This is a genomic window from Desulfovibrionales bacterium, from assembly GCA_028715605.1.
In the GTDB taxonomy this organism is placed as follows: Bacteria; Desulfobacterota; QYQD01; order QYQD01; family QYQD01; genus QYQD01.
On record JAQURM010000002.1, the window covers coordinates 288,357 to 346,027 of the forward strand.

Annotated in this window: 52 protein-coding genes, 2 tRNA genes and 1 riboswitch (1 of these 55 only partly in view); of the genes, 33 read left to right on the forward strand and 21 right to left on the reverse strand. The window is 51.1% G+C overall.

All coding sequences use genetic code 11. The features are described 5' to 3' along the window. From PHT49_04025 to PHT49_04060, 8 genes are all read right to left on the reverse strand, one after another. On the reverse strand, positions 1 to 458 hold the 5' portion of the coding sequence (locus tag PHT49_04025; protein MDD5451042.1) for a 50S ribosomal protein L25/general stress protein Ctc. The gene continues 205 nt to the left of window position 1, outside the view; the window shows 458 of its 663 coding nt (coding positions 1-458); its start codon is at positions 456 to 458; its stop codon lies beyond the left edge, outside the window. A gap of 9 nt (positions 459 to 467) precedes the next feature. Continuing rightward, entirely contained in the window at positions 468 to 1,409 is a 942-nt protein-coding gene (locus tag PHT49_04030; GenBank protein MDD5451043.1) for a ribose-phosphate pyrophosphokinase, read from the reverse strand. 99 nt (positions 1,410 to 1,508) lie between these two features. Beyond that, positions 1,509 to 1,583, reverse strand: a tRNA-Gln gene (locus tag PHT49_04035). Positions 1,584 to 1,587: 4 nt separating this feature from the next. Continuing rightward, positions 1,588 to 2,448, reverse strand: a complete 861-nt coding sequence (ispE, locus tag PHT49_04040; GenBank protein MDD5451044.1) for a 4-(cytidine 5'-diphospho)-2-C-methyl-D-erythritol kinase — start codon at positions 2,446 to 2,448, stop codon at positions 1,588 to 1,590. Between the two features lie 88 nt (positions 2,449 to 2,536). Continuing rightward, positions 2,537 to 3,991: a DegQ family serine endoprotease gene (locus PHT49_04045; GenBank protein MDD5451045.1), complete on the reverse strand. Its 1,455-nt coding sequence runs from the start codon at positions 3,989 to 3,991 to the stop codon at positions 2,537 to 2,539. Positions 3,992 to 4,021: 30 nt separating this feature from the next. Then, positions 4,022 to 4,408, reverse strand: coding sequence for a DUF1844 domain-containing protein (locus PHT49_04050; protein MDD5451046.1), 387 nt, complete (start codon positions 4,406 to 4,408; stop codon positions 4,022 to 4,024). A 40-nt stretch (positions 4,409 to 4,448) separates the two neighbouring features. Further along, positions 4,449 to 6,029: a phosphoglycerate dehydrogenase gene (gene serA, locus PHT49_04055; GenBank protein MDD5451047.1), complete on the reverse strand. Its 1,581-nt coding sequence runs from the start codon at positions 6,027 to 6,029 to the stop codon at positions 4,449 to 4,451. Between the two features lie 25 nt (positions 6,030 to 6,054). Further along, on the reverse strand, positions 6,055 to 7,206 hold the full coding sequence (locus tag PHT49_04060) for an alanine--glyoxylate aminotransferase family protein (protein ID MDD5451048.1): 1,152 nt from the start codon (positions 7,204 to 7,206) through the stop codon (positions 6,055 to 6,057). A gap of 383 nt (positions 7,207 to 7,589) precedes the next feature. Between PHT49_04060 and recG the strand changes: the two genes are divergently transcribed. The 5 genes from recG to PHT49_04085 all read left to right on the forward strand — a co-directional run bounded on the left by recG (position 7,590) and on the right by PHT49_04085 (position 14,118). Beyond that, positions 7,590 to 10,016, forward strand: coding sequence for an ATP-dependent DNA helicase RecG (gene recG, locus PHT49_04065; GenBank protein MDD5451049.1), 2,427 nt, complete (start codon positions 7,590 to 7,592; stop codon positions 10,014 to 10,016). An 80-nt stretch (positions 10,017 to 10,096) separates the two neighbouring features. Further along, positions 10,097 to 11,404, forward strand: coding sequence for a homoserine dehydrogenase (locus PHT49_04070; protein ID MDD5451050.1), 1,308 nt, complete (start codon positions 10,097 to 10,099; stop codon positions 11,402 to 11,404). A 17-nt stretch (positions 11,405 to 11,421) separates the two neighbouring features. Beyond that, positions 11,422 to 12,624 carry a cofactor-independent phosphoglycerate mutase gene (locus PHT49_04075; GenBank protein ID MDD5451051.1) on the forward strand — a complete coding sequence of 401 codons (1,203 nt, stop codon included), beginning with the start codon at positions 11,422 to 11,424 and terminating at the stop codon, positions 12,622 to 12,624. 60 nt (positions 12,625 to 12,684) lie between these two features. Beyond that, positions 12,685 to 12,761, forward strand: a tRNA-Met gene (locus PHT49_04080). A 226-nt stretch (positions 12,762 to 12,987) separates the two neighbouring features. Continuing rightward, on the forward strand, positions 12,988 to 14,118 hold the full coding sequence (locus PHT49_04085; GenBank protein MDD5451052.1) for an FRG domain-containing protein: 1,131 nt from the start codon (positions 12,988 to 12,990) through the stop codon (positions 14,116 to 14,118). A 102-nt stretch (positions 14,119 to 14,220) separates the two neighbouring features. Here the strand turns inward: PHT49_04085 and PHT49_04090 are convergent, their stop codons facing one another. From PHT49_04090 to PHT49_04130, 9 genes are all read right to left on the reverse strand, one after another. Then, positions 14,221 to 14,568, reverse strand: coding sequence for a hypothetical protein (locus tag PHT49_04090; protein MDD5451053.1), 348 nt, complete (start codon positions 14,566 to 14,568; stop codon positions 14,221 to 14,223). Between the two features lie 116 nt (positions 14,569 to 14,684). Further along, a riboswitch (cyclic di-GMP riboswitch) is annotated at positions 14,685 to 14,773 on the reverse strand. A gap of 126 nt (positions 14,774 to 14,899) precedes the next feature. Beyond that, positions 14,900 to 15,661, reverse strand: a complete 762-nt coding sequence (nuoB, locus tag PHT49_04095) for an NADH-quinone oxidoreductase subunit NuoB (protein MDD5451054.1) — start codon at positions 15,659 to 15,661, stop codon at positions 14,900 to 14,902. Positions 15,662 to 15,674: 13 nt separating this feature from the next. Beyond that, positions 15,675 to 17,198 carry an NADH-quinone oxidoreductase subunit C gene (locus PHT49_04100; protein ID MDD5451055.1) on the reverse strand — a complete coding sequence of 508 codons (1,524 nt, stop codon included), beginning with the start codon at positions 17,196 to 17,198 and terminating at the stop codon, positions 15,675 to 15,677. 2 nt (positions 17,199 to 17,200) lie between these two features. Next, on the reverse strand, positions 17,201 to 18,673 hold the full coding sequence (locus tag PHT49_04105) for a proton-conducting transporter membrane subunit (protein MDD5451056.1): 1,473 nt from the start codon (positions 18,671 to 18,673) through the stop codon (positions 17,201 to 17,203). Next, positions 18,670 to 19,347, reverse strand: coding sequence for a hypothetical protein (locus PHT49_04110; GenBank protein ID MDD5451057.1), 678 nt, complete (start codon positions 19,345 to 19,347; stop codon positions 18,670 to 18,672). The genes PHT49_04105 and PHT49_04110 overlap by 4 nt, the downstream gene beginning before the upstream one ends. A gap of 2 nt (positions 19,348 to 19,349) precedes the next feature. Further along, on the reverse strand, positions 19,350 to 20,261 hold the full coding sequence (locus PHT49_04115) for an NADH-quinone oxidoreductase subunit H (protein MDD5451058.1): 912 nt from the start codon (positions 20,259 to 20,261) through the stop codon (positions 19,350 to 19,352). Beyond that, positions 20,258 to 22,243 (reverse strand): proton-conducting transporter membrane subunit, encoded by a 1,986-nt coding sequence (locus PHT49_04120; GenBank protein MDD5451059.1) that lies wholly within the window; start codon positions 22,241 to 22,243, stop codon positions 20,258 to 20,260. The genes PHT49_04115 and PHT49_04120 overlap by 4 nt, the downstream gene beginning before the upstream one ends. Then, positions 22,240 to 22,950 (reverse strand): PTS sugar transporter subunit IIA, encoded by a 711-nt coding sequence (locus PHT49_04125; GenBank protein ID MDD5451060.1) that lies wholly within the window; start codon positions 22,948 to 22,950, stop codon positions 22,240 to 22,242. Before PHT49_04125 ends, PHT49_04120 begins: the two co-directional genes overlap by 4 nt. 619 nt (positions 22,951 to 23,569) lie before the next feature. After that, positions 23,570 to 23,779, reverse strand: coding sequence for a hypothetical protein (locus PHT49_04130; GenBank protein ID MDD5451061.1), 210 nt, complete (start codon positions 23,777 to 23,779; stop codon positions 23,570 to 23,572). 474 nt (positions 23,780 to 24,253) lie between these two features. On the opposite strand from PHT49_04130, the gene PHT49_04135 reads away from it, so the two are divergent. The 22 genes from PHT49_04135 (at position 24,254) to PHT49_04240 (ending at position 44,874) form a co-directional block, all read left to right on the forward strand. Further along, positions 24,254 to 24,820, forward strand: a complete 567-nt coding sequence (locus tag PHT49_04135) for a flagellar basal body-associated FliL family protein (protein MDD5451062.1) — start codon at positions 24,254 to 24,256, stop codon at positions 24,818 to 24,820. Positions 24,821 to 24,850: 30 nt separating this feature from the next. Next, complete coding sequence (gene fliM, locus PHT49_04140; GenBank protein MDD5451063.1) at positions 24,851 to 25,828, forward strand: flagellar motor switch protein FliM; 978 nt, start codon at positions 24,851 to 24,853, stop codon at positions 25,826 to 25,828. Positions 25,829 to 25,844: 16 nt separating this feature from the next. Continuing rightward, positions 25,845 to 26,378, forward strand: a complete 534-nt coding sequence (gene fliN / locus PHT49_04145; protein ID MDD5451064.1) for a flagellar motor switch protein FliN — start codon at positions 25,845 to 25,847, stop codon at positions 26,376 to 26,378. Positions 26,379 to 26,388: 10 nt separating this feature from the next. Beyond that, entirely contained in the window at positions 26,389 to 26,841 is a 453-nt protein-coding gene (locus PHT49_04150; protein MDD5451065.1) for a flagellar biosynthetic protein FliO, read from the forward strand. Between the two features lie 44 nt (positions 26,842 to 26,885). Then, complete coding sequence (gene fliP / locus PHT49_04155; protein ID MDD5451066.1) at positions 26,886 to 27,677, forward strand: flagellar type III secretion system pore protein FliP; 792 nt, start codon at positions 26,886 to 26,888, stop codon at positions 27,675 to 27,677. A gap of 8 nt (positions 27,678 to 27,685) precedes the next feature. Beyond that, entirely contained in the window at positions 27,686 to 27,955 is a 270-nt protein-coding gene (fliQ, locus tag PHT49_04160; GenBank protein MDD5451067.1) for a flagellar biosynthesis protein FliQ, read from the forward strand. 7 nt (positions 27,956 to 27,962) lie between these two features. Continuing rightward, positions 27,963 to 28,754, forward strand: coding sequence for a flagellar biosynthetic protein FliR (gene fliR, locus PHT49_04165; protein MDD5451068.1), 792 nt, complete (start codon positions 27,963 to 27,965; stop codon positions 28,752 to 28,754). Further along, positions 28,755 to 29,831, forward strand: coding sequence for a flagellar biosynthesis protein FlhB (gene flhB, locus PHT49_04170; protein ID MDD5451069.1), 1,077 nt, complete (start codon positions 28,755 to 28,757; stop codon positions 29,829 to 29,831). A 9-nt stretch (positions 29,832 to 29,840) separates the two neighbouring features. Further along, a complete protein-coding gene (gene flhA / locus PHT49_04175; protein ID MDD5451070.1) occupies positions 29,841 to 31,937 on the forward strand; it encodes a flagellar biosynthesis protein FlhA in 2,097 nt (698 codons plus the stop codon). Then, positions 31,927 to 33,135: a flagellar biosynthesis protein FlhF gene (gene flhF / locus PHT49_04180; protein MDD5451071.1), complete on the forward strand. Its 1,209-nt coding sequence runs from the start codon at positions 31,927 to 31,929 to the stop codon at positions 33,133 to 33,135. Before flhA ends, flhF begins: the two co-directional genes overlap by 11 nt. An 11-nt stretch (positions 33,136 to 33,146) precedes the next feature. Further along, positions 33,147 to 34,052 carry a MinD/ParA family protein gene (locus tag PHT49_04185; protein ID MDD5451072.1) on the forward strand — a complete coding sequence of 302 codons (906 nt, stop codon included), beginning with the start codon at positions 33,147 to 33,149 and terminating at the stop codon, positions 34,050 to 34,052. Then, on the forward strand, positions 34,049 to 34,846 hold the full coding sequence (locus tag PHT49_04190; GenBank protein MDD5451073.1) for a FliA/WhiG family RNA polymerase sigma factor: 798 nt from the start codon (positions 34,049 to 34,051) through the stop codon (positions 34,844 to 34,846). Before PHT49_04185 ends, PHT49_04190 begins: the two co-directional genes overlap by 4 nt. A 105-nt stretch (positions 34,847 to 34,951) precedes the next feature. Continuing rightward, positions 34,952 to 35,845, forward strand: coding sequence for a flagellar basal body-associated FliL family protein (locus tag PHT49_04195; protein MDD5451074.1), 894 nt, complete (start codon positions 34,952 to 34,954; stop codon positions 35,843 to 35,845). A gap of 27 nt (positions 35,846 to 35,872) precedes the next feature. Continuing rightward, complete coding sequence (locus tag PHT49_04200) at positions 35,873 to 36,094, forward strand: hypothetical protein (GenBank protein ID MDD5451075.1); 222 nt, start codon at positions 35,873 to 35,875, stop codon at positions 36,092 to 36,094. A 58-nt stretch (positions 36,095 to 36,152) separates the two neighbouring features. Next, entirely contained in the window at positions 36,153 to 36,617 is a 465-nt protein-coding gene (locus PHT49_04205) for a DUF2802 domain-containing protein (GenBank protein MDD5451076.1), read from the forward strand. Positions 36,618 to 36,743: 126 nt separating this feature from the next. Beyond that, positions 36,744 to 37,853: a hypothetical protein gene (locus tag PHT49_04210; protein MDD5451077.1), complete on the forward strand. Its 1,110-nt coding sequence runs from the start codon at positions 36,744 to 36,746 to the stop codon at positions 37,851 to 37,853. A 258-nt stretch (positions 37,854 to 38,111) separates the two neighbouring features. Continuing rightward, entirely contained in the window at positions 38,112 to 39,677 is a 1,566-nt protein-coding gene (locus PHT49_04215; protein MDD5451078.1) for a FapA family protein, read from the forward strand. A gap of 375 nt (positions 39,678 to 40,052) precedes the next feature. Then, positions 40,053 to 41,762, forward strand: coding sequence for a methyl-accepting chemotaxis protein (locus tag PHT49_04220; GenBank protein MDD5451079.1), 1,710 nt, complete (start codon positions 40,053 to 40,055; stop codon positions 41,760 to 41,762). A gap of 191 nt (positions 41,763 to 41,953) precedes the next feature. After that, positions 41,954 to 42,547, forward strand: a complete 594-nt coding sequence (locus PHT49_04225; protein ID MDD5451080.1) for an epoxyqueuosine reductase QueH — start codon at positions 41,954 to 41,956, stop codon at positions 42,545 to 42,547. A gap of 10 nt (positions 42,548 to 42,557) precedes the next feature. Then, a complete protein-coding gene (locus PHT49_04230; GenBank protein MDD5451081.1) occupies positions 42,558 to 42,782 on the forward strand; it encodes a DUF2905 domain-containing protein in 225 nt (74 codons plus the stop codon). 345 nt (positions 42,783 to 43,127) lie between these two features. After that, complete coding sequence (htpX, locus tag PHT49_04235) at positions 43,128 to 43,994, forward strand: zinc metalloprotease HtpX (GenBank protein MDD5451082.1); 867 nt, start codon at positions 43,128 to 43,130, stop codon at positions 43,992 to 43,994. Between the two features lie 13 nt (positions 43,995 to 44,007). Beyond that, entirely contained in the window at positions 44,008 to 44,874 is an 867-nt protein-coding gene (locus tag PHT49_04240; protein ID MDD5451083.1) for a DMT family transporter, read from the forward strand. Between the two features lie 6 nt (positions 44,875 to 44,880). Here the strand turns inward: PHT49_04240 and PHT49_04245 are convergent, their stop codons facing one another. Together PHT49_04245 and PHT49_04250 are read right to left on the reverse strand one after the other, a co-directional pair. Continuing rightward, a complete protein-coding gene (locus PHT49_04245; protein ID MDD5451084.1) occupies positions 44,881 to 45,174 on the reverse strand; it encodes a LapA family protein in 294 nt (97 codons plus the stop codon). 337 nt (positions 45,175 to 45,511) lie between these two features. After that, positions 45,512 to 46,024 (reverse strand): ferritin family protein, encoded by a 513-nt coding sequence (locus PHT49_04250; protein MDD5451085.1) that lies wholly within the window; start codon positions 46,022 to 46,024, stop codon positions 45,512 to 45,514. Between the two features lie 194 nt (positions 46,025 to 46,218). Here PHT49_04250 and PHT49_04255 point away from each other — a divergent pair, with 194 nt between their 5' ends. The 5 genes from PHT49_04255 (at position 46,219) to PHT49_04275 (ending at position 55,121) form a co-directional block, all read left to right on the forward strand. Further along, positions 46,219 to 48,618 carry a response regulator gene (locus PHT49_04255; GenBank protein MDD5451086.1) on the forward strand — a complete coding sequence of 800 codons (2,400 nt, stop codon included), beginning with the start codon at positions 46,219 to 46,221 and terminating at the stop codon, positions 48,616 to 48,618. Between the two features lie 394 nt (positions 48,619 to 49,012). Beyond that, positions 49,013 to 49,969: a hypothetical protein gene (locus PHT49_04260; protein MDD5451087.1), complete on the forward strand. Its 957-nt coding sequence runs from the start codon at positions 49,013 to 49,015 to the stop codon at positions 49,967 to 49,969. Positions 49,970 to 50,184: 215 nt separating this feature from the next. Continuing rightward, complete coding sequence (ispG, locus tag PHT49_04265; GenBank protein MDD5451088.1) at positions 50,185 to 51,276, forward strand: flavodoxin-dependent (E)-4-hydroxy-3-methylbut-2-enyl-diphosphate synthase; 1,092 nt, start codon at positions 50,185 to 50,187, stop codon at positions 51,274 to 51,276. Then, positions 51,266 to 52,987 (forward strand): proline--tRNA ligase, encoded by a 1,722-nt coding sequence (locus PHT49_04270; protein MDD5451089.1) that lies wholly within the window; start codon positions 51,266 to 51,268, stop codon positions 52,985 to 52,987. Before ispG ends, PHT49_04270 begins: the two co-directional genes overlap by 11 nt. Further along, positions 52,980 to 55,121, forward strand: a complete 2,142-nt coding sequence (locus PHT49_04275) for a bifunctional (p)ppGpp synthetase/guanosine-3',5'-bis(diphosphate) 3'-pyrophosphohydrolase (protein ID MDD5451090.1) — start codon at positions 52,980 to 52,982, stop codon at positions 55,119 to 55,121. Before PHT49_04270 ends, PHT49_04275 begins: the two co-directional genes overlap by 8 nt. Positions 55,122 to 55,123: 2 nt before the next feature. Here PHT49_04275 and rpmB read toward each other — a convergent pair whose 3' ends face one another. Further along, positions 55,124 to 55,315 (reverse strand): 50S ribosomal protein L28, encoded by a 192-nt coding sequence (gene rpmB / locus PHT49_04280; protein ID MDD5451091.1) that lies wholly within the window; start codon positions 55,313 to 55,315, stop codon positions 55,124 to 55,126. Positions 55,316 to 55,897: 582 nt separating this feature from the next. Between rpmB and PHT49_04285 the strand changes: the two genes are divergently transcribed. Next, on the forward strand, positions 55,898 to 56,383 hold the full coding sequence (locus PHT49_04285; GenBank protein MDD5451092.1) for a PilZ domain-containing protein: 486 nt from the start codon (positions 55,898 to 55,900) through the stop codon (positions 56,381 to 56,383). A 182-nt stretch (positions 56,384 to 56,565) separates the two neighbouring features. On the opposite strand, the gene PHT49_04290 is transcribed toward PHT49_04285, so the two are convergent. Continuing rightward, complete coding sequence (locus PHT49_04290) at positions 56,566 to 57,666, reverse strand: aminopeptidase P family protein (protein MDD5451093.1); 1,101 nt, start codon at positions 57,664 to 57,666, stop codon at positions 56,566 to 56,568. Between the last annotated feature and the right edge of the window lie 5 nt (positions 57,667 to 57,671).

Consider the following 57,671-nt stretch of genomic DNA (forward strand, 5'->3'; position numbering starts at 1 on the left):
GGAGTGACATCAACCTCGATGAATTCTGGAATGTCTGCCGGCAAACATTCCAGCTCGATTTCACGGGTTACTGTCTGGAGGATACCACTTAGCTCCACTCCCTTGGCCCGCCCCTTGACGTGCAAAGGAACCCGGACCACTATTTTCTTATCCATAGCGACTTCATATAAATCGGTATGGATAATTTCCCGGCTTAGGGGATTCGTTTGCACTTCTTTCAACATAGCCATTTTATTTACTGTATGGCCATCGTCTTTAATGGTCAGGGCAAAAATGGCATTTTCGCTTCCAGCCTTATTCAGCTTACGTTTAAGCTCCAGACTATCCAGAGTCAGGGGTTGAGGTGGAATTCCTTTGCCGTAGAAGATGGCCGGGGTAAGACCCTGGCGGCGCAGACTGCGGGCCGCACCTTTCCCCATTTTTTCTCTACTTTCTGCAGTTAATTCAATCTGTTTCATTTATTCCTCCTAAACAAACAAAGAACTTACGGAATCTTCATTATGAATACGTTGGATGGCTTCCCCCAGGAGTTTTGCTACAGATAATACCTCGATTTTCCGGCATTTTTGGGCTTCCGTCCCGAGGGGAATAGTGTCTGTGACTATCAGTTTACTTATAGGTGAAGCTTCGATACGTTTGATAGCCGGGCCGGATAAAACCGGGTGTGTGGTACAGGCGTGTATCACCTTCGCCCCGTGCTCCTGCAGGGCCTGAGCGGCCTGACAGAGTGTCCCGGCCGTATCTACCATGTCATCCAGTATAACCACATTTTTACCTTTTACATTGCCGATGATATTCATTACCTGTGATTCATTCGGTCGTTCCCGGCGTTTATCAATAATAGCCAGTTGTGCCTCCAGTCGTTTGGCAAAGGCCCTGGTTCTCTCTACGCCCCCGGCATCAGGAGATACCATGACCAGATTTTCAAGAAAATGCACGCGTATATATTCCAGGAGCACGGGGGCAGCGAAAAGATTATCCACGGGTATATTAAAAAAACCCTGGATTTGTCCGGCATGGAGGTCCATGGCCAGGACGCGGCGTGCGCCTGGCGTAGTTATTAGATCTGCCACCAGTTTTGCGGTTATCGGCGTGCGCGGAGCCACTTTTCTGTCCTGGCGGCCGTAGCCATAGTAGGGGATGACGGCAGTAATACGCCTGGCCGAGGCCCGGCGCAGGGCGTCGATCATAATAAGCAATTCCATTAGATTTTGGTTTACAGGAGGGCAGGTGGGTTGAATCACGAATACATCGCTGCCGCGTACATTTTCTCCTATTTCGACCATGGTTTCGCCATCACTGAAAGTGCGGACAACGGCCTTACCCAATTCCATACCCAGATAGCGACATATAGCATGTGCCAGGGGTAGATTAGAGTTGCCGGAGAATATCTTGAGTCTGTTGATCATCTTCTGCACCTAATATACGTTGTCCGTTCACCGTTGACCGTTTACCGGAGAAAATTTACTCTTGCGGTTAACGGTGAACGGTTAACGGTTAACTTTAATTGGCTGGGGTGGGAGGATTCGAACCTCCGAATGCGGGTTCCAAAGACCCGTGTCTTACCGCTTGACGACACCCCAACTGTTATAATGATCTTACGAGGTAAACTGTCCAGTCTGAATTGGACCTTAGCCTTTCATAGGCTAGCCGGGCTTTTTCTTCCTCCTTAAAAAGCCCGAATACTGTGGGGCCGCTTCCTGTCATCAATGTCCCCTCAGCCCCATAGGAAAGCAGAGATTTCTTCATAGTATGAATAACCGGATACTCTGAGGCAGTAACCTCTTCTAAGTCGTTATGTAGAAATTGTTCTATATTGATAATGTCTTCGGGCGAGAAGATAAAAAGATTTTCTCCGATTGTCAACTTTAAATTTTTATAAGCCCATTTAGTACTAACAGGAAAACAAGGACTTATAAGCACAAACCATAGCGGAGGAGATGAGTAAATAGGCTCCAGTTGATCTCCGATTCCACGCCCGATAGCTATGGTACAGGGTTCAAGAAAAAACGGTACGTCTGCCCCCAACTTGCTGCCTATGGAGCTGAGATTAGCCCGGGCGCAGGGATTTCCGTACACCTCCTGCAATCCATTCAGTACAGAGGCCGCGTCGCTGCTTCCACCGCCCAGGCCGGCTGCTACAGGGATATTTTTCCGGATTTCGATGTCAACACCCGGTAATAAGCCGGTAACTTTATAAAAAAGAGAAGCGGCCTGATAAGCAATATTCGTCTCATCTTCAGGCACCGTGCCCTGAGGACAGGACAGATTTATTCCCCTTTCCACTTTTCTGATAATTATGTAGTCAAATAAAGTTACCTTTTGAAAAAGGGTAAAGAGCGAGTGGTACCCGTCAGGCCTTTTCCCGGTCACTCTTAAGAAAAGGTTTATCTTGGCAGGCGCATAAAGGGTAATATAGTCGTTCACCGTTGTCCGTTCACCGTTCACCGTTCACCGAAAAAGACGGTTTTCGCGTTTTTCACGGAGACCAGCGGACTAATAACGGGAAATCGATAACGGTGAACGGATACCGTTATTATTCACCCGGAGTAATACTCAGATACAAGGTTTGCCCTTCGCGCTGTACAAGGAATAAGACGGCATCCTCTTTAGCCGCTTTCTCCATGGCCATCCGGTAATCTCTCAGATTTTTTATACTCTTGCGATTGATTTCTTTGATAATGTCTCCCTGATTGAAATCAGCATCTTCCGCCGGGCTGCCCGGCGCGATGCCTGTGACGATAACGCCGGTTTCGTCTTCAAGTCCTAATTCCTCGGCTATCTCGGGTGTGATTTCCTGGACGCTTAGACCGATTTTTCTCTCCACCTCAGTCTTGGCAACAGGCGGTTTCTCCTCTTTCATTTCGGAAATCTTCGCGGTTAAAGTCTGTTCCTGCCCGTCGCGAATAATTTTTATAAGGACTGTCTTCCCGACCGGAGTGTTTGCCACGAGGCGCGGCAAGTCTGACATTTCGTCTATTTTCTTCCCGTCAAATTCAATTATCACGTCACCGCGTTTAATATTTGCCTTATCGGCCGGGCTTCCGGCAAAGACGTCGCCCACCAGGGCGCCCCTGCCTTCTCTGATGCCGAAAGAACGGGCCAATTCAGGGGTCATTTTCTGGATAGCCACACCCAGCCATCCCCGGACTACCCTTCGTTTTTCCTTTAGCTGGACAATAATTTCTTTGGCTATATTGATCGGGATGGCGAAGCCAATACCCTGGCCGGTGGCTACTATAGCGGTATTGATACCGACTACTTCCCCTTTGACATCCAAGAGCGGACCCCCGCTATTTCCGGGGTTAATAGAGGCATCTGTCTGGATGAAGTCATCATATGGCCCGGCCCCGATAACCCTTCCCTTGGCGCTGACAATGCCGGCGGTCACAGTATGGTTTAAGCCAAAGGGATTGCCGATGGTTATTACCCAATCCCCGATGGAAAGGGCATCTGAATCACCCAGGGTTACCGATGGGAGGTCGCGGAAGGAATCGATTTTAATCAGAGCCAGGTCTGTCTTGGGATCCCGGCCGATGATCTCTGCCGAAAATTCTCTCTCATCCGCCAGCCGCACCTTTATCTGGTCCGCATGCTCAATCACATGGTTGTTGGTTATGATATACCCATCCTTATCGATAATGATGCCCGATCCCAAACTCCGCTGTTTCAGGTCACGTTCAGGGGATTGATCGCCGAAGAATTTCTCGAAGAAATCCCGGAAGGGGTCATTTTTATCAGATGGCCCCATAAAATGGCGGAATACCCGTCCTCCGCCCTTGATGGTGCGGACGGCGCTTATATTAACGACCGCCGGGCTTACCGCCTTCACTAAACTCGCAAAGGATGCCGGCAGCGCCTGGGGATTCACTGTATTGGAGGCCGCCGGCCTTCCCATGAGATCAAAACGGGAGGCCAGAACCAGACCAAAGACCATGGACGCTAATGCCACGGCAATTAAGGTTAACTGGCGTTTTTTCCTGTTATCCATAGGGATGCCTCTTGGATTCTTTATCAAACCTCAGGCCTCGCGGACATAACGCATGCGGAGGTCATACAGGATGTGCTGGATCAGGGCTTCTTCGTCTTTGGTCAGGCTGCCTTTGGTCTTTTCTTGCAGCATGGCAATGGTATCTATAGTATGCTTGGCAAAAACTAGGTCTCTCTCCCTTTTCCCGGTGCCCGGATCGGCTATTTCACCCAGGTGAACCAGGGCAGAGGTATTAAGAGAGAAGATAAAGGTGGAAAAATCAACCGGCGGCAAGACAGTGGGCCGTTTGGATTCCTTCGGTATCTCCTCTTCTGCCGGCCGTTCTTTTGAAGCGGCGGTAGTTTCCTGGCCGGACTTTTCCTGGGAGAAACTACGCCTGTCTCTTACCACATATCCTTTTTCTTTGTCCTCGTTCATGGCCGGTTATCCCTGAGTAGTTATATTGCCACGAAACTGTTTAGAATTCAAGCGGTTGTGCCGACACCACCTGTGGTATCTTAAGCATTTCCTTGAGCACCTTAGCCGACACCGGGGCGTTTGTATTTAACAGGATGACATTTCTGCCCGGTCCTGTCTCCTGGCCAACATGCATACGGGCGATATTTAAACCGGCCTCGCCCATGGTCGTACCGATAGCCCCAATGACCCCCGGCTCGTCTGTGTTATAAATAAAGAGCATGTGTCCTTCCAATACCGCTTCCAGGCGGAAGGTGTTTATCCTGACCAGGCGCAGCTCTTTTTTGCCGAAGATCGTTCCGGAGAGGGCGTTTTCTTCCTGCGGTGTTTTGACGCGCAGGGTGATAAGATTGGTAAAGTCTTCGGTTGTGGTGCTCTTTAACTCTGTGACCTTTACGCCCCGTTCCTTGGCAATAATAGGCGCATTAACGAAATTGACGTCGTGCTTCAAGATAGGAGCGAACAGGCCCTTCAACATTGCTATAGTTATCGGCCGGGTATCCATATTGGCGACGTCGCCGACATATTCGATAGTCACTTCCTGGATGCCGCCCTTGGCTATCTGCATCTGGAAACTGCCCATCTTCTCGACCAGGGTCAGGTAAGGCTGAATGCTGGCCAGTACATCGGAACTTACAGAAGGAAAATTGACCGCATTGGAGATATTACCGTTTTTGAGAAAATCAACCAGTTGGTTGGCTATGGCTACGGCCACATTTTCCTGGGCCTCTTCGGTAGCGGCGCCAAGGTGCGGCGTGCATATAAATTTATCCATAGTAAATAAAGGGTAGGACTCCGGAGGTGGTTCCTGGGCAAAGACATCCAGGGCCGCACCGGCTACCTTGCCGCTCTGTATGGCTTCATAAAGGGACCCTTCGTCCACGATACCCCCGCGCGAACAGTTAATCAACATGACCCCATCTTTCATTTTGGCGAATGATTCTCTATTGATCAATTCTTTCGTATCCTTAGTCAGGGGGACATGGATGGAGATATAGTCGGAACGGGTATAAAGGTCGTCCAGAGACACCAGCCCTACCCCCAACTTCTCGGCAGTTTCCGGCCTGATGTATGGATCATAGGCTATGACGTGCATTTTCAGGCCGCGGGCGCGGTCGGCGACGATACTGCCGATCCGTCCGATACCGATGATGCCCAAGGTCTTATTGAACACTTCCCGTCCGGTAAATTTTTTCTTTTCCCATTTGCCGGCCTTCATGGAAGCAGTAGCCTGGGGAATGTTCCGGGAGAGGGTCAGAAGCATGGCTATGGTGTGCTCGGCAGTGGTAACCACGTTACCGCCCGGCGTATTCATTACAATAATGCCCTTTTTGCTGGCCGCCGGTATATCCACATTGTCCAGTCCGATGCCCGCCCGGCCAATGACCTTGAGTTTCCCGGCGGCCCCGATAATGTCCGGGGTCACTTTAGTGGCGCTCCGGATGACCAGACCATCACAGTCTTTTATCTCTTTCTTGAGTTCTTCCGGCTTGAGTCCGGTCTTGAAGACCACCTTAAGGCCGGACTGTTTCAGTATCTCGATGCCTTTAGGAGATAGATTATCGCTGACCAGTACTTTCATTATCGGCTCCTTGCGGTTTAATTGGTTAAGCTATATCCCGGTGCTGGAAGAGATATTCTTCTGCGGCCCTGACCCCGCTGCCCAATTCCATAGGGTAACCAAGTTCTTTTAAGACTATCTCCACAGCCGATAGTACGAGTATGAGTTCGAACCTGTCGGTATATCCCATGTGAGAGATGCGGAAAATCTTGCCTTTGGCCTCACTCTGGCCTCCGGCAATGGTTATACCGTACTTCTCACGCAGCAATTTGACGACCTGTTGCCCGTCCACGCCTTGCGGCGCCCGAACTACCGTGACGGCCTCCGAGGGAACTGCCGTATAAAGTTCCAGCCCCATGGCGATTATGGCCTTACGCGCCGCTTCGGCCAGCAGGCGATGATGGGCGAATAATTTTTCCAGACCCTCTTCTTTTATGCTAATCAGTACTTCTCTTAGACCTGCGATCAGGGAAACCGCCGGGGTATAAGCAGTCTGGTCTTTTTTGAGGGATTTCCTTTCCTTAAGGAAATTGAAATAATATTTAGGCAGATTCGATTTTTCGACCCGTTGCCAGGCCTTGGGGCTGACGCTGGCGAAGGCCAGACCCGGAGGTAAGCAAAATGCCTTCTGGGAACCGGCCACAACGATGTCCAAACCCCAGTCATCGACCGCGATGTCAAAGACGCCCAGGGCGGAGATGGCATCTACGACCAGTATGGTGTCAGGATAGGCCCTGACGACCTCGCCTACTTCCTTTATGGGGTGCTTTACACCGGTGGATGTCTCATGGGCCTGAATGAATACGGCCTTGATGCTTCTATCCGCTTCCAGGGCGGAACGGATAAGGGCAGGATCTACCGCCTCACCCCACGTTACGTCTATATTTATAGCCGTAACGCCGTAGGCCTCACAGATTTCCGTCCAGCGCTCTCCGAATTTACCGCCCCGGACGACCAGGGCCTTGTCGCCTTTGGATAACGTGTTGGTTACGGTCCCTTCCATGGCCCCGGTGCCGGAAGAGGCAAAGATAAGGACGTCGTTTTTTGTCTGGAAGAGATACTTGAGCCCTTCTTCGACCTCACGCAGTATAGCGGCAAACTGCGGCGCCCGGTGATGAATAATGGGTTGGGCCATGGCGAGCAAGGTGCTCGGGGCTATGGACACCGGCCCGGGGGCGAATAGATATTTTTTTTGCATCAGTCTATAGTTCCTTTATTGATTGATTGTTTGGTTTTTATTTAAACTTTCAATTATGTTTTGCCTTAATGCCTTAAGGTCAATATAACTTCACGCGCGTTGACTTTGAGGAGTCCTATATCCAGACTGTAATATCTTTTACAAAACGTGAATATATGCTACTATTCCCGGACGTTGTCAAGAGTAAACCGGCCTTATAAAGACCGCATGAGGAGATTTTTTATCCGTCAAGGCATGATGATTTCGTAAGAAGTCAAGTTTACCGCAGAGGCCGCCAAGAACGCTGAGATAACATATTAAATAGTTTAAGGTTTTCTCTCTGGGCTCTGCGTACTCAGCGGTGAAAAAGCTTTTTACTATGCCGTCAAAGCATGGGAGATAATATGCCCCATCTCGCCTTTTATTTTGATTGCCTTCTTAATCCGCTCTTTTTCGTTGCGAAGGAAGATTTTGCCAACTTGGGGGCGGTAAAGGAATTAGGCGCCACGATAACCGGGGCGGTCGATCAGCTTTTATCTCAGGACATACCTGAAGAAGCGAAGGTCAGGTTGCTGGATATAAAGGGGCTATTCCAGGACTATGAAGGAAAGGCCTTGCCGGATAGGCGGGAAAGGGTAGCAAAGGCCCTGAGGGACTTATCCGGCTTGGCCGCAGAGGTCCTCTTAAGCAGATACCGGCAAGACAGAAAGATATTGGCACAGGATGTCCAGTTCCTGAAGGGAGTGGGTAAAAGCCGGTCCGGCAGGTTGGCCCGGAAGGGCATCAAGACCCTGGAAGATATCCTTTTGTTTATACCGCGTGCCTATGATGACAGAAGAGTGGTTACACAGATCGCCGACCTTAAGACGGGACAAAGGGCGGTAGTAGTAGGTGAGATTGTCTTATCCGGTACTGTTCGCTACCGGGTCAGCCGCAAGGCGGTATTTGAGATGATCGTTCGGGACCGGACCGGCCAGATTTCCGCCAAGTGGTTTAACTTCTCCCGTGTATATATGGAGCGGGTATATAAAAGAGGACTGAAGGTGATCCTTTCCGGCGAGGCGCACTCCTTCCGTCAGCAAAGGGAATTTATCCATCCGGACATAGAAATCCTGGATAGCGAGGAAGGTAAAGATACCAGTTTCGGCCGGATTATACCCGTTTATTCAGAGACAGAGGGGATATCGCAGAAGCAGATGCGCCGCATCCTAGATGGCGCTGTTACTGCGTATGCTTATGCCACGGAAAGTTTTATACCCGCGGATATATTGCGGCGAAGAAAGCTCGTCTCGCTCCCCCGGGCCCTTTCTGTCCTCCATTTCCCGGGTGATGATACCGGCCTGAAGGCCCTCATAGAAGGTAAGAATACTTATCACCACAGCCTGATCTTTGACGAGTTTTTTTTCCTGGAACTGGGCCTGGCCCTCCGCCGCAGGCGCACGGCCAGGCAAAAGGGAATTGCCTTCAAGGGTCAGCCCAGGCTTTTTCAGGATTTCATGTCCAGACTGCCTTTCCCTTTGACCCGGGCCCAGAAGCGCGTCATGGCCGGGATCGAAAAAGATATGGGCAGGCCCTACCCCATGCACAGACTGGTGCAGGGAGATGTGGGCAGCGGCAAGACCGTGCTGGCCTTTGCTGCGGCCATGACGGCCATTGGCAACGGTTTTCAAACGGCCATTATGGCCCCCACGGAAATCCTGGCCGAACAGCATTACGATAATTTCAGAAAGATGGCGGAAGGTCTGTCTGTGCCTGTTTGTCTTCTTACCGGTAGTACGCCCGGGCCCGCCAAGAAGGAGATATATCATGAGGTGGCCCGGGGTAATCCCGGTCTGGTCATAGGGACGCACGCCCTGATCCAGGAGGGTCTTGAGTTTGGCCGGCTGGGGCTGGTAATTGTCGATGAGCAGCATCGCTTTGGTGTCTTGCAGCGGGCGGCCTTGAAGGAAAAAGGGCCAAGCCCGGCCTGCGGTCGGCCTTTACGGCCGGATATCCTGGTCATGACCGCCACTCCCATACCGCGCACGCTTTCCATGACCCTTTACGGCGACCTGGATGTCTCTATAATAGACGAACTTCCCATGGGGCGGAAGCCCGTACAGACAAAGGTGTATGCAGAGGGGGCCCGTCCGCGGGTTTATGAAATGGTGCGGCGTGAACTGGCCAGGGGCGGACAGGCATATATTATCTATCCCCTGGTTGAAGAGTCAGAGACCCTGGACCTGCTCAATGCCAAGGAGATGGCTGAACATCTGCAAAAAGAGGTCTTTTCGGATTATGTAGTGGGCCTTCTCCATGGTCGTCTCAAAGGGGCGGACAAAGAGGCGGTTATGAGCCGGTTTAAGCGGGGAGAAGTGCAGGTGCTGGTCTCCACCACTGTGGTGGAGGTCGGCGTGGATGTGCCCAATGCCACGGTTATGGTGATTGAGCATGCCGAACGCTTTGGCCTCTCACAGCTTCATCAACTGCGAGGCCGGGTAGGGCGGGGAGAAAGGGAATCAATATGTTTTCTTATCGCCCGCCCGGGCCGCGACTCCGATGCCGGTCAGCGTCTCAAGGTGATGGAAGAGACCACGGACGGTTTTCGCATCGCTGAAGAGGACCTGAAGATCAGAGGCCCCGGAGAGTTCCTGGGGACGCGTCAGTCCGGGCTGCCTGAGCTGAGGACGGCCAATATTGTGAGGGATATCGCTATCCTGACGGCGGCCCGTGAAGAGGCTTTTCGCCTGATAGAAGAGGACCCGGAACTTAGCCTGCCCACGCATAGGGCGCTTAGGGAGATTGTGGAGGATCGCTGGGCCAAGGGTCTGGCGCTGGCCGAGGTAGGGTAAGTGCATTATTTCTTTTGACAACGATTGGCGCAATAAGGTAAGAGTTTAAGTCTTCATTAAGGCACGGCAGGAAGGTTATCATGGCAAAACCCATTTACGTAGGACTTATTGGTTTAGGAACAGTAGGCAGCGGTGTGGCCAGAATTCTCCTTGAGAAAGGAGACTTATTGGCCAAACGGGTGGGGGCGCCTGTTGTCCTCAAGCGGATTGTGGATAAGTATCCGGACAGGATTAAGCTTAAGGTAGCGAAAAAGCTGCTCTCTACCAATATTGAGGACGTCTTTGGCGATGACGAAATCTCCATAGTGGTGGAGCTTATCGGCGGGTACGAGCCGGCGCGTAGTTTTATCCTCAAGGCTATCGAACGGGGTAAACATGTGGTTACCGCCAACAAGGCCCTGCTTGCTGCTCATGGGAAGGAGATATTTACGGCGGCCGGGCGTAAGGGCGTGGATATTGGTTTTGAGGCCAGCGTAGGAGGAGGTATTCCGGTCATCCGGGCTGTGCGGGAAGGTATGGTGGCAGACCATATCCAGTCCATATTGGGCATTATGAACGGTACGTCGAATTATATCCTGACCAAGATGACGGATGAAGGGAGTTCTTTCGGGGATGTATTGAAAGAGGCCCAGGCCAAAGGCTATGCCGAGGCGGATCCCGCCTACGATGTGGAGGGGATCGACGCGGCCCACAAACTGGCCGTTATAAGTACATTAGCCTACGGCAGTTTCGTGCGGCTGGAAGATATTTATACAGAGGGTATAGCAAGCATTGAACCCGTGGATATTGCCTTTGCCAGGGAACTCGGTTATCGTGTTAAACTTCTCGCCATATCCCGCTGCGACGGTCAGTCGGTTGAAGTCCGGGTCCACCCCACCATGATTCCAGGCGAGCATCTCCTGGCCAATGTAAACGGCGTCTATAATGCCTTTTATATACAAGGAGATGCGGTAGGACAGGTGCTTCTGTACGGGTTGGGGGCAGGCATGATGCCTACCGGCAGCGCGGTGGTCGGCGACATTATTGATCTGGGCCGTAATGTGCTGAAGGGCACGACCCAGCGTGTCCCGGCCCTTTCATGTGCGATTAATCAGATGCGGTCGCTTCCGATCAAGCCTATGGATGATCTGGTTTGCCGGTGCTATATGCGCTTTTCTGTTGTGGACAGCCCGGGTGTTTTATCCAAAATTGCCGGGGTCCTGGGACGCAACGGTATCAGTATAGAATCAGTCATCCAAAAAGGCCGCGATGTCCGCGGCTCTGTTCCCATAGTCATGATGACGCATGAGGCCCGGGAGAGCAACGTACGCAAGGCATTGGCCAAAATCGACCGCCTGGATGTGGTAACCGCCAGGACCATGTTTATTAGAATTGAGAATACCTTGTAACTTAGGAATTTCTTTATATGAAGTATGTAGTCTTGATCGGGGACGGCATGGGGGATTATCCTCTGGAGGAATTAGGCGGGAAGACCCCGCTTCAGGCCGCTTCTACTCCGGCCATGGATTTCCTGGCCCGGGAGGGTGAACTGGGGTTGGTAAAGACCGTGCCTCCGGGTTTTGAGCCGGGTAGCGACGTGGCCAATCTCTCCATACTGGGATATGATCCTGCCTCCTGCTATACCGGTCGCGGCCCGCTTGAGGCCGGAAGTATGGGGATAACATTGTCCCCTGATGGCGTGGCCTTCCGGTGCAATTTAGTCACCCTGGACTTTATGGCCGATGGCCGGGTAGTTATGGTTGACTATAGCGCCGGTCATATCTCTACCGAAGAGGCCAGAGTTATGGTTGCCGATATCGGGCGAGAGGTAAAGGTCAACGGGCTTACGCTCTATCCCGGAGTAAGTTACAGGCATCTCCTGGTCTGGGCGGAAGGCAAGGAAAAGCTGGCCACAGTCCCGCCCCATGATCATACCGGTAAAGATGTTACCGCTCATTGGGGAGTCTATCAACACGATCCGGTTCTGATTAACTGGATCGCCCAGGTATTGATTATTTTAAGGGACCATCCGGTGAACGAGAGGCGTGTGCAAGAGGGGAAAAAACCGGCAAATGCGGTGTGGTTGTGGGGACAGGGGCGGATGCCCTCTATGCCGAAATTTTCCGAACGTTTTGGCATCAAGGGCGCTATAATCTCGGCCGTTGATCTCTTGAAGGGCATCGGCGTCTATGCCGGACTTGAGCCTATTGCCGTTCCGGGCGCTACCGGTTATCTCGACACCAATTATCAGGGGAAGGCAGAGTACGCCCTGGCCGCTCTTAAAGAAAAGGATCTGGTGGTGGTTCACGTGGAGGCCCCGGATGAGGCCTCCCATGGCGGGAATCTTGAAGAAAAGATAAAGGCCATAGAGAATTTTGACCAAAAGGTAGTGCGGGTTGTGGTAGATGGTCTGGCTGAATTTGGCGAGCACCGCGTCTTACTGGTGACCGACCATTACACCCCTATTTCGATAAAGACACACGTGGGCGAGCCTGTGCCCTTTGCCATCTTTTCTTCGAACAGGCGGGGCCGGTCGAGAGAAGCCGGGTTTAACGAGGTTTCCGCTAAGGAAACGGGCTTATTTATCAGGGACGGCTTTAAGCTTATGGAAAAATTCATTAGAATATGAATTGAGGGCTTGCCTGTCTTGACAGATACGGTTTTATGGTGTACTTTACAAAACGTCTGACGCGGGGTGGAGCAGTCCGGTAGCTCGTCGGGCTCATAACCCGAAGGTCACAGGTTCAAATCCTGTCCCCGCTACCAAAAAAATCAAAGGGCTATTCGCCGGAAGCGGATAGCCCTTTTTTTGTGTCCAGATAGTGCCTAAAATTTTTCAACCATTCCGCAGATTACCCTTTCAGCCTCTTCGCCTTTTCTTGTCTTGTTTGCTAAATTATAGTATCATCGCGGACATATGAAAAATCGACGAAAAAGTAGAGCCGATATAAGTTATAAATGTGATGTCGTTCAAATTTTTTAAATAGATGCTATGAATGATACAAAAGTCCATAACATAGATGAATATATTACAAAATCGAACAATCTTCTAAGCAGTGGTTTTTTCACCTATAGAGGCCAGTACTGTTCATCATGGTCTCTTGAACCTGGAATTATAAGGAAAATTAAAAATACATATAATGGAATTGGAGAAAGCGGTTTATTATTCAGACTTTCGGTTGATCATCTAATTGAGATATTAAAAAAAGCGAGATCTAATAAGTATTTTTCAGATGATATATGTGATTTAAATATCCTCGCTATTCTTCAGCATTATGGAGCCGCAACACCACTGCTTGATTTCTCAAATGATCCATTAGTGGCGTTATACTTTGCTTGCCAACCATGTAAAGATAAAGATGCCGAATCTGATGGTAACGTTTTTTGCATCAATTATTCTAGCCAAATCAGATCAAATTCTTCACCATTGCGACCTGTCAATGACCCATCTCTTATAAACATAGAATCTGCTTTAAATGATACCAGTCGTTACATATGGTACTGGTCGCCCCCTAATGATCTTTGTAAAAGAAGCAAAAAACAGCAGTCGGTTTTTGTCTTTGGCTGGGGATTATATTGGAAATATGACACAAAGAAGCTTATTGATGAATTAAAGATATTAATCATTTCTGCCGAAAGCAAGAAAGGTATTTTGAAAGATTTGAAAGAAAAATATGATATTTCAGAACAGACACTTTTCCCTGATATATATGGTTTTGCGCAATCGAACCGCTACGATAAAATAATTCAACATTACAGTGCAGAAGAATTCTATGATAAAGGCGAAGAACAATGGGGGGATGGCAGCCCCGAATGGGCAGCAGAATATTATAAAATGGCATACACTACTAAAAAGCTTGAATGGATAGATGCAAGATGCAAATGTGCCCTTGCTTTAAGTTGGAATGGCGAACAAAATAAGGCTTTAAATGTTATTGATGAATCGATAAAGAAATTTGGTGAATTTTGGAAATATTACGCATGTAGAGCGATTATAATCTGGAAAATAGAACAAGATTGGAAAGATGATCTGAGAAGAGCCGAGGAATTAGCTAATAATGCAAATGAAAGCTCTGAATTTAAAACTTTTGTAAATGACTACAGTGTATTGCCTTACGATTAAGAAGGAAATAAGGGGCAATATAGGATGCCCCCTAAATCCTAATAAACAAGGGCTTGGGAAAGATTCCCAAGCCCTTGTTTAGGTATGGACCTTTAAAGTGTATCATGCCATCTTGTCAAAGAAACTTTGTTTTTGGGCAGTAACCTGGGTTTTTCCATTTTGGTCATATTGTTCGTAAACTTTTTCCTCTTTACCAGTCGTGCTAATTTTCTGAGTATTAAATTTCAACCCGGCATCAGAATCAAATATCTTAGGGAAATCAGAACCGATCCCCTGCTCCATAATAGTAAGTTTCTCGTTGTTTATATAAATAGAGGATTCCGTCTGGTCTGGAGTGCTCGCCAGTTTTTGGCCAGTTACGTGAGCATATGGCTCCTTGCCATCTTCGGGCCTCCTGAATTGCCCGGGTTGCTGTTGCCGAATGTGAACGGTGGTCTCATTGATTTTCATGTCATTTCACCATTCATGAATAATGCGCTGCCAGGTTGTAACTAAGTGTCCGGGCATTGAAAACGAAAAGCCCGCTTCCAAAGGTGGGAAGCGGGCTTTTCAGTTATAAACATTCACTTGGCAACCCCGCTGCCCTGTCCGCTCAAGCGGATTTAGGCCGGAAGCTTTGCGTCCCAACCTTTCGGAAGATTTGCCCTTCGATAATATATATCGGCATACTGACAAAAAAACTTGAAAAATTATCAGGATAACGGCAACTACAAGGTCAAGAGCTTTTCGTGCTGTGTGGGAAATAACGGGACGCCTTGAATATTCTTACGGCTTTGAGCTTCTACTTTCCGATACGCCCCAGAAGGCGTAACAGGCCATCCAGGATCACAATGGGATGCGGCGGGCAACCGGGAATGTACAGATCGACAGGAAGGATACCTTCCACACCGTCATGCACTTCTTTGTGTCCGGCATAGGGTCCGCCCGCAATGGCGCAGGCGCCCACGGCAATGACAATTTTCGGTGCAGGAACCGCTTCATAGGTTTTTATTAAAGCCGGCTTCATATTCTCCGTCACCGGGCCGGTCACGAGGATTCCATCTGCATGGCGTGGTGAGGCGACAAACTGAATACCGAAACGACCAAGGTCGAAGACAACGGTAGTGAGCACATTCGTGTCCGCCTCGCAGGCATTGCATCCGCCGGCGCTTACCTGCCTCAGCCGCAGCGCCCGGCCAAGCAGACGTTTCATTCGGGCATCAAGGGACCGGGCAGTCCCCGTACCTGTACCCGGTAGAACCATGTCTTGCCGCCGTCTGGCAGCCATGCGGTATTCCCGGGAAAAACGGATCGCATTCACGGGACATGCAGTTTCACATTCCCCGCAAAAGAGACATCGCCCGAGATCGAGATGCAGACCATCTGCTGATACCTTTACCGCGCTCGTGGGGCAGACTTCCGCGCAGACCCGGCACTGTCCGGGGCACCGCGCTGTATCCACTACCGGGCATCCCCGGTAACGGTCCGGCAATATCGGTTCTTTCGCGGGGAAGGGAATCGTGCCGTATCCCAGCTTACATCGCGCAACTAGCTCCTTGAGCATTCCATCTCCCGATTCACAGGTCGTGTCCGCAATACGACAAATTGAAGCTCTTGTTGCAGAGCGGAAAATCCGAGATCTGCTGGTCGCGCAAGGCCATGGCCAGTCCCATCCAGTTGTGAAAGGACGGGTCCACCACCTTGTAATGGGCGAAGCGCCCCTCGACGTCCGTCACCGCCACGTGGCAGATTTCCCCGCGCCAGCCCTCTGTCAGGGAAACCACGAGCCGCTCAGGCGGCAGTTCCCCGGTCGCAGCCCGTATGGGTCCGCCCGGGAGCATCTCCATCTGTTTCTGAATGAAGGCCACGGAACGCTGGATTTCCAGCCACCTTACGTATGCGCGCGCAAAGACATCGCCAGTTTCCCCTAGCGCAATCGGAATATGGCTTAGGGCATAGATTCCTGACGGGAACTCGTAGCGGACATCCCGTTCCAGGCCGCAGGCGCGTGCAGCCGGCCCCACCAGTCCCAGGTCTTCACAGGTCTGGCGCAGCACCCTTCCCGTCTTCTCAAATCGTCCCACGACGGACGGCGTCTTCCAGAGGAGATCTACGGCCGTGGTCACATTATTGTAAATCCGCCCTATTTTCTCCAGCAAGAGTTTGGCCTGATCGGCGTCCAAATCAAAAACCACACCGCCCGGCCGCACCAGCCCTCGTCCGAAACGATTCCCGCAAAGGAGCGCAGTCAGGTTTAGAAAGTCGCCGCGCAGACGGCCGCAATGAGCTGCCGTAGGCAAATATCCCACGTCGCCGGCCAGCGCGCCAAGATCTCCGGTATGATTGGCGAGTCTCTCAATCTCGAGCGCCACGGCGCGCAAGGCGTAAGCCCGAGCCGGCACTATACAGCCCTGCAAAGCCTCTATGGCCTGGCAATATGCGGTCATATGGCCTACGGACGTATCACCGGCCAAGGTTTCCATATAGTGAGCGCTGCGCGAGGTCGGTCCGCCGAGCATGGCCCGTTCGACTCCGCGGTGCTGATATCCAAGTGATATTTCCAGATGATAAACGTTTTCTCCGTGGCATTGAAAACGGAAATGACCGGGTTCAATTATCCCGGCGTGTACCGGACCTACCGCAACGTCATGGACCTCTTCGCCGGCAACCTGGAAAAAGTCGGTCACCGAGGGCTGAATGGCCTCAGTGGCGGAACGCGCCCAGGCGTCGTAACCCGGGCGGTAGGAATAGTGGAACCGTATGGGCTTCAGCCAGGGGTGTCCCAAAGGCCGCACTCCCCATTGTTCGGCCATCTCCCGTTCGAACCAGTGGGCCTGCGGACAGTCAACGGTAAGCGACGGATAGCAATCGGAGACTTCGGTCTCGACAATAAAGAGCGCTCCTTCGCGGCTCCGGGCCAGTACGGCCAGAAGGCGAAGCGTGTTCGGCCCATGCGGCCTCCCAAAAAGGGCAGCAAGGCGTGCGCCGTCGGCCACACTGCGAACCACGGTTTCTCTAAATTCAGCGGTGGAAACGAGCGGTATATCGCGGAGACCCACCGGGCAGCTATTATAGGCGCGAAGAAAGCGCTTTGATTCCATCTTTAAGATCCTCCAAGCATTATGGCCGCCTCATGCAGGGTGCGGCCCAAAAAAGGCGGCAAATACAGACCCAGCATCAGGACAAACGCCCCGAGCGCTGCCGCAGGCACAAGCGCCAGCAGCGGTTCCGCGCGGGATGGTCCCTGATCTTCAGGGGCCTTACCCTGGGCCATACGGATCACAATAGCAGCCATTCCGGCAAAGATGGTAGAAAGGAGCAATAGATAGGTTACGGCCACAGCGGTGTATCCCTTGTCGAATGCTGCTTTGAGGATAATGAATTCACTTACAAAAGTACCGAAGGGAGGCGCGCCCGTAATGGACAGAAATCCGGCGACCCACAGTACGCCTGATGCCGGTACGAGTTGCAGGATGCCCCGGACCCGTGCGGTAGATTTTGTTGCGTACACTGTCAGCAGATTTCCGGCTACGAGAAAGAGCATCCCTTTAGTCAGGGAGTGATTGACGGCGTGAAAGACGGCGCCGAAGATTCCGTCCCCGCCCAAGCCCACTCCCAGGGAGAGGATGCCCATATGTTCTACACTGGAGTAGGCCAGCATTCGTTTAAAATCCGTCTGGGCAATGATGAACACGGCGGCAACGGCCATGGACACGAGGCCGAAGGCAATAAACGCCTCCCGGCCAAAGGCCTCGATACCGGCTGCGCTGCACACCTGCTGGATGCGCAGGATGCCCAGGAATGCGCAGTTGAGGAGTGCTCCGGAGAGAAGCGCCGAAACAAGCGATGGGGATTCACTGTGTGCGTCGGGCAGCCAGGTATGCATGGGGGCAAGTCCCATCTTGGTCCCATACCCGATCAGAAGCAGTACGAACGCGGCTTTCAACCAGGGCACGTTCAGCTTGCCGGCCTGCGCCATGAGATCGGCCACAACGAGCGGTATGGGACCGCTACCGGGAGCCGATGCGGCTACGGTAAGGAAAAAATTGCCAAGCAGGGCCAGAGCGATCCCGACCGAGCAGAGCAATAGGTACTTCCAGGTGGCCTCGAGAGAGCGGTCGTGCCGGTGGAAATATATCAGGGGGGCGCTGGCCAGGGTCGTAGCCTCGACCGCCACCCAGAGGAGCCCGAAATGCTGGCTTATGGTCACGAGCGTCATGGTGGCCAGAAAGAAGAGGAGGCACCCGGTGAATACCGCCTCCGGGGCATTGGTAAAGAGCACGCCCTCTTCAAAGTCTTTCCGCTCGCCGTGGGGTTCACGCTTCAGGTACCCCAGCGCGTAGAGAGCGGAGGCCAGAAAAAGCACACTGGTAATGCTCAAGAAGACGAGGCCGCCCGCATCTACGGCCAGCCACCCGCCCAGGGCTGGAGCCGGTCTTTTCATCCATGAGGCCGCGGTCATCGCCAGATGCGCCAGAGCCGTGGCAACAAGCAAGGCGCGCCGCAAGGCATCGTAGCGGATGACAAAGCAGGCAAGGGCTGCGGCGGCGGGAATAAGGACGAGAGCAAGCGTCATGGGTTGGATTCCTCAGTTTCGCCCTGGTTCCAGTCGCTGAGACGAGCGAGCCTGTGGGTATCGATGTGGTCGAACTCGCGGCTTATGTGGAAGATCATGATTCCCATAATGAAGACGGCTACGAAGACGTCGAGCAGGACACCCATTTCCACCAGCCACGGCTGTTCGGACGAGATCGTGGTTCCGAAGGCATAGACACCGTTCTCCAGCACGAGATAACCCAGGACCTGGGTGAGCGCTTTCTTGCGGGTCACGATAAGGAAGAATCCCACAAGGATGGTGAAAAAGGCGATGGCCACCATGAGCCGCAAGTCCGCTGAAACAGGCAGCGCCAGACGCGATCTCATGCAGAGGACGACGGCGAGGGCCACGACCCCGAAAATGATGGACAATACATACCCCACAAAGGGCTCGGTCTCGCGCCGGACGTCCGCAGCCCTCAATGCCTTAAAGAGCAGCCACGGGAAGACCACACCTTTAAGGGCCAGAGCGCTTGTGGCGAGCACTATGGCATGAACGCTCCACTCCGCAGAGCCAAACAGAATGGGCAGAAGGCCCAGGGCTATTCCCTGGACCGCCACAACCTTGATACAAAAACCGAGCTGGCTCGATCCAAGCAGCGCCAGGTTGCTCAGGATCAGAAGCAGAGTAATGGTGTCAAACCAGGTATTCATCCTTACCTCAGAGCCAGCATCAGAGCCAGGGTGGAGAATGCGCCCGCCCCCACCAGGAGCTGCGGCACGCGGACCAGGCGCAGGCGCGCCATACACGATTCCACAATCCCTACCAGCACGGCGACGGCCATAATCCCGACAAGGACGGCCGCCCCGTCAAGCCAGGGATTGCCCGTCCGGACCGGCACCACCACCCCCACCAGGAGAGCGCTCAGCACCCAGAGCTTGAGGGCCGCTCCGTAGAGAATAAAAGCGAAATCCGGACCGCTGTGGTCTAAGACCATGACCTCGTGGATCATGGTCAGTTCCAGGTGCGTGTTCGGGTCATCCACCGGGATACGGGCGTTTTCCGCCAGGAGGACAATAAACAGGGCCACAGCCAGAAGCAGCAGGATGATGCCGGACCGCGTCCAGACCTCGCCCGTCAGGGCGAAAATCATGCCCGAGAGGGAAAGGCTCTTCGTTTCCCGCGCCAGCACTGCCAATCCCAGCAAGAGGGCCGGTTCCGCCAGAGCGGAAAAGAACACCTCGCGGCTGGCACCCATGCCCTCGAAGCTGGAACCGGTGTCCAGGGCCGCAACGACCGTGAGAAAACGCATCAAGCCTAGGAGATACGCGAACAAGATCAGGTCCCCCGCAAAGGACACGGGCGCGCCTATGCCGCCCAGAGGCACCAAACCCGCTGCCGCCGATACCGCCGCCAGTCCGGCCACGGGGCCGCAGACAAAGACCCAGGTGGTGGTGCGACTGTAGACTGCACCTTTCTGCAGGAGCTTCCAGCAATCAAAATAGGCCTGCACGAGGGGCGCCCCCCGGCGTCCGGCAAAGAACGCCTTGGTCCGGTTTATGATGCCGAGGAGCAAGGGGGACAGCAAAAGGGCCAGGAACCAGGAGACATATCCGGCAGTGTTCATGGCATTCCCCCCAGTTTCCATACGATCAACGCCATGAGGGCCACGGCGATATAGAGCATGTACAATTGCACGCGGCCGTGCTGCAACCAGCGCAGTCTCGAAAGGCCCCATACGACGCCGCGAAACACGGGAGCGTACAGCTTCTCGCGGTAAGTATCCGGAGTAGACGTATGTAGGGCCGCACTCCGCGGGAAAAGACCGGAAGGCCGCGAGATGCGGCGTTCTGTCCAGAGAAAAATGCGGAAGAAATCCGTCAGGGGTTGAGCAAACGAGGACGCGGTGTACTGCATGCGCGGCGAGGGCTGGGCATACCCGCAATCCCAGGTAACTCCTTCCCCTATGGTACGCCTTGCCAGGAGCCGGAGCCGCAGCAGTGCAAACGCACCAATCATGGCCAGCAGGCCGCAAGCCCCCCGCGCCACCACGGCGAGCGGCTGGGCAGCTGTCATGAGTTCCGCCCGCACCACGTTTCGTGCCAGCGGCGCAAGCTGTGCCACCACGGGCGACATGAGCCTGAGGGCCAAGGGCGCCAGAAGCCCGATCAGAACGCAACCGGCGGCCAGCACGCCCATCGGAAGGCGCATGGCCCACCCCACCTCGTGGGTCCGGGACAGGTCGCTCCGCGGCTCGCCGAGGAAGATAATGCCGAAGGCTTTGGCAAAGCAGGCCGCAGCCAGTCCTCCGATCAGGGCCAGGCCGGCAATGACGGCAGACAGAGTGCCGACCACGGCTGCATCATTCACCGCTCCACCCCGGAAGGCGCCCAGGTAGATCAGAAATTCACTTACAAATCCGTTCAGGGGCGGCAGCCCGCAGATCGCCGCCGCGCCGATGAGAAAGGTCACACCGGTCCAGGGCATCCTTTTCATAAGTCCACCCAGAAGATCAATCTCCCTGGTCCCCGCAGCGTGAAAAACCGAGCCGGCTCCGAGGAAAAGAAGACTCTTGAATATGGCGTGGTTCAGCACGTGGAGCAGACCGCCGCAAAACCCCAGGACGATCAGGGCGGGCGATCCTATCCCCACCCCGATGACCCCCACGCCTAATCCAAGGGCGATGATTCCGATGTTCTCCACGCTGTGATAGGCCAGAAGGCGCTTTAAGTCGTGCTGCGCCAGGGCAAAGAGTACCCCCATAATTCCTGAAGTCAGCCCTATGGCCACCAGCAAATATCCCCACCAGGGTGAGGGAGGTCCCAGAAAGGTCAGGGCCCGAAGGATCCCGTAGATCCCGGTCTTGATCATAACTCCGGACATAAGGGCCGAGACGTGACTCGGCGCTGCCGGATGGGCTTCCGGCAGCCATACGTGCAAAGGCAGAAAACCGGCTTTGGCCCCGAACCCGACCACGGAAAGGAGAAAGAGCACTCCGGCCGATGTTGGTACCCCAAAGGCACAGATGCGGTCGAAGTCGAATGATCCCACCTCGTTCCCAAGCAGGACAAAGAACGCCAGCAAAAATGCAGCCCCCACGTGCGTGGCTACGAGGTATGTCCACCCTGCGTCTCGAACGCTCTCTTTGTGATGCTCAAAAGTCACGAGGAAAAAGGAGGCGACGGACATGAGCTCCCAGGCCACGAGAAAGAGCACCGCGTTGCGCGCCACGAGCACCATGCTCATGCTGGCCACGAGCAGGCTGTAGAAAAACCAGTGCCCGCGGACCGAGTACTTGCCGTAATAAGGGGTCAGGTACTCGGTGCCGTACAGGGCAGCCAGCGCCGAAATTCCCAGAACCGGAAGGAGAAAAAATGCCGAAAGCGGATCCATGCCCACAGCAAAGGACCCGTAAGGGACACTCCATGCATAACTGACGGCTTCAGCAGATCCGGACGCAAGCACACGGATCGCAGGCACCAGCCCGATCAAACTTCCAAGTATTACGCCGCCGGAACCCAGTCTGGTTGCCATACGGGGCCGGCGTGCACCGAGCGCCGCCAGTCCACCGAGAAACATGGTGGCTATTGCCATCAAAAGCACATTCATGATGTTTGGTTTGGAGCCTTTTCAGCAGTTGTGTTTTTTGCGAAGCCGCCCTCGATTTGTGCGATAAAGGCAAATATTTCCTCGCGCGAACCTTGGGCAGCCAGCAACTCCCGGAATTGATCGTTTCGAAGGATAAAGGAAAGACGAGAGAGTACGTGCAGGTGTACCCGGACCGTTGGGCTGGCGACAGTGAAAACGGTATGGACGGGTTTGCCATCCAGAGCGCCAAAGTCAACCGGTGTTTCCAGGAAACAAAGCATGACTATGGGATGAGTTACATGAATTATCACGGGATTACGCAAGTGGGGGATGGCAATGCCGTCCCCGATGCCGGTCGATCCCAACTCCTCCCGGGCCAACAAGACCCGGAATAGAAAATCCCGGTCTACGCCTTCCGGCAGGCGCATATGCTCAACCAGAGCCAGGAGTACATCTTCCCGGTTTTTTCCGCTAATACGGTAATGAATGCCCCCGGCCTGAAGGGCTGCTCCAAGGCTCGGCATAGGTAATTCGCTCGCGGGCTCGGAGAAGATTTCAGGCGAGACATTTATGTGGCGGGCCGTAGCCCACTCAAGCAGCTCGACTCTGTTAAAACGATATTGCTCGTTAACACAGTATGCAGGCAGTTTCCCCTGAGTTATCCAGCGATAAATCGTCTTTTCCGAGACTTTCAACAACCGGGCTGCATCACGAACCATCAGGTTCATAGTACATTGAACTCCCGCTATTTTTCTCTCAGTCTGGACATGTTTATACAGCTAAGGACAAAGGTTCCCTATTAAAGACATATGGGCAAAAATGTCAACCAAATTCTACTACTGAAGTTTCCTGAGTTTTTAAAGGGGCTTTTTATAATAATACGTTAATCTTAATGATAATTGGTTTTGCATTTATTAAGTGAACCCCTAGTCTCTTCGCTTCACGGCTTGCACAGCGACCCTTTCGAGGCTCGCAGGTGGGGAACGCTTACCCCTTCCAGCCACTAAAGGGCTGGTTTTCCCCTTCCTGCTCGCCCTCGATGGGTACCCCGCTGCTCCAGCAAGTTTCGCTCAGAAACATAGAGGTCCCCTAAAACTCAGGAAACTCCAGAATTCTACTATTGGGATGTGACCGTGGAGATTATCACCGCGCATTGGCAGCGGTCTGGCCGGTTCAGGAGAAAACTCAACCGGGGCGATTATGTGGGGTATTTATCCGCAGCAAGAGCGCCGGGTCAGCAGGGGATTGTCGAGAGGAGGGTTTTGCGGAAAATTGTCCGCTTTCGCAAATTGGATAAAATTATGCGCGTATGTCCGGGGTTACTGCCGGAATTAATCTTCTGCCGGATTAGTGGCACATAGTTTCTTTTGCCTTTTCACCTTTATTACAGTCATCGCATATAGCAATGAACTGGCCGTCTTCGATCTCCACTAAGTGAAAAGGCTTGTCCGACGCCTGCGTATGCCCGCAGTCAAAGGTGCCACAGCCGTATTGAAGCAGGGTACAAACTACGACCTTTGCTACAAAATACGGGCAGCTCCTTTCTTTCTTGTCCATGAACACCATAATCACCTCCTTGTGATTGTAGATGCCATTCCTTCAGATATGCCTGTTGTTTTTACTGTCCCTTATTTATCGTTTCGGCTGAAAGAAAGACCACGATAAATATTTTTTTACATTTCTTTGGATAAAGCCAATGCTAATGAGGTTTTTGCAAAAGTCGTCACACCGGTGAACCCCGGGTCGGGGGGCGGGGCAGGCACCGGTGTCCAGAGGTATCTCAATCTGCTTGAAATTACTGGATTCCGGCTTTCGCCGGAATGACGGCAATCCGATCATAAGAATTTTGCAAGAGGCTCTAATAGATTGATTTAATGGCGATTTTATGTGTGGTCTGTCAAAGACTTGACGGTTAACAGAACTTTGACGTCCCAATATCTTAGAAGCCCATCCTTGCTTAGTGAGCTTAATTACTTTTAAAAACAGCAAGTTAGGCTGTAATAGTATGCCTGGCATATTCTTTGCTCACTTATGGGTAAATTTTTTATCCGGGGAGACATGAGTATGGCGGAGAAGGAGAAAAAAGAGGCCGAGGAAGTAGAGGAGGCCGGGGAAGAGAAACCAAAGAAAGGAAAACTGTTTTCCCTGATTATTATCGTCGTAATTGTCTTAGCCCTTTCTGCCGGCGGATACCTTGCCTATACCATGTATATCGGGCCTAAATTTATACACCAGGAGAAAAAGGCCGCTGTTGCTAAAGAAAAGAAGACAGAAGGGGCGGAGAAGGTGGGAATATTTCTGCCCTTGGATCCCTTTATCGTCAATCTTCTTATAGACGGCGAGGGGACGAGATATCTAAAGATGAAGATAGACCTGGAGCTTGAAGGCGAAGATGAAAAGGTTAAGGCTGAAGCCGAGAAACATATCCCGCAATTGCGGGATACTATCATTATGCTTCTTACAAGCAAAACGTATGAAGAGGTAATGACCCTGGAAGGAAAGATCAGGTTACGCGATGAGATCATAATACGCGCCAACCATTATCTGGGAAAGAATAAGGTTAAAGGGGTCTATTTCAGCGAATTTGTTATTCAGTAAACATTTCTCGAAGAAAAGGTTGCTAAACAAATGAGTAAAGTTTTGAGCCAGGAAGAGGTTGATGCCCTTTTAAAGGGGATGTCGGGCGGGGAAATTGAGACGGAATCCGAAGAAGTATCTGCCCCGTCCGGGCATGAGTTATACGATTTTGTAAGTCAAAACCGGGTCATCAAGACCAAAATGCCGACGTTTGACGCGCTGAATGATCAATTTGCCCGCAATTTTCGTGTTACCCTGACCACTATGCTCAGACGTATAGTCGATATGTCTGTCCAGCCCCTGGAGGTGCTTAAGTTCAGCGATTTCGCCAAAAATCTACCTGTGCCCACCAGTCTTCATATTTTCAAGATGGAGCCCTTGCGCGGCAATGCCCTGTTCGTTATTGATTCCCGGCTGGTATTTCATTTGGTGGAGTGTTTCCTCGGTGGTTCGGGAAAGGGCCGCACCAAGGTTGAAGGCCGGGAGTTTACGCCTATTGAGCAGAAATTAATAAGCCGCGTAGTTCATCTGGCCTATGCTGATCTGGAAAAGGTCTGGCATCCGGTCCACCCGGTGAAGATTCAATATGTGCGCAGTGAAATAAATCCCCAGTTTGCGCGCATAGTCCATCCTAACGATCCTTTGCTTATTTCCCGCCATACGGTTGAGATGGATGAGCTCTCCGGGCAGATCTCTATATGCATACCTTTTGCTAACATAGAACCCATTAAGACCAAGCTTATGGCTTCTTTTCAAAAAGAGCAGCAGGAGATTGATCCCTATTGGTTTCAACAGGTGCGCGATTCGATACGAAAAATCCAGGTGGGATTACGGGTTGAACTGGGGAAAACCACTATGAGTGCCAACGATGTGGCGAGGCTTACCGTGGGGGATATAATCCGCCTGAATAAAGACCTGGGCGAACCCCTATTAGTTGACGTGGAAGGGGTTCCAAAATTCAATGCCTATGCCGGGATATGTAAGGGCAACAAGGCCTTTCAACTATTAGAAGACGTTTCTGCCGATTGAAAATACGGAGGTAAAAATGGGCGAAGAAGATATTAAACAGGCAACTTCTCAAGATCCGGATGCCGCACTTGATGAAGCTCATAAGGCCGAAGCGGAGAGCGGGAGCGCCCCGGCAGACATGGACTGGGATGCGGCATTTGCAGAGGCAAAGGCGGCAGAAGCCGGGAAAAAACAGGCCGTAGAAACAGGAGCGGAAGAGACTGCGCCCGTATCTAAAGAAGAACCGGCGACTAATATTGAGTCACCCCACTTTGATGATTTTAGCGGTAAGAGATCCAGGCAGAGAGGTGATCGCAGCCTGGATTTTCTCCTGGATATTCCGCTCGAAGTAAGCGTGGAGTTGGGCCGGACACGCATGATCATTAATGACCTTCTCCAGATGGGCCAGGGCGCCATTATCGAATTAAATAAGCTGGCCGGTGAACCGGTAGAGGTGTATGTCAGTGGAAGGCTGCTCGGCAAAGGAGAAGTAGTGGTGGTTGACGATAAATTCGGGGTCAGATTAACGGAAATTATCAGCCCGACAGAGCGGGTTAGGAACCTGGGGTAAGGGGATGTTTATGTTTCGGATAGACAGGCAAATCTTAATGATTTTGATTTTGGTTTTGGCCTTGCCCTCCATGGCGGCAGGCTCCCCTGCCTCAGCCGCCGGAAGTGGCGCTGATGTGCCCGGTCTGGTCGGCGTCCTATTCAAGATGATCTTTGCCCTGGCCATGGTTTTGGGGCTGTTTTTCCTGGCCCTGCACGGCGCGCGAAAGTTAAGGGTCCTGCAGGAAAAGGCCTGCGGCGGCAATCTTATCAAGATACTGGCGACCAAGGGTATCGCGCCGAAGAAGTACGTTTCGGTTATTGAAGTGGGCGGTGAAATAATAGTGCTGGGTATGTCGGAAGGGAGCGTAAACCTACTGACCAGGATGGACAGGGCACAGATCCTTCCCTCCTTGGGAGGGCCGGGAGAGGATAAAGATGAGAGCGATAAACCCCCCCTTTTTCGTTTTCTCAGGTCTCGCTAACCAGCGTTTATCCGGAAACTGCCGTTTCCGGATGAGCACTAACTATGCAAAAGTCTAAGGAAGGTCGGGTCATCATGATGAGGCGTTCGGGACAGCTCATAGCATTAGTAATAGTCATCCTTCTGGCCCTTCTTCTTATTGAGAATACCGCCCATGCCGTCTCCGTTCCTACGCTCAAATTTGGATTGGAGGAGGCCGACAGCCCGCAGAAGGTATCGGTATTGCTCCAGATACTGCTCTTGTTTACGGTTTTTTCGCTGGCGCCGGCTATCCTGCTTATGATGACGTCCTTTACACGGCTGGCCGTAGTTTTTTCATTCCTCCGGCAAGCGGTCGGCACCCAGCAAACGCCGCCGAACCAGATAATAATCGGATTATCTATTTTTCTAACCTTTTTTATCATGGCGCCGGTCTGGCAGACTGTGCATGAGCAGGCGCTAAAGCCCTATCTGGCTGAAGAGATAACCCAGGCCGAGGCCCTGGATCAGGCGCTGGTGCCTATTCGTAACTTTATGTTCAGGAACACCCGCGAAAAGGACCTCTCCCTATTTGTCAATATTGCCAAGATGGAACGGCCGCAGAATAAGGAAGATGTCCCCACTACGGTTTTGATACCGGCTTTTATGATCAGCGAACTAAAAACGGCCTTTCAGATCGGTTTTATCCTTTATATCCCGTTTCTGGTCATTGATATGGTAGTAGCCAGCGTGCTCCTTTCCATGGGCATGATGATGTTGCCGCCGGTTATGGTCTCGCTGCCGTTTAAACTCCTTTTATTTGTCCTGGTGGATGGCTGGTATCTGATCGTGGGTTCGTTAGTCAAAAGTTTTGCATGAGGCGGGTTATGACTCCGGAATTTGCCATAGGTATAGCCAAGGATGCCATTGAGGTCACCTTACTTATTTCCCTGCCCATCCTGGGTATCGGGATGATCGTGGGCCTGGCGGTCAGCATCTTCCAGGCCGTTACTCAAATCCAGGAAATGACGCTCTCCTTCGTCCCCAAGATACTGGCGGTCATGGTGGCGCTGCTGGCCTTTTTCCCGTGGATTATGAATAAACTGGCCGTTTTTACGGAAAATTTAATTATCAATATTCCACAATATATCAGGTAAAAACACTATGGTAGATGGCTTCCTGCTCGATTGGACGTTGCAACAATTTCAGGTGTTTATTTTGATTCTGGTACGTGTGGCGGCTATTATATTCATGATGCCTGTTATCGGGGCCAAGGGCGTGCCCGGGCTGGCGAAGGCCGGACTCTGTCTGATCGTCAGTCTTGTTCTACTCCCTGTGGTCCAGGTTGACCCCAAAGTTTTTCCTGACGATGCCTTTTCCATGGCGTTGCTTTTGGTCAAGGAGATATTTGTGGGATTTACCCTCGGCTTGGTCCTTAAGCTGGTCTTTGCCGGGATCCAGGTGGCCGGGCAGATGGTCGGCTTCCAGATGGGTTTTGGCGTGGCCCATGTTATGGACCCGCAGATGGGACAAGAATCTCCTGTTTTGGCCGAGTTGGGATACTTGGTGAGTTTATTGATATTTTTGGCCGTGGATGGGCATCATATTTTCTTTCGAACCCTGATGTACAGCTTCAGTATCCTCCAGCCCGGTGAAATGAATCTTACGGAGGGGGTTTATAACCGGATATTGCTAAGCAGCGGGGGGATGTTCGTTATAGCGGTCAAGGTGATGGCGCCGGTCATGGCTATCCTCCTCTTTACGCAGGCAGCCCTGGGTATCCTGGCCAAGGCCGTCCCGCAGATGAACTTACTGATCGTCAGCTTTCCTCTTACTATCGGGATAGGCCTTTTTTTCTTTGGCCTGTCCATGCAGGTTATGGGGCCGTTTTTTATCCGGACTATACATGAAGCAGGAAATCTTTTGCCGGTATTAATACGGGGGTTTAAAGGCTAAATGGCCGAGGAATCCTTCCAGGAAAAAACTGAAAAGGCAACCCCGCGGCGCAGGGAAGAGGCCCGCAAGAAAGGACAGGTGGTCCGCAGCCGTGAGGTCTCCGCGGTTTTGGTTATGTTGACGGGCTTTATTACCCTGTATGCGTGTCACACTTATGTTTACCAGTCTATCCGGGGGATGATGGTTTATTTTCTGAGGCAGGCCGCAGATGTAGAGATTAACCGGGCAACCATAGGCGCGCTCGGATTCACTGCCGTTCAATATCTGGGCCTGATCGCGGGGCCGATCCTTCTGGCCGTGTTCCTGATGGCCTTTCTGGCCAACTATCTGCAGGTTGGATTCATTTTTAGCACAGAAAGTCTGCAGCCAAAGTTATCCAAAATCAACCCCTGGAGCGGACTTAAGCGCGTCTTTTCCGTACAGGCGGTAATGGAGCTTTTCAAGTCCCTAGCCAAGATAGCTATTGTGGGATACATGGCGTATCGTACGGTCAAGGGAGAAATATCGCGGGTTCTCCCTCTGATGGATGCCGAGATCGAGCAGATTCTCGGTTACGTCAGCATGGTTTCTTTCAAGATTTTTTTAAACACCTGCCTGGTGATGCTGCTGCTGGCGGCTTTGGACTACGCCTTTCAGCGCTGGGATTTTGAAAAAAAGATCAGGATGACCAAGCAGGAGATCAAAGAGGAGTTCAGGCAGACCGAAGGCGACCCCCTGATTAAGTCACGGATCAAGAGTATGCAAAGGGAAATAGCCAGGCGCCGGATGATGGCCGCTGTGCCCAAAGCGGACGTAGTTATAACCAACCCTACCCATCTGGCCGTAGCTCTACAGTATCGGGTGGGAGAGTCGGATGCGCCGGAAGTGGTAGCCAAGGGCGCCGGGCTGATTGCAGAAAAAATCAAAGAGATTGCCATGGAAAATAATGTGCCGCTGGTTGAGGACAAACCGCTGGCCCAGATTCTGTATAAGACAGTGGAGATCGGCCAGATGATCCCGCCTAATTTGTATCAGGCGGTAGCAGAGACACTGGCCTATGTATATCGGTTGAAGAATAAGGCATTTGCCGCCAGATAAGGAGTAATTATGGCTGATCAGGTACGAAGCCCCGCCGTGAGCCTGCCATCATTAGATAGCGGGAATCTCGTTATGGCTGTCGGGGTAGTGGGCATTTTGCTGGTGATGATCGTTCCCCTGCCGCCTTTTGTTTTGGACATCCTTCTCACCTTCAGCCTGACCTTTGGCCTGGTCATTCTCCTCATGGCCATGTACAGCGCCAGTCCTCTTGATTTTTCCGTTTTCCCGTCTTTGCTCCTGATTACCACCCTCTTTCGCCTGTCTTTAAATGTGGCCTCGACCCGCCTCATTCTTTCCTATGGCAATGAGGGGGCAGAGTCCGCCGGACAGGTCATCAGGGCCTTCGGGACCTTTGTAATTGGAGGGAACTACGTCATCGGGGCCATTGTCTTTATTATCATGGTGGTTATTAATTTTGTGGTAATCACCAAGGGCGCGGGGCGTATAGCCGAGGTGGCGGCCCGTTTTACCTTGGACGCCATGCCCGGAAAACAGATGAGTATAGATGCGGACTTAAACGCTGGCCTTATAGATGATCGCGAGGCCAGGCGCAGAAGGGCGGAGATTGCCAGGGAGTCGGAATTCTATGGGGCTATGGACGGCGCCAGCAAGTTTGTGCGCGGGGAGGCTATCGCCGGTATCATCATTATATTTGTAAATATTCTGGGCGGCATACTTATCGGTGTTTTTCAGAAGGGCCTGCCGGTGGTAGGCGCAGTGCAGAATTACACGTTACTTACCATCGGCGATGGCCTGGTGGCGCAGATACCGGCCCTGGTCATTTCTACCGCTGCGGGTATCCTGGTAAGCCGGGCGGCGTCTGAAGTAGGCATGGGAAGGGAATTCGCCAATCAGTTCGGATCTCAGATACAGGCCATGGGCGTCGCGTCAGGCATCATCTTTTTCTTCGGTTTGATACCGGGACTGCCGCACATCCCCTTTATCCTTTTTTCCGCAGCAGTCGGCTCTCTGGCTTTTTTCCTCTACCGCAGCAGGCAGACCTCCGAAGCCGGGGTCATGGAAGAGGCCACAGCGGCGGCCAAACCAACGAGGGAGCCGGAGATTGTGGAGAGTCTTCTTCCTCTGGATACGCTCTCTTTAGAGGTTGGTTATGGTCTCATCCCTTTAGTGGATGAAAAACAAGGCGGCGATCTCCTGGAAAGAATACGGGCGCTCCGCCGGCAGTTCGCCCTGGATATGGGCCTTATTGTCCCGCCTATCCACATACGGGATAATTTGCAGTTAAAACCCGGGAACTATGCCGTGCTTATCAGAGGGATTGAAGTGGCGCGAGGTGAATTATTGCCCGGATACCATTTAGCCATGGATGCCGGAGAAGTAAAACGCAAAGTAGAGGGCATACCCACTACCGAGCCGGCCTTTAATCTGCCCGCCCTGTGGATTACGGACAAAGTCAAGGAGGAGGCGCAACTGGCGGGTTATACGGTAGTGGATATGGCGACGGTTGTGGCTACGCATTTAACCGAAGTCATTCGCAGCCATGCCGATGAGCTGCTCGGGCGTCAGGAAGTTCAGAAGTTACTGGATAATCTCGCCAAAACCAATTCCAAGGCAGTGGAAGAAGCTAATACCGTTTTCTCCCTGGGCGGGCTGCAGAAGGTCCTGCAGAATCTTTTGCGGGAAAGGATATCTATACGGGATCTGCTCACTATTGTAGAGACCATAGCGGACTATGCCCCGATTACCAAAGATCCGGACATCCTTACTGAATATGTACGCCAGAAATTGGCCCGGTCCATCACCAAGGAATTTTTGACCCCGGAGGGGACATTACCGGTGCTGGCACTGAGCCAGAATATCGAAGATGTGTTGCGGGAAGGGATACAGAGGACAGAGCAAGGCACTTTCCTTTCCATTGAGCCTAATCTGGCCCAGCGTATCATCAATTATATCAACCGTGGCGCAGAGCAATGCCTGGTGCTTAATTATCAGCCCATCATTCTATGTTCACCCATCGTCAGGCGGCATTTGCGGCGGCTGGTGGAGAGGTTTGTTCCTAACGTACTTATTCTTTCACATAACGAATTGTCATCTGATATGAAAGTCCAATCTGTGGGGATAATAGAACTCGGCCATGAAGATTAAGCGGTACGAAGCCAGGGACATTAACGCAGCGGTGCAGATGGTCAAGAGCGAGCTGGGACCGGAAGCGATTATCCTTTCTACAAAGAGGCTCAGGAAGGGCAGCGGGCTTTTAGGGGGCACAGGGAAATCCATGGTAGAAGTAGTGGCGGCCATAGACTACGAGCCCCGGGAGCCTATGGTGAATACCGCTTTCCTGCCTGAAAAACGCAGCGCCGATTATCTCCCGGGGCCGGTAAACAATAAGTTAATAACCAGCCAATTACCGGAAGTATCCGCTCTTCGGGCCGAGGTTGCCGGTCTGAAAAGGATGATCCAGACGGCGGTCGGGCCCCGGCCTGAGATGCGCCATGGCGGGCAGGCGGGCCTGTCTGCCGTGCCGGCACAGGCAGGAGGGCCATTAAATCAGGCAGTAGATACTCTGACCGCCTATCTCGAATCTATCGGCCTGGAATCCGCTCTGGTCTGTTCTTTGCTGGAGGGCGCGGGGCTGGACGGGAGAGCCGATCCGGCTGAATCATCTGCCAGGCTCAGAGACATAATAACCGGGCGGTTGCTGGATCAAATCGTTCTGGGGCGATGGGATGAAGAAAAAGCAAACCGTCCCTGCGTCTGGGCCTTTATTGGTCCTACGGGTGTGGGTAAGACCACTACCTGCGCCAAGCTGGCCGCCCATTTTGCTTTAAAGGAGAAGAAAAGGGTGGCACTGATCTCGGCAGATAATTATCGTATCGCGGCTTCCGAACAGCTCAAGACTTACGCCCAAATCCTGGGGGTGCCCTTTATGGCTGTCTTTAAAGACCAGGATCTGTCGCGGGCCATTAACCGGAATCAGGATAAAGACATCATCCTGATTGATACGGCCGGCCGAAGTCCACATCATGAAGAACACATGCAGGAGATGGCCAGATATATTTATGCCCACCCGGCTATCGAAGGGCAGCTTGTGGTCAGCGCCACCACGCAGAACGGCGTCATAGAGGATATACTTGCGAAGTACCTGGCCCTTTCGGTTACGGGTTGTATTTTTTCCAAGATCGACGAGTCCCGCTTTTATGGCCCAATATTTAATCAGGCGGTGCGTTTCAAGTCGCCTATCTTTTATTTTACTACCGGCCAGCGGGTGCCCGAGGATATAGAGACAGCCACGCGTAAGAGACTGATAGATCTGTTATGGAGCGAATTACATGAAGGAGTTTAGGGAGAATAATTATGGATCAGGCTGTGGGTCTGAGAAGTAGGTTGAAGTCACCACCCTATATGCCGTCCGATATAGGCAGGTCCAATTCTTGTGCGGGGAACCATATTCCCAGGGTAATTTCCTTTACCAGCGGGAAAGGCGGAGTAGGCAAGACTAATGTGGTGGCTAACCTGGCCTTTGCCTTATCCAGGAAGGGCAAGAGGGTGTTGGTGCTGGATGCCGATCTGAGTCTGGCCAATATTGATATATTGTTGGGATTAGCGCCCAGGTACACCATGCGCCATGTCTTTTCCGGTGAGAAGACGCTGGATGAGATTTTAGTCGAGGGGCCCGGCGGCATGCGGATTATGCCGGCCAGTTCCGGGGTTCAGGAACTGGCCGACCTCTCGGAAAGTCAGAAATTGTATCTGCTTAACGAACTCGAAGGGCTGCGCAATCGTATAGATATCCTGATTATTGATACAGCCGCCGGTATTTCTTCGAATGTGGTCTATTTCAATTTGGCATCCCACGAGAGGGTGGTTATCGTCACCCCCGAGCCCACATCCATCGCCGATGCTTATGCCTTAATCAAGATTCTCTCCACTAAACATGACATCAAGCGATTTAGTATCCTGGTAAATCTGGCTGTTACAGAGGCCGAAGCCGAGTCAGTTTTTAAGAGGTTGAGTATGGTGACAGACAGATTTCTGGGGAGCATGTCTCTGGATTACTGGGGCCTTATACCTCACGATGCGTGCATCCCCAGGGCCGTTAAAAAACAAAGAGTGGTGGTTGAATTATATCCGGAGGCCTCTTCCAGCAGACGATTTGTGGAGCTGGCCGAAAGTATCTGCAACCGGAACTACGAAGACCGGTCGGACGGGAATATCAAATTTTTCTGGAAAAATTTATTACAAGCGCCGGGGGCCTTATGAAAAAGTATAATGCTAATGCTGCCAGATTAAAAGACTATACCCAGTATTATTTCAAGGGTGAAAAGACTGTAGATGCCAAACAGAGGGAGGAGTTGATTATTAAATATACTCCTTTAATTAAATATCTGGCCGGCAAACTGGCCATGCGCCTGCCCGCACATATCTCTATGGATGATCTTGTCAGTTCAGGGACGATAGGGCTTATTGACGCTATAAATAAATTCGACCCCGGTAAGAATATTCAATTCAAGACATACGCGGAGTTTCGCATACGCGGGGCCATGTTGGATGAGTTGCGTTCTCTGGATTGGGTGCCTCGCTCGGTGCGTCGCAAGATTGCCGATATAGAGAAGGCATACAACGCCTTGCAAAAAGAACGGGGCAGGCCGGCCGAGGACGAGGAAGTAGCAGACAGATTGGGCCTTTCTCTGGCGGAATTTTATCATTTGATTGATACGGTAAAGGGAGTATCGCTGACTGATCTAAACATAATACGCCGGAGGACATCCGAGGATTCTGACGATGATTTTTTTGAAATCGTGGCGGACGGGAGGCAGAGCGATCCCTTTGTTTCACTCGGCCTGGCGCAACTGCGGGATATAATCGCCGGTGCCATTGACGAACTGCCGGAAAAGGAGAGATTAGTGGTTTCGCTCTATTATTATGAGGACTTAACTATGCGGGAGATAGGGGAGATCATGGGATATACCGAGTCGCGGATTTCACAGATGCACACCAAGGCCACCCTTCGCCTGCGCGGCGCTCTCCTGGGGCATTTCGACCAGGGAGCATAAACCATTAGCTTTCAGCGATCAGCTGTCAGCATGAAGTCAGTTCACCGTTTACTGTTGACCGTTTACCGAAAGAAAATGTCGGACAACGGTTAACGGATAACAAACATGCTGATAGCTCCATTAGGGCCTGATATGAGCGATACAGACAAAGAAGACCTGGAAAAAGAAACACGAGATCCGGACAACCAGCCGGAAGAACAAGCGGAAGGCCATGACCTTGCCCCCGGCGATATCCCTATTGCCGATGAGTCCGGGGAAGGTGAGACCAAGGACGAAGACCCTCCGGAACCCGGTCCGGCCTCTACAGAAGAAGAAACGGCGGCCGAAGCCGGGACAACTGTATCTGTGAAGAGCGCAGAAGCTGAGACAGAGGCCGGGGCCGGAGACGAAAGCAAGGACAAAGAGGAAGGGGAAAAGGGAGAGGAAGGCGAAGAGAAAACACCGGCTGAGGTCGCTTGTAGCGGCCTGGGAGGCAAGATATTAGATTTCTCCAGGGCCGTTTGGGAAAGGAGTAAGTCATCTCTTGCCCGTATTGTTCCTGCATCTATTTGGACGTTTGCAGGCCAAAACAAGAGAGTGGTGTTTATTGTTTTGGCCTGTTTTTTGATCCTGGGCACGGCTATATCCTCTTTCCTGGTAGGCAGGAGATATGATAGCTATTCTAGCCTATCGGGGGAGAAAAGGGCTCAATCTGTAATCAAAGGGGAGAGATATAGTTTAAAACCATTTTTGATTCCATTTAACGAAGGCGGGACGGATGTTTTCTTGAGAGTGCGGGTTGATTTTATGACAGAGGAGGGCGTAGCGCCGGAGATCAGGAGAAAAGAATTGATGTTACGTGAGGCGATTTATTCTTTTTTTCTTTCCAAGAAGCTCGATGCAGTGCAGCAGGGGCAAAATGATAAGGCCCTTGCGGATGATCTGCGCCGGGTTTTAAATAATTATTTAAGGCCGAAGAGAATACAGAAGGTACTGTTTGTGGATTATGTTTTTACCTGACCGCTGAAAGCTTTAGGGGGGATGGGGATGGATGAATATTCCATTAATCCTGCTCTGGGGATCAGGCAGCCTCAGCCCGTAGAAAAATCTCCTAACCCAAAAGAGGCCACGCAGCGTAAGCAGGTGATACGGGATAAGCGGCGCGAGCGCAGAGACGAGGCCGAGGCTGAGAACGGTCAGGAAAAGACAGGCGAGGAGAAAAAATATCCGGAGAAAGAGCAGGGCAAGATTATTGATGTGATCGCGTAAAAAGCTGAAAGCTCATAGCTTAAAGCTGATAGCTTACTTTTGATTAGGAGACAGACCCGTGGATCGTTTCAGTAACGTAGAAACCTTAATGATCGTTCAACTTGGGATCGAGATTATCCTGGTCCTGTTTGTGATTTTCTTATTGCTTAAGTTCAGAAAGACCCGCTCCGGCCAGTTAAATGGCAGTATCGAAAACGTCGCCGGACTAATCCGTGAAACAGAGAAGATATGCAAGACCCTGGCAAACAATCTAAAGGAGAAAAGGGCGCTGGCTGATAAGCTGCTGTCCGATATGGATCAAAGGATAGGAGAGATGCGTAAATTATCAGAGATGGCGGCTCAATCGACCGGATGCCATATTTCTACTCCCCATAAACAGCCTGATGCTCCATATACAAATGTCGTGGAACTGTCGCGTTACGGGCTTTCTGCGGATGAAATTGCCGAACGGCTATCAATGACCAGAGGAGAGGTGGAATTGGTTTTAGGGCTGGCAAGAGAGGAAAAGAGGGGCTATCAATAGTCGATAGAAAGCAGTCGGGAGTTGGGTGTCGGATAAAAACGTTCGAAATGTTCGAAACGTTCGAACGTCGAACGACTCGAACGCCGAACATTGAAGGCCTTAAGCTAAAAGCTGATAAGAGAAGAATTGAAGATAGAAGGCAAGGTCGATTTACCCATCTTTAAGATCCTGTCTGCGGGGGGCTCAGGCCCCTCTCTGCAAGACCTCCAGAATCTGTTCACCATCGGTTCACGCTATGAGGGCACGGTCTTAGCTATCCTCTCCGGAGAAGGGGCCTTATTGCGCATAGCTGGTCAGACCGTTATGGCCCAGACCGATCTTCCCCTGGTAAAGGGCTTAAGGGCTGAATTTGAGGTGCGGGAGGTCTCCCCACAGGTTGTTCTCAAGATGGCCGTTGGGACGCCGGCCGAAGAATGGCAAAGGGAGTCTTTTCGGCAGTTTCTCACCCTCCGTCAGGAAACCGGTAACATACTGGATAACGTGGCCAGGCAGTTGCGTCAGATGCTGGATTCTTCACCCGATATGGCGGAAACGCTCAGGCCCTTATCCGGCCTGTTGGATAGAATTCTTGTGGGGCAGGACCCCAACCCCTCTGTATTCAAGTCGATGGGCCTCTCCTGGGAGAACAAGCTCAGGACTCATTTCCTAAAAGGCCAGCTTCCTGATTCCAGGGGGCTGGTAGAGACGGATGTAAAGGGTCTGGTCATGCAAACACTGAGTAGTTTATCCGGGTCCGAACCGGATAGCGTCCCGGCGCGGGCGCTATCATCCCTTTTGAATCTGATAGAGGGCTATCAGTCTGCCAATATGTGGCTTTTATCTCCGGAGGGGGAATCGGTTGTCTTTTTGCCCGTCTGGTTTTCCAAACAGGCCGGCTGGGGTGAATGTGAACTCTTGTTAGACCGGGAGCCGGATGAAAAGGGGGGGGCGAAGGACGGAACGGACGGCCCCTTCCGGGCATTGTTCTTCTTGAATATGAGCCGGTTGGGGCCTATGCGCATAAGCTTACAGGTCAGGGACAAAAAGATTAAGTGTCTGTTTATGGTAGCCGACAAAACCAGGCAGGAATACGTAACAAGGTCTTTACCTGAGATTAGCGACCGGCTGGCCTCTTCCGGTTTTACGATCCTGTCCATGGAGTGCATAAGAAAGGAGAAAAAGGAGATAGAGGACGTATCTGCCTGGTTTGAGACCTTGAAGAAGGTCAAGCAGCCCCTTCTGCATGTGGTAATCTAGCCTCTTCACGTTCGAACGTAACATCCTAACGTAACATCTGCCACCTGCTAAAAAAAGCCTTCCCCGACGCCGATATTTTAAGAATCTGGCTTATTATGCCGAAATATAAAATGATTACCACTGATTTGATACTAACTTGTAATTAAAAATACACCCATAAATCTCTCCTAATCCCTCTTTTCCAAAGAGGGGGGTTAAGGGGGATTTGAACGTAATCTGGTGCGAGCTCTCAAACAAAGATACATGCCCTGAGGTTTAATGGAAGATAATTTCGAAGAGAAGAATCAGCTAAAGGAGTCGGCAGGTATCCCGGCTGAAAACGGCGGTCCATCCTTTGAACTGATAGTGTCAGAGGATGAGATGGAGGCCTGTTTAGTTATCAAAGGCAGATTCGAAATGTCCGGTGAAGAGGCCCGCAACAGGATCAACCAGGCGCTGGCCGGGAAAAAGATCGCTTTCGGCATTGATGAAACAGTTATGGACCGGTGTCTGGCGGAGCTTTCCTCCGAGGGAGTGAAAAAGTATGTTATTGCCCGTGGGGTCCAGCCTAAACCCGGCAAGGACGCCGCCATTCTGTTTAAATTAGGCGATGAAAAGAAGATCGGCAAGTTGGACGAATATGCCAATATGGATTTTCGGGAGCGCGGGAATATCCCTTATGTAAAGGTGGACGACCTGCTGGCCATCAAAAGCCCCATGGTCAAAGGTGAAGGAGGATCTACGGTCACCGGTAAGGCCATACCGGCGCCGCCGGTGTGCGATGCGGCCTTAAAGGCCGGTAAAAATGTACGCATAGTGGGCGGGGAAAGGGCGGAAGCAAAGGTCAGCGGGGCGGTTTACATTGACAGCCAGCAGAGAATCGAGGTCTCACCCGTGTTCCGGATCGATGGTGACGTGAATTATGCCACCGGTAATATCAATTTTGACGGTCTGGTCCAGGTTTCAGGGGCAGTTCTCTCCGGGTTTCGTGTGCGGGCCGGCGGCCTTATGGCCAGGCTGATTGAGCGTGACACCCGGATAGAAGTCACAGGTGACCTGACGGTAACCGATGGTATTATCGGCTCGGAGGTGAATGTTGCCGGGGCAATGAAATGCGGTTATATCCGGGGGTCCAGGGTGATGGCCGAAGGCGATGTCATGGTAGATGTGGAGATACTGGACAGTTATGTATCTTCCCTGGGGACGGTTGCGGTCAGCAGACCGAACGGGAGGATTGTAAACAGCACTATTATCAGCAAGAAGGGTGTAGAGGCGTACAATCTGGGTTCTCCATCCAGCCCGCGCAGCGTGATTATTATCGGATTGGACTATCAAAGCGATGCCCATATCCAGGCCTTGAACGAAGAGATATTCCGGTATGAAGAAAGTCTCCATAAACTTGAGGAAAAATTTAAAGAAATAACCGCTGTCAAGAAATATGTGGAAGACGAGGTTGAACTTATCAAGAAAAAACTGCCTTCTTCTCTGGATACCCGGCAGAAGTACCGGCTGCATACGCAATATAAAGACCTGTGTTCCCGGCAAAAAGAACTGCATAAGAATTATCACTACCTCCTCGATGCTATTGTCACCTTCAAGGGGAAGATAGAGGAACTGGAGGCCGAGAAACGGCGACTGATGGCCGAACAGGTAAGGGTGGACCCGGGTGTATATTTAAAAGTGCGGGGGATAGCCTTTGAGGGAAACATAGTCAGGGGCAAAATAACGTTTATGGAATTTTCTGAGAACAAAAAAGTTATCCGTGCCCATGAGACCATTATATACCGTGACCGGGAAGATGGCGGGCAGGATAAGGACGTCCGGATCGAGTTGGAGCCGATGTAATTCATAAATAACAGTTTAAACAGTTCAAGCAGCTTAAACGGTTTAAACTGTCCTCACTCGGTACGCTCCAGGATTTTTGAAAAAATCATTTAAGAATAATCCATGATCTTCCGAATAGAAAATCAGAAGGAAAACCGGGGACCATTCGGAGAGTTCAAATCCCCCCGCGCCCCCCTTTACTAAAGGGGGGAACAACATAGAAATCGCCCTTTGCTAGAGGGGGGAGGACATGGAAATCCCCCTTTTCCAAAAGGGGAAAGCGTTTCTCATCCCTTTGAAAAAGGGGAGGTTGGGAGGGATTTTAAAATGCTTTTTCAAACAGCTAAACTTATACCCAGATAGATATTTATAGCAGTAAAAACAGGAGGTAGGGTCATGAAGCTCAGCGTGGGGAAAAAGATAGGCGGGGGGTTCCTGATTGTCCTGGCATTGCTCGCCGTGGTCGGGGTAATCGGCTTTTTCGGCAGCCGGTACCTGCTTAAGGAGGCCATAACATTAGCGGACCTCCATGAGCACACGGCCGAGTTGGTCCAGCTGGAGATCGGCCACTTGGACTGGAAAAATAAGGTGGCTGTCCAACTCGCTGACCCGAATTGTAAAAAGATCGAGGCGGAAACGGATGAGCATAAATGTAATTTGGGTAAGTTTTTATACGGGGAGGAACGGAAACATTTTGAGGCGCATTGGCCTTTTCTTGCCCCGATATTTTTGGCCATAGAAAAGCCGCACCATGACCTCCACCGCTCTGTAGAGGCGATGAATGCCCTTCTGGCCGGAGGGGCGGGCGCCGGCACGGGCGATATGGGTGAAGGAACAGACATAGCCGCGCCGGTTCAGCCCATGGCAAGTGATGCCCGCAGGCAGGCAGAGGAGATATTTCGCACCAAGACCCTGCCGCTCCTCGATGAGGTTAGAGGAAAACTTGTTGAAACGAGCCAGGAAATGGCAAAAAATACGCTGACCGCGCAGGGCATGATTAATGATGCTTCAAGTATCAATACCATCCTGGCCATTGCGGCTATTATAGCCATTATTCTGGGCGCGGCCATAGCCTTATTTATCCGCCGCGATATTACCCGCGTGCTTTACCGGTTGATAGGCGAGCTTGATAATAACTCAGGGCAGATTACAGACGCCTCCACCCAGGTGTCCACTTCCTCGCAGCAACTGGCCGAGCTGGCCAGTGAACAGGCCGCATCGCTGGAGGAGACCTCCGCCTCCATGGAGGAGATGGCCTCTATGACCAAACAGAATGCCGATAATGCCCAGCAGGCGGCGCGGCTCATGGACGAGACGAAGACGGTGGTGGGCAAGACGGGTGACCAGATGGAGCAGATGGCGGGTTCCATGAACAGGATCAAGGGTCAAGGGGAGGAGGTCGGCAAGATCGTCAAGACGATCGATGAGATCGCCTTCCAGACCAACCTGCTGGCGTTAAACGCGGCAGTAGAGGCGGCGCGTGCGGGTGAGGCCGGGGCCGGGTTTGCCGTAGTGGCCGACGAGGTGCGCAATCTGGCTCAGAGGGCGGCAGAGGCGGCCAAAAACACGTCCTCGCTCATTGAAGAAACTATAAAGAACATCAAAGAGGGACATGAACTGGTTACCCAGACCCAGGGGGCCTTTCAGGATGTGGCCACCAGCGCTAATAAGGTGGCGGAACTGGTGGGAGAGATCGCCGAGGCCTCCAAAGAGCAGGCCCAGGGGATTAGTCAGATAAATACCGCAGTGGTGGAGATGGACAAGGCCGTACAGAATAATGCGGCCAGCGCGGAAGAATCGGCCTCAGCCGCAGAAGAGCTCGGCAGTCAGGCCCAGTCATTAAAAGATATGGTTACAGAGTTAGCCGATTATGTGGGAACGGTGAATGGGGGGCGGTTGTCTTCGGAAAAGAAGGAGACGGGGTCTTCCATAATCAACGCGGCAAAGAGGCTTATACCTCTTAAGGCCGCCCGGAAGGCCGAACCCGGCTCCAGACCTCAACCCCAGCAATCCAAAACACAGGCCAAGGGTGCCCCCAAAAAGCCGGTTAAACCGGAGGAGGTCATTCCTTTTGAAGACGATGGAGGGTCGTTTAAGGATTTTTAAGTAAAAAAAGCGATCAGCGGTCAGCAATCAGCTTTCAGCTGTAAAAAAAGATGGGAAGGTAGCCGCAGACTTTAGTCTGCGTAAACAGGAAATGGCGGGGATCGAAAGACCTCGCCATTTTTGTATGGCCCTCCTTGATTCCTCATAATTCATATCGTATAATAGCGCAAATCCTAAACACTGAATCCGGCATGAACCTATTACTTCATATCTGTTGCGCTCCCTGCACCATTTACCCCTTGAAGGTGCTGCGTGGCGAGGGTATGCGCATTACCGGTTTTTTCTACAATCCCAATATCCACCCCTGCCTGGAATTTAAGAGACGTCTGGATACTCTGAAGGAGTATTCCAGGCAGGCTGATTTGGCAGTTATCTGCGATGAAACATATTATTTACGGGAATTTTTGCGTGCGGTGGTAGGCCATGAGGATGAGCGCTGCGGCCTCTGCTATACCCTGCGCTTAAGGGAGGCGGCCAGAGTGGCCCGGAAGGAAAAATGCGATGCCTTTACTACCACCCTCCTTTACAGCCGGTACCAAAAACATGAGCTTATAATCAAGACGGCTGAAGACATAGCGAAGGAATATGGCATTCCATTTTATTATCATGACTTTCGGGAAGGATGGCAGGAGGGGATTGATAAGTCAAAGGCCCTTAATCTGTACCGGCAACCGTATTGTGGCTGTATTTACAGCGAGCAGGAACGATATGACCGGAGGCTGAGAAGAATACAGAAGTCAGAAGTCAGGAGTCAGGAGTCAGAATCCAGAATGCAGAAGAGATGATAAAGAGGGCATGAACAGCTTTTTTCAGTTAGGCAAGATGCTTATTTTGCTGGGCCTGGTTATAGCCGGCGTGGGGCTCCTCTTTACCTTGGGAGGCAAGATCCCCTGGATCGGCCGACTTCCGGGCGACATTTACATCAGGCGTAAGAATTTTACCTTTTACTTCCCCCTGGCTACAAGCCTGCTCATTAGTATTATCCTGACGCTGCTCTTTATGTTGTTCCGGAGGAAGTAAGCTACGCTGGATTCACCGCAGAGCGCACAAAGAAAGAATACAGAAGTCAGGAGACAGAATGCAGAAGTTAGAAGACAGCTATCAGAAGGTCGAGGGGGGACTTCTTGACTTATATGACACCGATGGTTAATATAAACAAAAAGCGATCAGTGCTCAGCTATCGGCATGAAGCCGGTCAACCGTTCACTGTTGACCGTTTACCGAAAGAAAATGTCGGACAACGGTTAACGGATAACAAACATGCTAAAAGCTAATCGCTGATCGCTGAACGCGTGAAGACGAAAACGATAGTTTCCGGATGAGCGCTAACTAACAAACGGAGGATGTGAATTGGCCATGGGTAAGATGGGCAATATGTTTAAGACATTTATATTAATGGCGGCATTGACCGCCCTGTTTATGCTGGCCGGACAGGCCATCGGAGGCCGGCAGGGATTAACCTTTGCATTAGTGATGGCCTTTTTGATGAATTTTTTTGCCTACTGGTTTAGTGACAAACTGGCCTTAAAGATGAGCGGAGCACAGGAGGTTGACAAGACCAAGGCCCCCCAGTTGCACCAGGTAGTTGAAGACCTGGTAGTAAGGGCCGGGTTACCTAAGCCCCGCCTTTATATTATCCCGTCGGATACCCCCAATGCCTTTGCGACGGGTCGAAACCCGGAGCATGCTGCGGTGGCCGTGACTTCCGGGATCATGCGGACCTTAAACCCGGATGAGCTTCGGGGCGTTCTGGCCCATGAGCTGGCCCATATAAAGAACCGGGACATATTAATCAGTTCCATAGCGGCGGTGCTGGCCGGAGCCATAAGTTATCTGGCTACTATGGCCCAGTGGGCCATGTTCTTTGGCGGTGGCCGCAGCGATGACGAAGAGGGCGGCAGCGGCAATCTTGTCAGCAGCATCTTAATGATGATACTGGCTCCGATTGCGGCCATGCTCATCCAGATGGCGATATCCCGGAGCCGGGAGTACCTGGCCGACGCCACGGGCGCGAAGATAGCCGGTCAACCTCTATTTTTGGCCAATGCCCTGACCAAACTGGAAGAATGGAATCACCGTCTGCCCATGGACGTCAATCCGGCCCAGGCCCAGATGTATATTGTAAATCCACTGACCGGGCAGAGCTTTGCCAGCCTATTCAGCACCCATCCGCCCATAAAAGAACGTGTGTCCCGGCTGCGGCAGATGGCCGGCCAGGGCACCCTCGCCTGAGTCGGGCAGGCGTGTGCTCTGGCTCCCTCTGGCCCTTATCTCTGCTGCGTCCATAGCGACCGTAGATGCGCTTACCAAACAGTTCCTCTCCCGACTGACGGTTTTTGAGATGGCGGCGGCACGGCTATCCTTTAGCCTGCCATTATTTTTAATCCTGTTGTTTTTTATCCCGGTGCCGCACCTGGATACAACCTTCTACTTGACGGTTTTTCTGGCCCTTCCTCTGGAAATAACCGCTTTTTTTCTTTATATGCGGGCTATTCAGGCCTCGCCTCTTTCTCTCGCCATTCCGTTCCTGTCCTTTACACCGGTTTTCCTTATCTTAACCGGCAGGTTGATACTGGGAGAGGAACTCAGCACCCGGGGTATTCTGGGGATTATATCCGTGGTTTTGGGCAGCTATGTGTTAAATCTTCGGGAGTGTAAGAACGGCTTCCTGGGGCCGTTTGTGGCTATAAAGAGGGAGAAAGGCTCCTGGCTGATGCTGATAGTAGCCTTTTTATATGCGGTTACCGCTGCCCTGGGCAAAAAGGCCATACAACACTCCAGCGTCATTTTTTTTGGCCCTTTTTACTTTCTGATGCTGGGACTTATTATCCCCGGATGTTCACTGGTTACCGGAAAGGCTACCTGGCAGGGTCTGAAGAAGGTTTTTTATCCCGGTCTATGTATCGGCATCCTTATGGTCATTATGGTCTTAAGTCACATGGCCGCCATTAGCCGGGTTGAGGCCGCATATATGATTGCTGTTAAACGCACCGGTATCCTTTTCAGCGTCCTCTACGGCGCTTTTTTATTCAAGGAGGAGAATATCGGAGAGAGATTTTGGGGCGCAGTCTTAATGCTGGCCGGGGTGGTTATTATAGCCGTATGGGCATAAGCAGGATCAGATGGCCGGAGGCGGTTCCGGGGTTTTTTCTTCCGGGGGCTTAGCCTTGGCTATGTCCTTTTCCAGGGCTTCTATCTTTTCTCTGTAAGCCCGCCGTTTCTTGAGGCGGCCGGGCAGGGTAAGCAGCAAGGCCGTAATAAGTCCGGCCGTAAAGAAGGAGAGAAGGTATAAGACCAGAGACCCTTCAAAATGCCAGAAGAGGAAATGGATCATAACTACATGGGCGTTTTGTATGGCGAAGACGGCCACCATAGTCACGATTATCAAAGCCAGGATCAGGTAGAATTCCATAAACTAACGAAGCGCACCTTAGATATGATAATTTGTAACACGTTAGGTGTTTGAAACAGTCCTACGTTCAGAAAAGGCTATTAATCTGGAACTCACAACCTCATGAAAATAAGATACAAAAATCTCACTTCAATTTGGAACTCATGAACTCATGAAAAATAGAGTAACCAGAAGCCGAACTGCTGAAAATCGATTTCTCAAAAATACTTTCCTGATTTCCTGAGTTCTTGATTTGATATGTTTCTTTGCACTTTTTATCATGCATTTTCAACACGTTAAATTGTTACGATAATTTTATTTTGAGCTGACGGCTGATAGCTGACCGCTGAAGGCTCAATTAATCAAGTATTATCTTTTCTTTCTTTTCCAACCAGGCTGCCGGGTCGGTCAGGTAATCATAAGCATCAAACAGGGCCAGGTAATGGCCTCTTTCCTCATAAGAAAGCAGGACAAAGAACCTTTTGGTAAAGGGGTTATGCGCCTCTCTCGCCAGCCCGTCATACAGGGCTATGCTTTTTTCTTCCATACCCATGGCTGTCTTGATAGCCTCGAGGTCGCTGCTTTCAGCCGGGGCCTTGTCTTTTAATTTGCCGGTAGCCTTCTTAAATACATCCTGTATGGCTGAGGATGGTCTTACAAGGTTAAGCTTTTCAGGCAACTTAGCTCTTTTCTGCAAGGTATTATAGATTTCTTCGATTTTCTTTAAATGTATTTTTTCTTCCGCGGCAAGCTGCCTGAACAGTTTTTGGGCAAATGGGGTGGTGCTTTTTCCCGCGGCCTTTAAATAGTATGCCTCACCGTCTATTTCCAGTTGCATGGCCGTCTTAAGAGCGGTTAACTTTTCCGGCATGTCTCCCTCCTGTATTTAAGACGTTTTGTCAAAAATCATTTATATCATGTTTATGTTATGTTAATATTTAATATCCTGTCAAGTGAAAACCTGGTTTTTACCGTGGGGTTATTTTATTTCCAAAATAGCCGATAAAATGATAAGTAGGTCTATAAGCTAACGATGGGTATATTCGCAACTTTTGGGAGTAGGGCATGATGCCCAATCAGCCGATAAATACGGTCATTGTGGGCGGCGGGCCTGGATGCAAAGCGGTTTTAGAGCTTTTTGAACGCGTGGAAATGCTTAAAACCAACGTCCAGGGTGTGGCGGATATTAACGTAGAATCCCCGGGTCTTAAATACGCAAAGGAGAAAGGGCTTCTGACCACAACCGATTACCATAAATTTTATACACTGCCCAACCTTGACCTTATTATTGAGCTTACCGGAAATGATCGGGTGCTGGAGGAGATTTTACAGACCAGGCCGGCGCATGTAAGGGTCATGGATCATGTCACCGCCAGGCTGTTCTGGGATGTCATCCAGATAGAAGAGCAGAAAATAAAGATGGAAGAAAAATACCTGGCCGAGAAAAAACTGAGCGAGGCCAGAGAAAAATACGAGATACTGGTCAAAAATATCAGCGACATCGTTTTCTCACTCGACCTGAGCGGCAAGATTATATATGTCAACCCGGTAGTTAAGGCTATCCTTGGGTACAGTCCGGCGGACCTGATGGGGCAAAATTTTTGTGACTTGCTTTCCCCTGAAGATTGGCCGGCAATAAATAATATCCTGGCCACCGCTAAGGGTACATATTGTTTTGAATGTAGAATCAGGGATACAGCCGGGAATGAAAAGATCATGCAATTTTCCGGATACCCCATAATACAGGACGGCCAGAAAGTAGGATTTTCCGGGGTGGCGCGGGATATCACCGAACGGATAAAGGCCGAAAAAAACCTTAAAAGATCTAATGAGATTTTCAAGGCCATACATAATTTGACGTTTGAGACGACCAGGGGATCAGGCAGTTTTTTTAATGCCCTTTGCGAGAAGACCCATCAGCTTTTTGGGGGGAGCTTTATCATTATTTGCCATAAGGGAAAAGATGGCCTGGTCTTTAAGGGATCTTATAATCTTCCGCCGGAGCTGGTTAAGGCATACCGGTGTCCTATGAATAAGACGCTCTGCGCAGAGGTTGTCAAGACGGGGCGAATACTTTATGTCCGTAATCTGCAAGACACCGTTCCTTATAAAGACTATGATAATGTTATAAGATTTGGGATGGTATCTTATCTTGGTATCCCCCTCCACTCGTCCGAAAGGGGTACCATCGGCACGCTGGGATTTTTTGACCGTGAAGAGCATGTTTTCAGTGAAGAAGATATAAAACTCTTTGAGATATTCGCCCAACGGGCCAGTATTGAGCTGGAAAAAGAGGTAAGGGAACGTGAAAGGGAATTACTTCAGGAACAGCTTTTCCAGGCCCAGAAAATGGAGGCTATCGGCACCCTGGCCGGGGGTATAGCCCATGATTTTAACAATCTTCTGAGTGGCATCCTGGGTTATGCCTCATATGGCAAGATGCTGCTCTCTGAGGGCCATCCAGTCTATCGGCATATCGAGATCATTGAAAAATCCGCAGAGCGGGCGGCCGAATTGGTCAGACAGATGCTGGGCTTCGCCCGTGGCGGAAAGTACCAGGTCGGGAAGATAAATTGTAACCAGATCATGGAGGAAGTAGTAGGGCTTCTTTCAAGAACCATAGACAAAAGCATCTCTATCGAGACCCACCTTGCTTCTGATTTAGCCATAATTCTTGCGGATATGGTCCAGATCCAGCAGGTAATCCTGAATATATGCATAAATGCCCGTGATGCCATGCCCCAAGGCGGCCGCCTGATTCTGGAGACGGCAAATGTCACCCTGGACGAAGTCTATGCGCGGAAGCATTTAGGCGCTGCCCCTGGAAAGTATATCCTTATTTCCATAAGCGACACCGGTATGGGCATAGAACCGGCAATCAAAAAACGTATTTTTGAACCTTTCTTTACGACCAAGGAGAAGGGGAAAGGGACCGGCCTGGGACTGGCCATGGTCTATGGCATTGTAAAGAGTCACGGCGGATATGTAAATTTTTATAGTGAGAAGGGGCGGGGGACTCGCTTTAATATCTATCTGCCCATATCACAGAAAGATGGGCCTGCCGTACCGACAGTCGAACCGGAGATAATGCGTGAAGGGAAGGAAACCATCCTGCTGATCGATGATGAGGAAGTGATTCGCGATATGGGAAAGGAGGCGCTTGAATCCTTAGGTTATAAGGTGCTGTTGGCCCGGGATGGCGCTGAGGCCATTGAAGTATACTCCGGGGAGAAGGAGAATATTGATTTGGCGATCCTGGATATTGTCATGCCCAGGATCGGCGGTAAAAAGACTTTTAAGAAACTGAAGGAGATCAATCCAAAGATTAAGGTTATTATTTCTTCCGGTTACAGTGTAAACGGCGAGGCTCAAGATATGTTAAAATCAGGGGCCTGCGGCTTTATCCAAAAACCCTACAGAGTGGATGAGTTGTCTGCAACGGTCAGGCGGGCATTGGATACATAGCTGATAGCTCATAGCCAAGAGACTGAGAGCTGAAGGCTTGATATTAACCCCCTCTTTTTTATCTCCCTCCTTCGTGATCTCTCCGGCGAATATAGTGAATGTCATTAGTCAATAGTCATTTGTCACCGGTAAAGGTGAACAACCTTCCACACTTAACCAATGACCGATGACTAATGACCAGTGACGTTGCCTATAGTCACCATTTTCCTGTTGACGACAGGAAACGTTTGGCATAAATTTGTAAGCGAATAAATCTGATCAATTCGTAAAAATGCCCTTTTACCGCAGAGTGCGCAGAGAAAAACTGTAAACTATTCAATATGTTATCTCGGCGATCTCTACGGTAAAATTTTACTTTTTACGAGATTATCAAATCTGATATGGTGTATGCTTAATGGGCTTCGTTCTGCTGAGAAAAGCGGCTGCTGTGTCTGAGGGTGATCTGAGGGACTTTATTGGCCAATACCCGGCTGAAGTGCAGGAAGGGCTTACCATTCTTAAGCGGGATATGGAGATGGATGACTTCCTGGTCGATTTTTTTGGCCATGATCGCGAGCGTCGTCTTACTATATTACAGGTGCGGCCAAGTAATCTCGAAGCCCATCTTCTTTCCAGTCTGGCTGCCATAGGATGGATACTTGGACATAAGGACTATTTCTCAAATTTATATGGCCGGGAGGCGCTTAATTTTGATTTGATGCCCCGGCTGATTCTAGTCAGCCCTTATTTTCCCCCATCCTTGATTGCCTCGACCAGTTTTATTAAGGGCGCTGATCTTGTTTTCTACACAGCTAATATTTTCCAGGTAGATACAGGTAGGGCTGCCGGAGCAGAACCCGTCCGGGGTATTCAATTAGAACGCATCCTTTTGAACAAAACAAGTAGGGAACAACCGCACGTCCCGGCGCACCTGCGAAAGGCTGCCCTCCGCAGCCATGTTTACGCTATTGAAGAAAAATGGTTGAGGGATATTTGTATCGATTTTATAAAAAAATTGAAGGAGCGCATTCCTCTGGTCAGGTTATTTACCCGTCCGGACGGGTTAGTCATGCGTTTACCCGGTGATGAAACCGTTTATGTAAACACCGGGCGTGATTATTTTCAGGTACATCTGGCCAAACGGGAATACAGTTCCATGCCGATCCGGTCGTTAGAGGGTTACGGGCAGTTCTGGGACGAATTTGAGGCATTTTTAAAGGGCCTGGGCCAGACGCCGGGGAGAGAAAAAGAGGAAGAGACAGACCGTGGGGAGACAGAGAAGATTCAGGAGAGAAGAAAGGGTTTTCCCGGCGTCGTCAGCTTAAGGGAAAATTTTATCCGCACCTTTCCGGCCACAAACACCTTACAATAGCTATCAGTATTCATCTGTCAGCGGAAACAAGGTCTTATATAAATCACTTATAATTGCCAAAGCGAAGTCTCGTAGGTAATGTTTTTTTCTTTAGGGCGTTGTTTGTTATATTTTACCTATGGAGTCGGTTGTTCTTTATTGAAGTTGACAAAAGGGCTGTTTTCAGTAATTATGCCTTTGTATTTCGATATCTTATTGTATTTAAAGGCAAAAACATGCGAAGAAGGTATTCCAGACAGATTGTGGTCGGGCCGCTGGCTATCGGAGGAGATGCCCCGGTGGTAGTACAGTCCATGACCAACACCCTTACCCGGGATGTAGGGAGTACAGTCAGACAAATCCACCGCCTGGAAAAGGCGGGGTGCGAGGTGGTACGCGTAGCTGTTCCTGACCCGGAGTCTGCCGAGGCCATTAAGGCCATCAGGAAGAAGATAAATATACCCCTTATCGCTGACATCCATTTCGATTACCGCCTGGCCCTAGCCGCAATTAACGCCGGCGCCGACGGCGTAAGGATTAACCCCGGTAATATCGGAGGCATAAAGAAACTGGCCGAGGTGGTGGCTGCTGCTAAAGGCGCCGGCATTGCCATGCGGATCGGTGTGAACTCCGGCTCGCTGGAGAAAGACATATTGAAGAAACATAGGGCGCCTACTGCTCCTGCCCTGGCCGAAAGCGCCCTGCGTAATATTGAGCTTGTAGAAGGTTTAGGCTTCGCAAATATAAAGGTATCGCTCAAGTCTTCGGACGTGCGCACTACCGTTGACGCCTATCGCGAACTGGCCGGTAAGGTGGATTATCCTCTGCACTTAGGGGTTACGGAGGCAGGAGGACTCTACCCGGGTACGGTCAAGTCCAGTATAGGTATCGGGCTTCTCCTGTATGAAGGCATCGGCGACACCCTCCGCGTCTCTCTGACCCGGGATCCGGTTGAAGAGGTCCGGGTGGGGTATGAGATATTGAGGGCGCTCGGCCTGCGCCAAAGGGGACCGGAGATCATCTCCTGTCCCACCTGCGGACGCTGTGAAATTAACCTTTTTTCCCTGGTGGATAAGGTGGAGAAAAGGATAAGCCATATAACCGTTCCTTTCAAGGTGGCCATAATGGGCTGTGTGGTCAACGGCCCGGGCGAGGCAAAAGAAGCCGATATCGGCATGGCCGGGGGAAAGGGAGTCGGGATTATTTTCCGCCACGGTAAGCTCCTGAAAAAAGTGAAAGAGGCGGAACTCGTGGATACCCTGGTGGAAGAGATAGAGACGATGGAAACGGAATATTATACACAGAAAGGGAAAGAGAATGCGATTTAGCCGGTTTTTTCTGCCTACTTTAAAAGAGACTCCTGCGGAAGCGGAAGTAATAAGCCACAAACTAATGCTACGGGCCGGTATGATACGAAAGCTGGCCGCGGGCATTTATTCCTACCTGCCCCTTGGGCTGCGGGTTTTGCGCAAAGTAGAGGCCATCGTAAGGGAAGAGATGAATAAGGCCGGGGCCCAAGAGGTGGTTCTGCCTATGGTGCAGCCTGCGGAATTATGGCAGGAGAGCGGCCGCTGGGAGTTCTACGGAAAAGAGTTGTTGCGTTTCAAGGATCGCCACGCGCGCGACTATTGTCTGGGGCCCACACATGAAGAGGTTATTACCGATCTGGTGCGGCGTGAGGTGCGTTCTTATCGGGATATGCCGTTAAATCTTTATCAGATACAGACCAAATTCAGGGATGAGATCAGGCCGCGTTTTGGGTTAATGCGGGGCCGCGAGTTTGTTATGAAGGATGGATACAGCTTTGATGTGGATGAGAAGGCCTCGGAAAAGACTTATTTGGCCATGCATGCGGCCTATCAAAATATTTTTCGCCGCCTGGGCCTCCAATTCAGGGCGGTGGAGGCCGATACGGGCAGCATAGGCGGCAGTTTTTCACACGAGTTCATGGTGTTGGCAGAGACCGGGGAGGACACTATCGTGAGCTGCACCGGTTGTGACTATGCGGCCAATATAGAGAAGGCCGAAGTGGTCTGGTCTGAAAAAGAGCAGATAAAAAGTAATACACCTCCCCGGCCCATAGAGAAGGTAGCTACCCCCGGAAGGAGGACGGTGGAGGAAGTAACATCTTTCCTGGGCATACCGCCGCAGCAATTGCTAAAGACGCTCATCTTCGTAGTTGACGGCCAGCCGGTGGCGGTCCTGGTGCGTGGCGACCACGAGGTCAATGAAATTAAATTAAAAAATTTACTCCAGGCCAGGGGAATTGCCCTGGCTGACGAGGCATTAATTCGCCGCATTACAGGCGCGCCTGTCGGTTACAGCGGCCCGGTGGGCCTGTCGATAAAAATAGTGGCGGATCAGGCCATACAAGGCATATACGACTGCGTGGCAGGGGCCAATGAGGAAGGGCATCACCTTGTCCATGTGGACGCCGGCCGGGACATCCATGCAGACCTTTATGGTGATATACGGTCGGTTACGGCCGGGGACCGTTGTCCCCGGTGCGGGCAGGCTATAAGACTCTCCCGCGGCATTGAGGTGGGGCATATCTTCCGTCTGGGAACTAAATACAGTGAGGGCCTTAAGGCTACTTACCTCGACGGAGAGGGGCAGGAACGTCACATGGTCATGGGCTGCTATGGAATCGGCGTCAGCCGTATAGTAGCTGCGGCTATTGAGCAAAACCACGATGAAAGCGGTATAATATTTCCGGTGGCCATTGCTCCCTTCGATGTCCTGCTTCTGCCGGTTAATGTAAATGATGCGGCCATCAGGGAGGCAGCGGAGGATATCTATCACGAGCTCTTATCCGGGGGATTCGACGTCCTTCTGGATGACCGCGATGAACGGGCCGGGATAAAATTTAAGGATGCCGACCTGACAGGCATTCCCTTCCGCATAACCATAGGCACGAAGTTTATTAAAGAGGGTTTGCTGGAAATAAAGGTGCGCGGTACGGGCGAAATCCTGTTCGTTACCAGGGAACAGTTCATTCAGACCCTCCTGAACATGCGCCAGAAAGCGGTAGATGGTTAGGTTAAACGATATATTAGAACAGGTCCAGTCTTATCTTCCCGGGGCCGATTTCAGTCCCATTGAAAAGGCTTACATTTTTTCGGCCAGGGTGCATGAAGGACAGGTGCGCTTATCCGGCGAGCCGTATCTGTCTCATCCCCTGGAAGTGGCCTATATCCTGACCCAGATGCGGCTTGACGTCGTCACCGTGGCCTGTGGTCTGCTGCACGATACCGTGGAGGATACCCTTACTACTCTGGAAGAGATCAAGGAGTTTTTTGGCGAGGATATAGCCCGGGTCGTTGACGGTGTGACCAAGATCAGCCGGATGCCCTTAAGCAGTCGTATCGAGGAACAGGCGGGGAACGTCCGTAAGATGATCCTGGCCATGTCTGATGATATAAGGGTGTTGCTCGTTAAATTGGCCGACCGCATACATAACATGCGCACTCTCCGTTACCAGACCGAGGCCAAGAGAATCAAGATAGCCCGTGAGACTATGGACATATATGCGCCGCTGGCCGGACGCATGGGTATCGAGTGGATCAAAAGAGAGTTGGAAGACCTATCTTTTTCATACATTCAGCCGGAGACCTATCAGGACATTAAGGACAAACTGGAAAAGAGTCTGGGTGAAAGTAAGAAATATATAGAAGAGGTTAAAAGTATCATAAAGGATAAAATGGCCGGGTATGGGATCGAGTGCGAGGTGCGGGGCCGCCCTAAGCATATATACAGCATATATAAGAAGATGGTGCGGCAGAACCTCCCCCTGGAACAGATTTACGATGTTATCGCCTTTCGTCTAATCCTGAAGACCGTCAAAGAATGTTATGAGGCCCTGGGGATAATCCACTCTATATGGATGCCGGTGCCCGGGCGCTTCAAAGATTACGTCAGTCTTCCCAAGGCAAATATGTATCAATCCCTGCATACCACGGTCATCGGCCCGTATGGGCGGCGGATGGAGGTGCAGATCAGAACGGAAGAGATGGATAAAGTGGCCCGGGCCGGCATCGCCGCCCATTGGATGTATAAAGAGGATAAGGGCTTTTCCGAGGAGGAGAGCCGGCGATTCGCGTGGTTGAAGCAGCTTTTAGAATGGCAAAAAGACCTTAAGGACCCGCGGGAGTTTCTGGAGTCGGTGCGTGTTGATCTCTATCCCAATGATGTCTATGTGTTTACTCCCAAAGGCGAGGTAAAAGAATTTCCGCGGGGCGCTACGCCCGTAGATTTTGCTTACGCCATACATACCGAAGTCGGCCGCCAGTGTACAGGCGCCAAGGTTAACGGCCGACTGGTTCCTCTTAAATACGAGATGAAAAATGGCGATGTGGTGGAGATAATTACTGCGCCCCACCATACTCCCAGCAAGGACTGGCTGAAATTTGTCAAGACCACCCGGGCCCGGACCAGAATTAAGCAATGGTTTAAGACCGAGGAACAGGAAAGCAGTGTAAGTCTGGGTAAAGAGATCTGTGAGAAGGAGTTCAGGAAGCATCAGCTCAATCTGTCAAAATTGCTTAAATCTGAAGAATTGACAAGGGCGGCCACCGAACTCTCTTTTAGTTCGGTGGAGGATTTATTGGCCGGAGTCGGATACGGCAAGATATCCCCTCTTCAGATTGTCAGGAAGCTTCTTCCCCAGGGAGAGGTTTCAGAGGAAGAACTTCCTGTGGCTGCGAAGATCAGCAAAAAAAAGGAAAAAATCCGGCCCGAAGGGATAAAGATCCGGGGGGTCGAAGATATTATGATTCGCTTTGGCCGATGCTGCAATCCCTTGCCGGGTGATGACGTTGTAGGCTTTATCACCCGTGGCCGGGGGGTAACCGTCCATACCAGCAATTGCCGCAATATTGTCGATTCAGATTCCGAAAGAAGGGTCGATGTCCAATGGGATGTCCGGGAAAAAACGGCGCACCCGGTTAAGGTCCGGGTGGTTACAATAGACAAGAAAGGCCTGCTTGCCGCTATAAGCAATGCCATCAGCGCTTGTGATGCAAACATAGTAGAAGCTGATATTCATACTACCTTAGACCACAAGGCCATATTGAATTTTATTCTCGAAGTGGTCGATACCTCACATCTGAAAACAGTGCTCAGGGCGGTTAAACACTTGGATGACGTAATTCGTGTAGAACGCCTGACGACATGACCTTAAGTGGCTTTTACTACCGACCCGGAGCGAAGACAGCGCGTACAGACTACCATATAACGGGTGCTGTTACCCTGGTCCGCCTTTACTCTCTTTAGGTTGGGATACCATCTGCGTTTTGTTTTATTATTGGCATGACTTACATTATTTCCTACACGCGGCCGTTTCCCGCAGATTTCACATACCTTAGACATAAAGACCTCCTTCAAGATTTGACGGCTTCGTAAAAAGTCAATTTCTCACGCCAAGGCGCAAAGACCGCAAAGAAAAATGAAAATCTGGAAATCAAGTCGTGCATGAGGTCGTGCCTGAGGCAGATCCGCTGGGGCGAACAGATTCGCCGAGGCGAAAAATCAGGAGTAAAAGATTTTTTTATGAGTTCCTGAGTTCCAAATTCTCTTATTTTGCGTCCTTAGCGGCCTTGAGTGATATTTTAAATTTTTACGAATCGGCCTAATGTAACACAAAGTTATTTTTGCGCAAGTGCTTTTTAGCAGTCAGCACTCAGCTATCAGCATGAAGCCGGTTCACCGTTCACTGTTGACCGTTTACCGAAAGAAGATGTCGGACAACGGTGAACGGTTAACGGATAACAATCAAACTGACGGCTGACTGCTGAAGGCTGATAGCGTGAATCCGGCCTTAGGCCGACCGTAGGCCGGAAACGGTAGTTTCCAGATGAAAACTAGTCAGGACTATTTTTGTTTTTTCAGAATGTTACGATAAGTCATTATGAGGCGTAAGCAGGCAGGAAACAGTTGTAAAGGAGAATAAGGTTGCGCGAAGACCTGGGAAAAGAGCTGCAAGAACTTCGGCTGGAAAATAAGATCTTACGACGCCGGGTCGTGGAACTGGAACGCAAACTGAACCAGGATAGACCCGCGCCCCGGAAAGTCGCCCCGGGCGAAGATCGCCGGCAAGAGCCGCGGATTGATATACTTTTAAAAGTGTTGGGTCTGGATGGTAAAGAGGCTATCCCGGCCTATGTTGTGAACCTTAACGAAAGCGGGATGTTATTGGAGGGTTATGAAAGCATTCCTGATGGCTCGTCTCTCTCTATTAAATTTCTTAATCCGCAACTGGATCAGCCCGTGGAGATCCATGGACATGCAGTATGGGTACACCGTAATGCGGGTGATATCCCGTCCACCTATCAATGCGGCGTTATTTTTGAGGACTTAACGCCGGAGACGAGGAACGCCTTACGGATTCTATTGGATAAGGTTCGACTTGCAGAGGACAATCTGTCTTATCAAGACTGACGGTTTTGTAAGAAGTCAATTTCTCACGCCAAGGCGCAAAGACCGCAAAGAAGGAAAAATGAAAATCTGGAAATCAAGAAATCAGGAGTAAAAGATTTTTTTATGAGTTCCTGAGTTCCAAATTTTATTCTTTTTGCGTCCTTGGCGGCTTTGCGTGATATTTTGGAATTTTTACGAGTTCATCAAGACTGGAAATCATAAAATGTCTCATCATTATTCAAGACCCGGCAGCCGTGGTCTTCAATAACCACCATGTTTTCCAGGCGGACGCCGCCCCAGCCCGGGATATAGATGCCCGGTTCCACGGTAACTACCATACCGGCCTTTAAAGTATCTTTAGAACGTGGGCTTAGCGTTGGCCCTTCATGTACGGCCAGTCCTACGCCATGGCCTAATGAATGTCCGAAGGCCTGACCATAACCGGCTTTGCATATAATATCACGGGCGATCTTGTCTGCCTCCCTGGCCTTCAGGCCGGTTTTTAGTGAGCCTATAGCCGTGTCCTGCGCCTTTCGCACCGTCTGATATATCTTTTTGAATTTTACGCTGGGCTTTCCCAGCCAGAGGGTACGGGTCATATCCGAACAATAGCCATTTAAACGCGCCCCCATATCGATGATAATGGGCTCTCCTTCCCGGATAGGCCGGTCAGCGGGTGTGGCGTGGGGTTTGGCAGCGTTGGGGCCGGAGGTCACGATGGGCTCGAAGGATACGTCTTCCGCACCCATGCTGCGCGTCAACCTTTCGATCTCAAAGGCTATCTCTCTTTCTGTCATCCCCGGCCTCAGGATGCGTTTGATTTTAGAAAAGACGGCCTCGTTTAGGCGGATGGATTCCTCGATGTTTCTTAGTTCTTCCTCTGTCTTCTGCGCCCTGATCTTTTCCACAATGCCTCTGGTAGAGATGAGCTTCAGGGCCGATAACCTGCCCAGGCGTTCATAGGTGCTGACCAGGAGGTAGTGACTTTCAAAGCCCAGCCGGCAAATCCCGTACCGGCGGGCCAGGCTTCCCAGAGTACGGGGCAGCCCCTGTCCGGATATAATCACTTTATACCCGGTTGCCTCTTCTTTGGCCTGTAGCTCATAGCGGCTGTCAGTCAACAGGATAAGTCGATCTCTGGAGATGAGAAGCGCTCCGGAGGACTCTGTTAACTGGCCGTCATGTGCCGTAAAGCCGCTGAGATACCGTCTGTTTTCCGGCCTGGTAATCAGAAGGGCGTCTAATCTCTTGCCGCGGAGGGCCTGTCTTAGCGCGATAATCCTTTTTTGCTGCTCAAGAGTCATGGCTG

Coding starts and splice junctions, on each gene's coding strand:
- PHT49_04030 (MDD5451043.1), bottom strand. CDS start 1,409: ATGATCAACAGACTCAAGATATTCTCCGGCAACTCTAATCTACCCCTG.
- PHT49_04045 (MDD5451045.1), bottom strand. CDS start 3,991: ATGGATAACAGGAAAAAACGCCAGTTAACCTTAATTGCCGTGGCATTA.
- PHT49_04050 (MDD5451046.1), bottom strand. CDS start 4,408: ATGAACGAGGACAAAGAAAAAGGATATGTGGTAAGAGACAGGCGTAGT.
- serA (MDD5451047.1), bottom strand. CDS start 6,029: ATGAAAGTACTGGTCAGCGATAATCTATCTCCTAAAGGCATCGAGATA.
- PHT49_04060 (MDD5451048.1), bottom strand. CDS start 7,206: ATGCAAAAAAAATATCTATTCGCCCCCGGGCCGGTGTCCATAGCCCCG.
- recG (MDD5451049.1), top strand. CDS start 7,590: ATGCCCCATCTCGCCTTTTATTTTGATTGCCTTCTTAATCCGCTCTTT.
- PHT49_04070 (MDD5451050.1), top strand. CDS start 10,097: ATGGCAAAACCCATTTACGTAGGACTTATTGGTTTAGGAACAGTAGGC.
- PHT49_04075 (MDD5451051.1), top strand. CDS start 11,422: ATGAAGTATGTAGTCTTGATCGGGGACGGCATGGGGGATTATCCTCTG.
- PHT49_04085 (MDD5451052.1), top strand. CDS start 12,988: ATGAATGATACAAAAGTCCATAACATAGATGAATATATTACAAAATCG.
- PHT49_04090 (MDD5451053.1), bottom strand. CDS start 14,568: ATGAAAATCAATGAGACCACCGTTCACATTCGGCAACAGCAACCCGGG.
- nuoB (MDD5451054.1), bottom strand. CDS start 15,661: ATGCTCAAGGAGCTAGTTGCGCGATGTAAGCTGGGATACGGCACGATT.
- PHT49_04100 (MDD5451055.1), bottom strand. CDS start 17,198: ATGGAATCAAAGCGCTTTCTTCGCGCCTATAATAGCTGCCCGGTGGGT.
- PHT49_04105 (MDD5451056.1), bottom strand. CDS start 18,673: ATGACGCTTGCTCTCGTCCTTATTCCCGCCGCCGCAGCCCTTGCCTGC.
- PHT49_04110 (MDD5451057.1), bottom strand. CDS start 19,347: ATGAATACCTGGTTTGACACCATTACTCTGCTTCTGATCCTGAGCAAC.
- PHT49_04115 (MDD5451058.1), bottom strand. CDS start 20,261: ATGAACACTGCCGGATATGTCTCCTGGTTCCTGGCCCTTTTGCTGTCC.
- PHT49_04120 (MDD5451059.1), bottom strand. CDS start 22,243: ATGAATGTGCTTTTGATGGCAATAGCCACCATGTTTCTCGGTGGACTG.
- PHT49_04125 (MDD5451060.1), bottom strand. CDS start 22,950: ATGAACCTGATGGTTCGTGATGCAGCCCGGTTGTTGAAAGTCTCGGAA.
- PHT49_04130 (MDD5451061.1), bottom strand. CDS start 23,779: ATGGACAAGAAAGAAAGGAGCTGCCCGTATTTTGTAGCAAAGGTCGTA.
- PHT49_04135 (MDD5451062.1), top strand. CDS start 24,254: ATGGGTAAATTTTTTATCCGGGGAGACATGAGTATGGCGGAGAAGGAG.
- fliM (MDD5451063.1), top strand. CDS start 24,851: ATGAGTAAAGTTTTGAGCCAGGAAGAGGTTGATGCCCTTTTAAAGGGG.
- fliN (MDD5451064.1), top strand. CDS start 25,845: ATGGGCGAAGAAGATATTAAACAGGCAACTTCTCAAGATCCGGATGCC.
- PHT49_04150 (MDD5451065.1), top strand. CDS start 26,389: ATGTTTCGGATAGACAGGCAAATCTTAATGATTTTGATTTTGGTTTTG.
- fliP (MDD5451066.1), top strand. CDS start 26,886: ATGCAAAAGTCTAAGGAAGGTCGGGTCATCATGATGAGGCGTTCGGGA.
- fliQ (MDD5451067.1), top strand. CDS start 27,686: ATGACTCCGGAATTTGCCATAGGTATAGCCAAGGATGCCATTGAGGTC.
- fliR (MDD5451068.1), top strand. CDS start 27,963: ATGGTAGATGGCTTCCTGCTCGATTGGACGTTGCAACAATTTCAGGTG.
- flhB (MDD5451069.1), top strand. CDS start 28,755: ATGGCCGAGGAATCCTTCCAGGAAAAAACTGAAAAGGCAACCCCGCGG.
- flhA (MDD5451070.1), top strand. CDS start 29,841: ATGGCTGATCAGGTACGAAGCCCCGCCGTGAGCCTGCCATCATTAGAT.
- flhF (MDD5451071.1), top strand. CDS start 31,927: ATGAAGATTAAGCGGTACGAAGCCAGGGACATTAACGCAGCGGTGCAG.
- PHT49_04185 (MDD5451072.1), top strand. CDS start 33,147: ATGGATCAGGCTGTGGGTCTGAGAAGTAGGTTGAAGTCACCACCCTAT.
- PHT49_04190 (MDD5451073.1), top strand. CDS start 34,049: ATGAAAAAGTATAATGCTAATGCTGCCAGATTAAAAGACTATACCCAG.
- PHT49_04195 (MDD5451074.1), top strand. CDS start 34,952: ATGCTGATAGCTCCATTAGGGCCTGATATGAGCGATACAGACAAAGAA.
- PHT49_04200 (MDD5451075.1), top strand. CDS start 35,873: ATGGATGAATATTCCATTAATCCTGCTCTGGGGATCAGGCAGCCTCAG.
- PHT49_04215 (MDD5451078.1), top strand. CDS start 38,112: ATGGAAGATAATTTCGAAGAGAAGAATCAGCTAAAGGAGTCGGCAGGT.
- PHT49_04220 (MDD5451079.1), top strand. CDS start 40,053: ATGAAGCTCAGCGTGGGGAAAAAGATAGGCGGGGGGTTCCTGATTGTC.
- PHT49_04225 (MDD5451080.1), top strand. CDS start 41,954: ATGAACCTATTACTTCATATCTGTTGCGCTCCCTGCACCATTTACCCC.
- PHT49_04230 (MDD5451081.1), top strand. CDS start 42,558: ATGAACAGCTTTTTTCAGTTAGGCAAGATGCTTATTTTGCTGGGCCTG.
- htpX (MDD5451082.1), top strand. CDS start 43,128: ATGGGCAATATGTTTAAGACATTTATATTAATGGCGGCATTGACCGCC.
- PHT49_04245 (MDD5451084.1), bottom strand. CDS start 45,174: ATGGAATTCTACCTGATCCTGGCTTTGATAATCGTGACTATGGTGGCC.
- PHT49_04250 (MDD5451085.1), bottom strand. CDS start 46,024: ATGCCGGAAAAGTTAACCGCTCTTAAGACGGCCATGCAACTGGAAATA.
- PHT49_04255 (MDD5451086.1), top strand. CDS start 46,219: ATGATGCCCAATCAGCCGATAAATACGGTCATTGTGGGCGGCGGGCCT.
- PHT49_04260 (MDD5451087.1), top strand. CDS start 49,013: ATGGGCTTCGTTCTGCTGAGAAAAGCGGCTGCTGTGTCTGAGGGTGAT.
- ispG (MDD5451088.1), top strand. CDS start 50,185: ATGCGAAGAAGGTATTCCAGACAGATTGTGGTCGGGCCGCTGGCTATC.
- PHT49_04270 (MDD5451089.1), top strand. CDS start 51,266: ATGCGATTTAGCCGGTTTTTTCTGCCTACTTTAAAAGAGACTCCTGCG.
- PHT49_04275 (MDD5451090.1), top strand. CDS start 52,980: ATGGTTAGGTTAAACGATATATTAGAACAGGTCCAGTCTTATCTTCCC.
- rpmB (MDD5451091.1), bottom strand. CDS start 55,315: ATGTCTAAGGTATGTGAAATCTGCGGGAAACGGCCGCGTGTAGGAAAT.
- PHT49_04290 (MDD5451093.1), bottom strand. CDS start 57,666: ATGACTCTTGAGCAGCAAAAAAGGATTATCGCGCTAAGACAGGCCCTC.